Source organism: Paucidesulfovibrio gracilis DSM 16080 (genome assembly GCF_900167125.1).
GTDB classification, from domain to species: Bacteria; Desulfobacterota; Desulfovibrionia; order Desulfovibrionales; family Desulfovibrionaceae; genus Paucidesulfovibrio; species Paucidesulfovibrio gracilis.
This window is the reverse complement of the sequence record NZ_FUYC01000005.1, coordinates 56,977-113,563: the sequence shown is the minus strand read 5'-3', so window position 1 is coordinate 113,563 and position 56,587 is coordinate 56,977. Positions and strand designations below refer to the sequence as shown.

The 56,587-nt window shown below is 62.0% G+C and carries 50 protein-coding genes, 1 tRNA gene and 1 riboswitch (1 of these 52 cut by a window edge); of the genes, 20 read left to right on the top strand and 31 right to left on the bottom strand.

The window, feature by feature from the left end; genetic code table 11:
* Positions 1-75 precede the first annotated feature (75 nt).
* On the top strand, positions 76-447 hold the full coding sequence (locus B5D49_RS07715) for a DUF4189 domain-containing protein (RefSeq protein ID WP_159447166.1): 372 nt from the start codon (positions 76-78) through the stop codon (positions 445-447).
* Entirely contained in the window at positions 444-812 is a 369-nt protein-coding gene (locus B5D49_RS07710; protein ID WP_078717106.1) for a DUF4189 domain-containing protein, read from the top strand. The genes B5D49_RS07715 and B5D49_RS07710 overlap by 4 nt, the downstream gene beginning before the upstream one ends.
* 80 nt (positions 813-892) lie before the next feature.
* Here B5D49_RS07710 and B5D49_RS07705 read toward each other — a convergent pair whose 3' ends face one another.
* The gene (locus B5D49_RS07705; RefSeq protein ID WP_078717105.1) at positions 893-2,683 is read right to left on the bottom strand and encodes a long-chain-fatty-acid--CoA ligase; all 1,791 of its coding nucleotides are present in this window, start codon (positions 2,681-2,683) and stop codon (positions 893-895) included.
* A 304-nt stretch (positions 2,684-2,987) separates the two neighbouring features.
* Here B5D49_RS07705 and B5D49_RS07700 point away from each other — a divergent pair, with 304 nt between their 5' ends.
* The 3 genes from B5D49_RS07700 (at position 2,988) to B5D49_RS07690 (ending at position 5,833) form a co-directional block, all read left to right on the top strand.
* Positions 2,988-3,608, top strand: a complete 621-nt coding sequence (locus B5D49_RS07700; RefSeq protein ID WP_078717157.1) for a winged helix-turn-helix transcriptional regulator — start codon at positions 2,988-2,990, stop codon at positions 3,606-3,608.
* A 1-nt stretch (position 3,609) separates the two neighbouring features.
* A complete protein-coding gene (locus tag B5D49_RS07695) occupies positions 3,610-4,707 on the top strand; it encodes an N-acetylneuraminate synthase family protein (RefSeq protein WP_078717104.1) in 1,098 nt (365 codons plus the stop codon).
* Positions 4,708-4,879: 172 nt separating this feature from the next.
* Positions 4,880-5,833 carry a chemotaxis protein gene (locus tag B5D49_RS07690; protein ID WP_078717103.1) on the top strand — a complete coding sequence of 318 codons (954 nt, stop codon included), beginning with the start codon at positions 4,880-4,882 and terminating at the stop codon, positions 5,831-5,833.
* Between the two features lie 40 nt (positions 5,834-5,873).
* Here B5D49_RS07690 and B5D49_RS07685 read toward each other — a convergent pair whose 3' ends face one another.
* Both B5D49_RS07685 and B5D49_RS07680 read right to left on the bottom strand, forming a co-directional pair.
* Entirely contained in the window at positions 5,874-6,758 is an 885-nt protein-coding gene (locus B5D49_RS07685) for a radical SAM protein (protein WP_234990657.1), read from the bottom strand.
* Positions 6,759-7,201: 443 nt separating this feature from the next.
* A tRNA-Arg gene (locus B5D49_RS07680) sits at positions 7,202-7,277 on the bottom strand.
* 408 nt (positions 7,278-7,685) lie between these two features.
* Between B5D49_RS07680 and B5D49_RS07675 the strand changes: the two genes are divergently transcribed.
* The 4 genes from B5D49_RS07675 to B5D49_RS07660 all read left to right on the top strand — a co-directional run bounded on the left by B5D49_RS07675 (position 7,686) and on the right by B5D49_RS07660 (position 13,710).
* The gene (locus B5D49_RS07675) at positions 7,686-9,722 is read left to right on the top strand and encodes an acyl-CoA dehydrogenase family protein (protein ID WP_078717101.1); all 2,037 of its coding nucleotides are present in this window, start codon (positions 7,686-7,688) and stop codon (positions 9,720-9,722) included.
* Between the two features lie 76 nt (positions 9,723-9,798).
* A complete protein-coding gene (locus tag B5D49_RS07670; RefSeq protein ID WP_078717100.1) occupies positions 9,799-11,661 on the top strand; it encodes a 4Fe-4S ferredoxin in 1,863 nt (620 codons plus the stop codon).
* Positions 11,662-11,870: 209 nt separating this feature from the next.
* The gene (locus B5D49_RS07665; RefSeq protein ID WP_078717099.1) at positions 11,871-12,668 is read left to right on the top strand and encodes an electron transfer flavoprotein subunit beta/FixA family protein; all 798 of its coding nucleotides are present in this window, start codon (positions 11,871-11,873) and stop codon (positions 12,666-12,668) included.
* 10 nt (positions 12,669-12,678) lie between these two features.
* A complete protein-coding gene (locus B5D49_RS07660; protein ID WP_078717098.1) occupies positions 12,679-13,710 on the top strand; it encodes an electron transfer flavoprotein subunit alpha/FixB family protein in 1,032 nt (343 codons plus the stop codon).
* 354 nt (positions 13,711-14,064) lie between these two features.
* On the opposite strand, the gene B5D49_RS07655 is transcribed toward B5D49_RS07660, so the two are convergent.
* The 6 genes from B5D49_RS07655 to B5D49_RS14850 all read right to left on the bottom strand — a co-directional run bounded on the left by B5D49_RS07655 (position 14,065) and on the right by B5D49_RS14850 (position 22,596).
* Positions 14,065-17,481, bottom strand: coding sequence for an ATP-binding cassette domain-containing protein (locus B5D49_RS07655; protein WP_078717097.1), 3,417 nt, complete (start codon positions 17,479-17,481; stop codon positions 14,065-14,067).
* Between the two features lie 169 nt (positions 17,482-17,650).
* Complete coding sequence (locus B5D49_RS07650) at positions 17,651-18,076, bottom strand: hypothetical protein (protein ID WP_078717096.1); 426 nt, start codon at positions 18,074-18,076, stop codon at positions 17,651-17,653.
* Positions 18,077-18,082: 6 nt separating this feature from the next.
* Positions 18,083-18,889 carry a hypothetical protein gene (locus B5D49_RS07645; protein ID WP_078717095.1) on the bottom strand — a complete coding sequence of 269 codons (807 nt, stop codon included), beginning with the start codon at positions 18,887-18,889 and terminating at the stop codon, positions 18,083-18,085.
* A 138-nt stretch (positions 18,890-19,027) separates the two neighbouring features.
* On the bottom strand, positions 19,028-19,372 hold the full coding sequence (locus B5D49_RS07640) for an STAS domain-containing protein (RefSeq protein WP_078717094.1): 345 nt from the start codon (positions 19,370-19,372) through the stop codon (positions 19,028-19,030).
* 613 nt (positions 19,373-19,985) lie between these two features.
* On the bottom strand, positions 19,986-21,767 hold the full coding sequence (locus B5D49_RS07635; RefSeq protein WP_159447165.1) for a sensor histidine kinase: 1,782 nt from the start codon (positions 21,765-21,767) through the stop codon (positions 19,986-19,988).
* A 31-nt stretch (positions 21,768-21,798) separates the two neighbouring features.
* The gene (locus tag B5D49_RS14850; protein ID WP_159447164.1) at positions 21,799-22,596 is read right to left on the bottom strand and encodes a substrate-binding periplasmic protein; all 798 of its coding nucleotides are present in this window, start codon (positions 22,594-22,596) and stop codon (positions 21,799-21,801) included.
* 331 nt (positions 22,597-22,927) lie between these two features.
* On the opposite strand from B5D49_RS14850, the gene B5D49_RS07625 reads away from it, so the two are divergent.
* Entirely contained in the window at positions 22,928-25,054 is a 2,127-nt protein-coding gene (locus tag B5D49_RS07625; protein ID WP_159447163.1) for a SpoIIE family protein phosphatase, read from the top strand.
* Positions 25,055-25,122: 68 nt separating this feature from the next.
* Here B5D49_RS07625 and B5D49_RS07620 read toward each other — a convergent pair whose 3' ends face one another.
* Positions 25,123-25,803 carry a class I SAM-dependent methyltransferase gene (locus B5D49_RS07620; RefSeq protein WP_078717090.1) on the bottom strand — a complete coding sequence of 227 codons (681 nt, stop codon included), beginning with the start codon at positions 25,801-25,803 and terminating at the stop codon, positions 25,123-25,125.
* Positions 25,800-26,957 (bottom strand): pyridoxal phosphate-dependent aminotransferase, encoded by a 1,158-nt coding sequence (locus B5D49_RS07615; protein ID WP_078717089.1) that lies wholly within the window; start codon positions 26,955-26,957, stop codon positions 25,800-25,802. Before B5D49_RS07615 ends, B5D49_RS07620 begins: the two co-directional genes overlap by 4 nt.
* A 53-nt stretch (positions 26,958-27,010) precedes the next feature.
* Between B5D49_RS07615 and B5D49_RS07610 the strand changes: the two genes are divergently transcribed.
* The gene (locus B5D49_RS07610; protein ID WP_078717088.1) at positions 27,011-27,760 is read left to right on the top strand and encodes an SDR family NAD(P)-dependent oxidoreductase; all 750 of its coding nucleotides are present in this window, start codon (positions 27,011-27,013) and stop codon (positions 27,758-27,760) included.
* A 198-nt stretch (positions 27,761-27,958) separates the two neighbouring features.
* On the opposite strand, the gene B5D49_RS07605 is transcribed toward B5D49_RS07610, so the two are convergent.
* The 12 genes from B5D49_RS07605 to B5D49_RS07550 form a co-directional block, all read right to left on the bottom strand.
* Positions 27,959-28,633, bottom strand: a complete 675-nt coding sequence (locus B5D49_RS07605) for a hypothetical protein (protein ID WP_078717087.1) — start codon at positions 28,631-28,633, stop codon at positions 27,959-27,961.
* A 1-nt stretch (position 28,634) separates the two neighbouring features.
* Complete coding sequence (locus tag B5D49_RS07600; RefSeq protein ID WP_078717086.1) at positions 28,635-29,075, bottom strand: ExbD/TolR family protein; 441 nt, start codon at positions 29,073-29,075, stop codon at positions 28,635-28,637.
* Between the two features lies 1 nt (position 29,076).
* The gene (locus tag B5D49_RS07595; RefSeq protein ID WP_078717085.1) at positions 29,077-29,790 is read right to left on the bottom strand and encodes a MotA/TolQ/ExbB proton channel family protein; all 714 of its coding nucleotides are present in this window, start codon (positions 29,788-29,790) and stop codon (positions 29,077-29,079) included.
* Between the two features lie 142 nt (positions 29,791-29,932).
* Positions 29,933-30,481 (bottom strand): C40 family peptidase, encoded by a 549-nt coding sequence (locus B5D49_RS07590; protein WP_144019288.1) that lies wholly within the window; start codon positions 30,479-30,481, stop codon positions 29,933-29,935.
* Positions 30,482-30,502: 21 nt separating this feature from the next.
* On the bottom strand, positions 30,503-31,048 hold the full coding sequence (locus B5D49_RS07585) for a BON domain-containing protein (RefSeq protein ID WP_078717084.1): 546 nt from the start codon (positions 31,046-31,048) through the stop codon (positions 30,503-30,505).
* A gap of 156 nt (positions 31,049-31,204) precedes the next feature.
* Entirely contained in the window at positions 31,205-31,774 is a 570-nt protein-coding gene (locus B5D49_RS07580) for a BON domain-containing protein (protein ID WP_159447162.1), read from the bottom strand.
* A gap of 47 nt (positions 31,775-31,821) precedes the next feature.
* On the bottom strand, positions 31,822-32,754 hold the full coding sequence (locus B5D49_RS07575; protein WP_078717082.1) for an RluA family pseudouridine synthase: 933 nt from the start codon (positions 32,752-32,754) through the stop codon (positions 31,822-31,824).
* On the bottom strand, positions 32,742-33,233 hold the full coding sequence (locus tag B5D49_RS07570) for an SRPBCC family protein (protein ID WP_078717081.1): 492 nt from the start codon (positions 33,231-33,233) through the stop codon (positions 32,742-32,744). Before B5D49_RS07570 ends, B5D49_RS07575 begins: the two co-directional genes overlap by 13 nt.
* A gap of 143 nt (positions 33,234-33,376) precedes the next feature.
* On the bottom strand, positions 33,377-33,616 hold the full coding sequence (locus B5D49_RS07565; RefSeq protein ID WP_078717080.1) for a hypothetical protein: 240 nt from the start codon (positions 33,614-33,616) through the stop codon (positions 33,377-33,379).
* A gap of 27 nt (positions 33,617-33,643) precedes the next feature.
* Positions 33,644-35,707: a ribonucleoside triphosphate reductase gene (locus B5D49_RS07560; RefSeq protein ID WP_078717155.1), complete on the bottom strand. Its 2,064-nt coding sequence runs from the start codon at positions 35,705-35,707 to the stop codon at positions 33,644-33,646.
* Between the two features lie 184 nt (positions 35,708-35,891).
* A riboswitch (cobalamin riboswitch) is annotated at positions 35,892-36,068 on the bottom strand.
* A gap of 230 nt (positions 36,069-36,298) precedes the next feature.
* Entirely contained in the window at positions 36,299-38,344 is a 2,046-nt protein-coding gene (locus tag B5D49_RS07555) for a TonB-dependent receptor plug domain-containing protein (RefSeq protein WP_078717079.1), read from the bottom strand.
* A 27-nt stretch (positions 38,345-38,371) separates the two neighbouring features.
* Positions 38,372-38,629 carry a TM1266 family iron-only hydrogenase system putative regulator gene (locus B5D49_RS07550; RefSeq protein WP_200806776.1) on the bottom strand — a complete coding sequence of 86 codons (258 nt, stop codon included), beginning with the start codon at positions 38,627-38,629 and terminating at the stop codon, positions 38,372-38,374.
* Positions 38,630-38,851: 222 nt separating this feature from the next.
* Between B5D49_RS07550 and B5D49_RS07545 the strand changes: the two genes are divergently transcribed.
* Positions 38,852-39,454 (top strand): tetratricopeptide repeat protein, encoded by a 603-nt coding sequence (locus tag B5D49_RS07545; RefSeq protein WP_144019282.1) that lies wholly within the window; start codon positions 38,852-38,854, stop codon positions 39,452-39,454.
* A 170-nt stretch (positions 39,455-39,624) separates the two neighbouring features.
* On the opposite strand, the gene B5D49_RS07540 is transcribed toward B5D49_RS07545, so the two are convergent.
* Both B5D49_RS07540 and B5D49_RS07535 read right to left on the bottom strand, forming a co-directional pair.
* Positions 39,625-39,972, bottom strand: coding sequence for an iron hydrogenase small subunit (locus B5D49_RS07540; RefSeq protein ID WP_078717076.1), 348 nt, complete (start codon positions 39,970-39,972; stop codon positions 39,625-39,627).
* Between the two features lie 12 nt (positions 39,973-39,984).
* Positions 39,985-41,238 carry a [FeFe] hydrogenase, group A gene (locus B5D49_RS07535; protein WP_078717075.1) on the bottom strand — a complete coding sequence of 418 codons (1,254 nt, stop codon included), beginning with the start codon at positions 41,236-41,238 and terminating at the stop codon, positions 39,985-39,987.
* A gap of 223 nt (positions 41,239-41,461) precedes the next feature.
* On the opposite strand from B5D49_RS07535, the gene B5D49_RS07530 reads away from it, so the two are divergent.
* The 6 genes from B5D49_RS07530 (at position 41,462) to B5D49_RS07505 (ending at position 48,028) form a co-directional block, all read left to right on the top strand.
* Positions 41,462-42,064, top strand: coding sequence for a tRNA 5-(aminomethyl)-2-thiouridylate-methyltransferase MnmM (locus B5D49_RS07530; protein ID WP_078717154.1), 603 nt, complete (start codon positions 41,462-41,464; stop codon positions 42,062-42,064).
* Positions 42,065-42,294: 230 nt separating this feature from the next.
* The gene (locus B5D49_RS07525; RefSeq protein ID WP_144019279.1) at positions 42,295-43,803 is read left to right on the top strand and encodes a TolB family protein; all 1,509 of its coding nucleotides are present in this window, start codon (positions 42,295-42,297) and stop codon (positions 43,801-43,803) included.
* 31 nt (positions 43,804-43,834) lie between these two features.
* Positions 43,835-44,440 carry a hypothetical protein gene (locus B5D49_RS07520; protein WP_078717073.1) on the top strand — a complete coding sequence of 202 codons (606 nt, stop codon included), beginning with the start codon at positions 43,835-43,837 and terminating at the stop codon, positions 44,438-44,440.
* 11 nt (positions 44,441-44,451) lie between these two features.
* Positions 44,452-45,315: a hypothetical protein gene (locus B5D49_RS07515; RefSeq protein WP_078717072.1), complete on the top strand. Its 864-nt coding sequence runs from the start codon at positions 44,452-44,454 to the stop codon at positions 45,313-45,315.
* Between the two features lie 285 nt (positions 45,316-45,600).
* Positions 45,601-46,500: a universal stress protein gene (locus B5D49_RS07510; RefSeq protein WP_078717071.1), complete on the top strand. Its 900-nt coding sequence runs from the start codon at positions 45,601-45,603 to the stop codon at positions 46,498-46,500.
* Complete coding sequence (locus B5D49_RS07505) at positions 46,493-48,028, top strand: BCCT family transporter (protein WP_078717070.1); 1,536 nt, start codon at positions 46,493-46,495, stop codon at positions 48,026-48,028. Before B5D49_RS07510 ends, B5D49_RS07505 begins: the two co-directional genes overlap by 8 nt.
* A 68-nt stretch (positions 48,029-48,096) precedes the next feature.
* Here B5D49_RS07505 and B5D49_RS07500 read toward each other — a convergent pair whose 3' ends face one another.
* From B5D49_RS07500 to B5D49_RS07475, 6 genes are read right to left on the bottom strand one after another with little or no spacing between them, the layout of a single operon-like run.
* On the bottom strand, positions 48,097-49,482 hold the full coding sequence (locus tag B5D49_RS07500) for a tetratricopeptide repeat protein (RefSeq protein WP_078717069.1): 1,386 nt from the start codon (positions 49,480-49,482) through the stop codon (positions 48,097-48,099).
* Between the two features lie 3 nt (positions 49,483-49,485).
* Positions 49,486-50,190 carry an energy transducer TonB gene (locus tag B5D49_RS07495; RefSeq protein WP_078717068.1) on the bottom strand — a complete coding sequence of 235 codons (705 nt, stop codon included), beginning with the start codon at positions 50,188-50,190 and terminating at the stop codon, positions 49,486-49,488.
* An 11-nt stretch (positions 50,191-50,201) separates the two neighbouring features.
* Positions 50,202-50,615, bottom strand: coding sequence for an ExbD/TolR family protein (locus B5D49_RS07490; protein ID WP_078717067.1), 414 nt, complete (start codon positions 50,613-50,615; stop codon positions 50,202-50,204).
* Positions 50,612-51,292, bottom strand: coding sequence for a MotA/TolQ/ExbB proton channel family protein (locus B5D49_RS07485; protein WP_078717066.1), 681 nt, complete (start codon positions 51,290-51,292; stop codon positions 50,612-50,614). Before B5D49_RS07485 ends, B5D49_RS07490 begins: the two co-directional genes overlap by 4 nt.
* Entirely contained in the window at positions 51,289-52,752 is a 1,464-nt protein-coding gene (locus B5D49_RS07480; protein ID WP_144019274.1) for a MotA/TolQ/ExbB proton channel family protein, read from the bottom strand. Before B5D49_RS07480 ends, B5D49_RS07485 begins: the two co-directional genes overlap by 4 nt.
* The gene (locus B5D49_RS07475) at positions 52,749-53,582 is read right to left on the bottom strand and encodes a DUF3450 domain-containing protein (RefSeq protein ID WP_078717064.1); all 834 of its coding nucleotides are present in this window, start codon (positions 53,580-53,582) and stop codon (positions 52,749-52,751) included. The genes B5D49_RS07480 and B5D49_RS07475 overlap by 4 nt, the downstream gene beginning before the upstream one ends.
* Before the next feature lie 370 nt (positions 53,583-53,952).
* Between B5D49_RS07475 and B5D49_RS07470 the strand changes: the two genes are divergently transcribed.
* Positions 53,953-55,914 carry a TonB-dependent receptor gene (locus tag B5D49_RS07470; RefSeq protein WP_078717063.1) on the top strand — a complete coding sequence of 654 codons (1,962 nt, stop codon included), beginning with the start codon at positions 53,953-53,955 and terminating at the stop codon, positions 55,912-55,914.
* Positions 55,915-55,974: 60 nt separating this feature from the next.
* A protein-coding gene (locus B5D49_RS07465) for a methyltransferase (protein ID WP_078717062.1) crosses the window boundary here: on the top strand, positions 55,975-56,587 show its 5' portion. The gene runs 491 nt beyond the window's last position; 613 of the gene's 1,104 nt are visible here — the first part of the coding sequence; the start codon lies at positions 55,975-55,977; its stop codon lies off the right edge, out of view.

The following is a 56,587-nucleotide window of genomic DNA, read 5'->3' as shown; positions in this document are numbered from 1 at the left end:
GCGCTTGAGTGGACAGCAGCGCCGTCGTGTGGCAATGCTACAGCGAATATCAATTCATTTTCCGTAGGAGGGAGCATGAACTTTTGTCGTTGGATTATGGCGTCGCTGAGCGTTATGACGCTTTGCTTCGCGTTGTCCGGCACGGCTGTTGCGGGCGGATATTTCGCCTTTACGGTCTCGGACTCGGATTGGCTGCCGCGTTACGGTGAGGGGGCCACGGCTGCGCAGGCGGAACAGGCCGCTATTCAGGCTTGCGGCGGGAACCAGACCTGTGTGAACGAGGTGGAGAGCGCGGCCACGCCCACCTGCTTCGCCATTGCTGATTCCCCCGAGCGCATGGGCTGGGCCGCCCGAGTGGACTACAACGAGGCCATTGATACGGCCTTGGCTGAATGCCGTAAGAACAGCAGCAACTGCAAGATCATCAGTGTGGAGTGCCGGAAATGAAAAATGCACGAATTGTAGGAACGCTGTTGGCTATGGTCTTGGTGCTTTCTTCCGGGGCTGCCTGGGCTGGAGAATACCTTGCCGCCACCGTGTCCAATGAGGATTGGATGGCGTATTACGGCCGCAGCCAGGTCAAGAGCGAGGCCGTGGAACAGGCCGTGCGCGCTTGCGGCGGAACCCAGTTCTGCCGGGATGAGATTGAAATCATGGAGTCGGGCCAGTGCATTGCCCTGGTGGACGCCAAGGAATCGGTTTCCATTGCCTGGGCGCCCAGCCCAAAGCAGGCCATTGCCGACGCCATGCAGCGCTGCCGCGACAACAACCGGACAAATTGCCGGTTCGTGTCCATGGAATGCGCCAGGTAGAGCAATATACTGAAAGCAGAAACGCCCCGCTCTGCGTGTTGGAGCGGGGCGTTTTTTTTGATCCGGTTGGCTAGGGCGGGCTAGCCCGCGTCTGCCGGGTTGTCGGCCTCATCCGTTCCCCGGAGTTCTTCCTGGGCTTGGGCCGCTTGTTTTTTTGCCCGGCGTTCGGCTTTGCGCTCTTCGCGGGCCTTGATCTTGGCTTCCTCTTCCTCGCGCAGGGCGCGGCGAAGCACTTTGCCCACCATGGTCTTGGGCAGGTCGTCGCGGAATTCCACTTTGCGGGGAACCTTGTACCCGGCGAGCTTTTCGCGGCAATAGGCCATGATGTCCGATTTGGTCAGTTCTTCGTCATCATGCAGTACAAGGTAGACCTTGACGATTTCCCCGCGGGTTTCCGAAGGGATGCCCACGGCAACGGCTTCTTTGATTTTGGGATGCTGGTAGAGCACCTCGTCGATTTCACGCGGGTAAATGTTGTATCCGGCGGAGATGATCAGATCCTTGCGCCGGTCCACGATGCGGAAATAGCCCTGCTCGTCCATGGTGGCGATGTCGCCGGTGTAGAGCCAGCCGTTGCGCAGCACGTCCGCGGTGTCGTCGGGCCGATTGTAGTACCCCTTCATGACCTGCGGACCGCGCAGAACCAGTTCGCCCATTTTCCCCGGGGGGAGTTCTTCGCCGCCCACCACCATGTCCACGACTTTGGCCTCCGTATCCGGGAAGGGCAGACCGATGGATCCGTTCTTGCGTTCGCCAACGAACGGGTTCAGGTGCGTGATGGGCGATGCCTCGGACAGGCCGTAGCCTTCGATGATTTCCGCTCCGGTCACTTCCTTGAACTGCTCGATGTATTCCACGGGCATGGGCGCGGAGCCTGAGATGCAGTACTTGATGGAGCGCAGGTTGAACTTGGCCAGGTTCTTTTGTTGCAGCAGGGAGATGTAGACCGAGGGGGCGCCCGGAAAGATGGTGGGCTTGTGCTTGTGGATGGCCTTGAGCAGATCTTTGGGAACGTAGCGAGGGAAGATGTGGGCGGTGGACCCGAGGATGGTCGGGACGTTCAGGCAGACGGTCAGGCCATAGATATGAAAATAGGGGAGCACTGCGATAAAGCGTTCCCCTTGCTTTTGGTCCAGTTTGTGCAACTGTGCACGGCACTGCTGCATGTTGGCGGCCAGGTTGTCATGGGTGATCATGCACCCTTTGGGAACGCCTGTGGTGCCGCCGGTGTATTGCAGCAGGGCCAGGTCGTTGGCCGGGTCGATGCCGCGGCAGGTAAAGGTCTCCCGCCCTTTGAGCATCTGTTTGAAGGCAAACACGGTTTTACCGTCAAACGGCACGCGGGGCCGCTTGCCCTCGCGGCGGAGTTTAACGCGGTAGAGCCAGTTCAGCGGGAAGCGCAGACAGTCGGCAATGCTGGTCACAAGGAATTTTTCAATAGGGATTTCCTTGCGCAGTTTGTCGATCTTGGGCCAAAGCAGATCCAGCATGATCAAAAATTTGGCGCCTGAGTCATTGAACTGGTGGATGATCTCGGTTTCCATGTAGAGCGGGTTGGTCATGACAATGACCCCGCCCGCCCGCAGAATGCCCCAGTAGGCGATTACGGCCATGGGGGAGTTGGGCAGCATCACGGCCACTCTGTCGCCGGGGCGCAACCCGCGGGAGCGAAGATTCGCCGCAAAGATTTTGCTCAGTTTGTTGAGCTTGGCGTAGGTGAGCTTGAAATTTTGAAAGACGATGGCGGTCCGTTTGGGCCAGCGTCGGGCGGTCTGTTCAAGGAATTCGAACAGGGGCCGGGACTCGTAGTCGATGTGATACGGGACGTTGGGATCGTAGCTTTTGAGCCAGGGATATTCAAAATCCGCCATCAAATTGCTCCTGAAAAACAGCGTTGGAGCGCAGGAGGATATAAGACCAGACCGGCGCGGTCAATGCCGGGGTGCTCCGGCAAGGTCATGTCGGCTGGTTTGGCGTCCCCATTGCGGACGCTAAAGTTTTTGACTCCGAGCGACGATTATTCAATCAGTAAGTGAAACGTGCACAAGGCGGGTTGAGCAGAGATGGGGCGCAGGGCCACGTTGACAGCGACCGGCCGGGGAGCTAATGGGAAATATGGCGAATTCGGTTCCTGATCTTCTGCTGCGAAAAACAGAGGAAACATTCGGTTGCCAAATGGATATACTCCGGACTTACGGAAAATACCTCAAACCCAGCAAGCAGGCACGCGTGCTTGCCATCCTGGATGCGCTCAACGATGATAGCGGGCTTTCCCAGTATGAACTAGGATGCCGGCTGCACCTGAGTTCCGCCATGGTCAACCAGTATTTGCGTTCCATGCAGCAGGAAGATCTTGTCCGGTTCAAGCCGCGTGACGGCAAGAGCTATCACTATGAACTGACAGCCGAGGGCCAGGCCTGCCGGGAGAGCATGTTCGCGGAATATTCCAGTGAAACCGTGCAGCTCTATTCGCGCATCAAGCGGTACGTGAAATCCCGCGTTTTGGGGCTGGAGCGGAGCGGCCGCACCCGGGTGGTGCTTTTCGGCGCTGCGGAAACCTGCGAGGTGGTGCTTTCCGCGTTGATGGACGGCGGGTTGACCGTGTTGGCGCTTTTGGACAATGACGAGGAAAAACATGGCCGGGTGTTTCACGGTCATGTCATCGGCCATCCGGCCCTGCTGGAACAAATCGACTGCGACGCTGTGGTGATCACCTCCTTCGGAAAACAGCAGGAAATTTTTGAGCAACTTTCTTCCTTTTCTGAACGGAAAGGGATTCCAATAGTGAGGATGTGAGATGCAGCAGTGCAACAAGACCATTACTCTTCGTTCCGGAAAAACGCTCGGCGCGGGCAGTCCTTGCTTCGTGGTGGCGGAAATCGGCAACAATCACCAGGGCGATCCTGCACTGGCGGCCCAGATGGTGCACGAGGCCGCACGCGCCGGGGTGGACGCCGTGAAATTTCAAAAGCGCAATACCGAGGCGCTGTTGACCCGTGCCGGACGGGAAAAGCCCTACACCGGCTCCAACAGCTTCGGGCCGACGTATGGCGAACATCGCGACGCCCTGGAATTGTCCGTGTCCCAGCTGGCAGGGCTGAAAGAGCTTGCCGAAAGCCTGGGCCTGATCTTTTTCGCTTCGGCCTGGGATGGACCCAGCCTGGATGAAATGCTGGAACTGAAGCCGGAGCTGTTGAAAATCAGTTCCGCCGAGCTGGTCAACCTGCCCTTGGTGCGCAAAATGGCCTGTTCGGGCATTCCTCTGATCATGTCCACGGGCATGAGCAGCATGGCCGACATCGAAAGCGCCCTGGCCGAAGTTCGCCGCAAGCATGATGACGTGGTGTTGCTGCATTGCAACAGCCGCTACCCCTGCCCTGAAGAGCAGATTGGCCTGCCCGTGATGGGATCCCTGGCCCAGGCGTTCGACCTGCCGGTGGGCTACTCCGGACATGAGCGCGGCATGGGACCGAGCGTGGCGTCCGTGGCCATGGGTGCCTGCGTGGTGGAACGCCACTTCACCCTGGATAAAACCATGCGCGGTACGGACCACCAGGTTTCCCTCACGCCCGACGAACTGGCCCTGATGGTCGGCATGATCCGCGAGGTGGAAAAAGCCATGGACGTGCAGGGCAAGACCGTGTTCCCGGAAGAACTGGCCGCAGCAAAAAAATTGCGCAAGAGCATTGTGTTTTCCCGCGATTTGCCGGTGGGGCACGTTTTGGGGGAAGCGGATCTGACCACAAAATGCCCCGGGGACGGGGTTTCGCCCATGCGCTGGGATGAAGTGGTCGGGCGTACCTTGCGCACCGCGGTTCGGCATGAGCAGCAACTCCAGTGGGAGGTGCTGGAGCCTGCACATACGTCGCAGGCGCGCACCGCCTCCGGTTCCTGAGCCGTTGCCGGGTGTTGCGGAGCGTCCCGGCTCTGGGGCGTGCCGGAGGGAACAACTATCCATGTCGGTTTTCCTCGTAGGTGCTTTCCACGTGGCAGCGCGTGGAAAATACGTATCCCCCTTTTCAAGAATGCAATGGTCGTATACAAGAGGAGAAGGGAGGTAGGCGTCTATGCAGGGGAAACAGGAAATCTTGTTGGAAACCGGCACAAATGAACTTGAAGTGCTGGAATTCTATGTGGACCACAGCAGCGCCGACGGGAAAAGCACCGAGCGGAGCCGTTTCGGCGTCAACGTGGCCAAGGTCATGGAAGTTGTGGAAGTGCCCAAGGATCTGCAATCCGAAGGTACGGACCGGCATCCCGCGCTCATGGGTACCATTCCGTTGCGGGAGTTGGCTCTGCCCGTGGTGGATCTCGGAAAATGGCTCGACCTGGAACGCTCCCCCGCTCCCAATGAAAATATCATCGTGACCCGCTTCAACAACGTGGTCACCGGGTTTCTGGTCACGGGCGTGGTGCAGATCCACCGCGTGAACTGGAAGGATATCGAATCCCCGGGCAAAGTCATGTCCAGTCTGCCGGGCAACTGCATCACCGGCTCCATGCTGCTGAACGACAATTTCGTGCTGCTCATTGATCTGGAACGCGCCCTGGCGGAACTGGACGAAACCGGGGAGCTTACGGACGATTCCTCCTCAGCGGACAGCGGAGGGGAGGGAAAGCGCGTGCTCCTGGCCGACGATTCCACCTCGGTACGTGCCTTGCTCAGTCAGCGGTTCGACAAGGCCGGGTTTGAAGTCAGCGCCTACATGGATGGACAGGAAGCCTGGGATGAGCTGCAACATTTGCGGGATCAGTCCCAGGAGCAGGGCGTTCCGGTCACGGATTTGCTGGATGTGGTGGTCACGGATGTGGAAATGCCGCGCATGGACGGCTACACTCTGACCCGGCATATTAAGGACGATCCCATACTTAGTGCGTTGCCCGTGGTGCTTTTTTCCTCGCTCATCGCCGGAGATGTTGCCCACAAGGGCGACGCCGTGCGGGCGGATCTCCAGGTGACCAAACCGGATTTCAACAATCTGACCAGCAAGGTTTTGGAATTGGTGGATTCCAGGAACTGATCCTCCCGAAAGGTTCCCCTCGAAAGTGCGGGTGCCTTTTTCAAAGACGGCGCAATGCTTCGGGCTTGAGCCGTACTCCTCCTGCCAGTGCCGCATCAATGCGCGCCAAAGCCTTTTCCCGTCCCTTGGGAAGCCGTACCTGCAAAGGGAGGCGATTGGACGCGTGGTCCGATAAAAATAAGCCGCGGGTCAGGTGGGTGTGCGCCAACAACTCGCGCAGCTCCACCAGTGCCTCGTGCGCCGTAAGCTCCCGAAAATGACCGGATTGCGCTTCCGCATGGAGCGGCGTCCCCGGAATGAGCATCAGCGTGAGCGCGGCGGCCTGGTCCGGATCCATGGCCGAAAGCGCCGCACCCGTGGCCCGGGCATGCTCCAGGCTTTGATCCGGTCCGCCCAGCCCAAGCAGCACCGTGACGTTGAGCCGAAACCCCGCATCGCGCAGCCGTTGGCCCTGCTGTACAAGAAATGCGGCGTCTCCATATTTTTTGACACGCCGTAGGGTGGGATCGTGTCCCGACTCCAGCCCCATGTAAAGCATGCCCAGCCCATGGCGGCGCAATTCGCGCAGCTCCGCATCCGTCTTGCGTGCCACGGCCTTGGCATTGGCGTAACTGCCGATGCGCGTGAGCCTGGGCAGGGCCGAGCGGATTTCATCCAGCAGCCCCACAAGCCGGGCCTGCGGCATGATCAATGCGTCGCCGTCGCATAAAAATAATCGGCGCTGGTCCGGAAAATGCCGAGCCGCATAGCCGATGTCCTTGGTGACAACATCCTCAGGCTTGATGGAAAATCGTTTGCCCTGGTACGCGCCGCAAAAGGTACACTTGCCGTGGGAACAGCCCGTGGTGACCTGCAATAAAATGGATTCCGCCTCGCTGGGCGGACGTATGATCCGGCCTTGATAGTCCATCAAACTGGTCTGCACGAGTTCCGGCAAACAGGCAAGCCGTGAAGGAGTGGAATGGGTGGCCTTCGGCGACCAGGGGGCAAACCTTTCTGAAGAAAGGTTCTTCCCCCTGGACCCCCTTTCCAAAGACTTTCCCTAGCTCCAGGCCTGCGGCCTGTCGCGGTTATCGTTGTTTGTTTTGTTTGGGGGCGCACCGTTGCCGCGAGTTTCGGGAGGGCGGAGCCATCCCGGAAATCGCGGCAACATGAGATCGCGCTGCCGCGCTGCTCCGCCTTGCCATTCCCCGGACTCCATCCCACCCTACGCCCCCGGCCGCGCGAAAGCGCGAGACCGGGAAAAGGGATTCCAAAGGGTCGCGGACCCTTTGGCCGCCGGAGGCATAGTATTGGCTTGGCGGATATGCGGAGGGGATACAATAACGAAAAAGGCCGTTCCATTTGGAACGGCCTAAATTTTCGGAGTGGTGGGCTCGGCAGGATTCGAACCTGCGACCTTTCGGTTCGTAGCCGAATGCTCTATCCACTGAGCCACGAGCCCACGCGAGGAAGAGAGAACTAAAGCAATCCCCTTCGGTCGTCAAGGACTTTTTGCCGATTTTTTGAAAATTCCCCATTGCCGGGTGTGGATATTGGGATCCGACGCGATTGTGGGAGGGGGGGGTACTGGTGGGATATGTTTTTGAGCGTGGTTGTCTTGGACCTGAAACCTTGCCGGTGCGCCCAAAACACGATACCAACATTGCACGGCACAGATGATCGAGTGAGCGCCCGCACGTATGCGCCGCCGCTTCTTCGCATGCACCGGAAACCCACAGCAGACAAGGATATTCCAGGAGATCGACGGGGACATTTATTTTTGACTCGCTGTACGCTTTGACCTATCCTCCCATGTCGGTTCTATCCCTGGCAATCGTTTACCAACCTATCGAGATCAGGAACGCATCCCATGTACACGCTCAACACACTGCCCGGCGACGACGTCCGTCAAATCATGTGGCGCTTCGCCGATCGTTTCGACCTCCAGATGGTGGTCCAATCCGCCCGCCAGATTGCGCGGGGAACCGTGGCCGGTCTCGTGGCCCAGGGCGTCCGCGCCAGCCATGAGTGGAACGAACAGAAGGATCAGCTTCTGGAGGCGTTTGACCAATCCGGTTTGACATCGTTGTTCATGGATCCGCATCAGGGCGGGTTCATTGAGGGACCAAAAAATTTGGCGTTGGCTCTGGTGGCCTTTGAGTTGTCCTGGGTGGACGGCGGGTCCGCCACGTGCTCCTTGGCCAGCAACCTGGCCCTGGCCCCCATCCACGAGAAGGGCACCCCGGAGCAGCGCGACTACTACATGCACAAGGCCACGCCGCCCCAGCCGGGCGAGGACCGGGAGATCTGGCGCGGCGCGTTCGCGCTCACCGAGCCGCTGCCGTATGTGGGCGTGGACACGGGCGTTCTCGTGGGCAAGGTCCGCGTGGACGAATGGAAGGACGGCGAGGAGCCGATGCTGCATGTGGAAAAACGCGGCCGGTTCATCACCAATATGGATTTCGCCCATTTCGTGACTGCGGCCGTGGACTCCACGGACGATCGTATTCAGGGTTCCTGTATGATCACCCTGCAGGCCGACGACCCGGGTACGTTTGACCGCGGCGCGCCCACCCTGAAGATGTGTCACCAGCTTTCCTCCACACGCGATCCCATCATCTCCGTGAAGGTTCCGGCCAGCCGCATCATCGGCGGGTACGAGATCAAGGACGGAGTCATTGTCCCCAAATATTCCCACGCCGAGATTATCGGCGCGGTGTTCCACCGCACCCGTATTCCGGTGGGTCTGATGACCACGGCCAAGTTGCTTTCCGCTATTGAGCCGGTGATTCGCTATCATCGCACCCGTTTCCGGGGCGGCGATGCCTCTGGTCCCGGGAGTCCTAAGTTTGAAATGGGCCTGCAACAGAAGGAAGACACCCGCCAGCGTCTTGTGGACATCTGGGCTGCGGGCGAAGCTGGCGCTTCCCTTGGTTTTTCTGCCGCACGCATGGCCGATGATTTCGATCCCATTGAAAAGCAGAAGGAAGCGCTTTTGGCCGAGCAGGGCTGTGAAGGGCCGCGCAAGCAAATGGCCGCGTTGAAGAAAAAACAGCCCGAGACCCTGGAATATGTGGATCTGCTGTTTGCCGAGGGAGCGGACCAAGGCCGTTTGGCGGAACTGGAGTCCGATCCCCTGGTGCGTTTTTCCTATCTCGACGCCGTGCTCAACGTGACCATTCCGGCCACCAAGCTGTGGAACACGGGCGTTGGTGCCACGTTCCTGCGTGAGGCCATCAGTCTTATGGGCGGGTACGGCATCACCGAGGACTGCCCCGGCTTTTTGATGCACAAATGGGCCGACGCCCAGCTTGAAGCCACCTACGAAGGTCCGGAAGCTGTACAGCGCATGCACCTCACCGTGACCATGAGCAATCCGGTATTTTTGGCCGTGTTGAAGAACAAGGCGGATCAACTGGAAGCCTCGGGTCGTCCCGGAGCCGCTGCCCTGGCCGAGGGGCTGCGTACCTGGCTCTGGGCGCAGGACTTCCTGGCCAAGGCCAAGGACGCGGATGGCAAAAAACTGCTGCACCGCAAGCGGCAGGGGGTTTCCTTCCCACTGGCCGACGCGTTGTGCTGGCTTGTGGCCGCCGTCACCTTCATGGATGATGTGGCCGCTTTGATCGAGCAAGGCCCGATGAATCCCACCGTGGCCGAGGGACTGGAAGGCCTCTCCGGATTCTACAACGATCTTGGCTTTGTGCAGGCGGCCCGCTCCACAGGGGAAGCCGGACGCATTTTGGCCGAGCTGGTTTACGGCTTCGAGGCCCAGGGCGACACCGCCCCCTTTGCCGCCCTGCGCGCGGCCACTGACGCCAAGCTCGCGGGTTCCCGGTTGGCCAAGGACCGCGCCGCCGAAGCCCTGGCCGGCGTGATGATCCCCGAAGCCCTGGATTATCCGCTGTAAATCCGCAACAATAATAATCCCGGCTCCCGTGGCGCACCGTGCCCACGGGAGCCGATGCATACCAGACGGAGCACGCATGAGCGATCAGACGCCCCAAATCAACCCCGACGACCTGCGGCAATCCATGGAAGCGGACATCGTCTGCGTGGGCTACGGGCCAGCCACCGCCGGATTCCTGGCCACGCTGATTCCCGCCCTCATGAATGAAGACGGGACGCCCATCGCCGAATCCAAGGCCATGCCGGGCATGCCGCCGCAGGTGCTCTGCTATGAACGCGCCGACGACATCGGATTCGGTGTTTCCGGCATCGTGACCAAAGGCCGCGGCATCCGCGCTTCCTTCCCGGAGCTGGACCTTTCCCAGATCCCCATGGCTTGCGAGGTCACCGAGGAAAAGGTCGTGTATCTTTTTGATCCCGTGGGGGCCAGCCGTAAGGCCACGGGCATGAAGGCCTTTGAAAAGCTCTTGCTTCCGTTCCGACGGGATATGGCTGCCGAACTCCCCTGGATTCCTCCTTTCCTGCGTAAGGAACCGGGAATGCTGCTCTCCATGGGGCAGTTTCTTTCCTGGACCGGCGCACAGGCCATGGGATCGGGGATGGCCCAGATCTGGCCCGGCATGCCCGTGGAAAAAGCCCTTACCGAGGACGACAAGGTCACGGGCGTGCGGCTTGTTGATCAGGGCGTGGCGCGGGACGGCACCCCGGAAGGCGCGTTTATGCCCGGCATGGACGTCAAAGCGCAGCTCACCGTGGTGGGCGACGGTCCCGTGGGTGCTGTGGGACGCGGGTTGAACAACGAATTCGGCCTGCCCAAGGGCAACCATCAACGCGAATGGGCCGTGGGCATGAAGATGGTCGTGGATTTGCCCGAGCACTGCGGTCTCAAGCCCGGCACCGTGCTGCATACCCTGGGCTATCCCGAGCCGGAAATTTTTGGTTTTCTCTATGTCTACCCGGACAATGTGGCGTCCCTGGGCATTTTTGTGCCGTCCTGGTTTGACTCCCCGGTCCGCACCGCCTACCGCTACCTCCAGCATTGGATGATGCATCCCTACCTCTGGAAGCACCTTCGCGGCGGGACCATGCGTTCCTGGGGCGCCAAGTCCCTGCTGGAATCGGGACGCCGCGGCGAACCGTTCCTGACGGGCGATGGTTGGGCGCGCATCGGCGAAGGCTCCGGCACCACCAACGTGCTAACCGGCTCGGGCGTGGACGAAGCCTGGACCTCGGGTGTGCAGCTCGGCCAGGCCGTCCTTGACCTGATGCGCAAGGGACGTGATTTCACCAAGGACAATCTGGATATCGCCTACGCCGCACGGCGTCGTGCCTCCTGGCTGGAAGAGGAGTCCGTGCAGTCCGAAAAGGCTCGCGACGGCTTCCAAAAAGGCATGGTTTCCGGATTGATGGGCATGGCGTTGTCCGGCCTGACCAAAGGCGCGTTCAACCTCTCGGGTCCGCAAAAGCGCGTGTATGAGCGCATTCCCACCCTGGAGGAATATTACCGCCACATCCTGCCTGCCGGGGAAATCATGCGCATCCGCGAGGAGTGCAAGACCAATGGCCGCCCCCTGCACGATACGCTCATGGAGCGTGCGGGCTGGCCGTCCATCCCCTATGACGGCAAGCTCTTGGTTTCCCATCAGGATGCCCTGCTCATGGGTGGCAAGGTCCAGGCCAACCCGGGATTCGCGGATCATGTCCGATTCCTGGATCCGCAGGCCTGCGCCCGCTGCCGGACCAACATTTGCGTCGAAGTCTGCTCCGGCCAGGCCATCACCATGAATCCGGATGGTCCTGTGCCTCTGTTCGACCGCGAAAAATGCGTGCATTGCGGCGCGTGCCTGTGGAACTGTACCCAGGCGCATCCTGACGATCCTGAACGGACCAATGTGGATTTTTCCGCTGGATCCGGCGGATTGCATTCGGCTGAGAACTAAATTCCGCTCCCCACGGCGGGAGCCGATCTTTCCCTTCCACGCCGTTGCCGCGTGCGGCGGCCTGTTGACAACTGACGCGGGTAAGCCCTTGCTGCCGACCATGGCGCGGGCCGACCGCAACGGAGCATTTTCCCGCTCCGCACGTTTCGAGCAAAGGCGGTGGATCTCGCACCCAGGAGACCGCCCCCAAGCCGCAACAAGGAGAATCTATGAGTTACCACATCGTGGTCTGCGGCAGTATCGTTCCTGATCCGCTGCAAACCCTGAACCCCGTGGACAGTCCGCAGGGACCGGCCTTGAAAAATGAGATGATGCTTCCCGCCGTGCTCGACCCCTGGGCCGGGCATGCCCTGTACGAAGCCGCCAACCTAGCCGCCAAGCGCGGAGATTGCCGGGTCTGGCTCGTGAGCCTCGGTCCCAAGGCCAAGCTCCAGCAGGTCATGATGGCCGTGGCGCAAAAAGCCCCCTTTGAGCTGGTGGCCGTGGACGGACCTGCCTCGGGCTTCACCGACAGCTTCCAGGTGGCCGAAGCCCTGGCCCAGGCCATTGAGGGCATCGCTGATCTGGATCGTGAAAAGCTCCTGCTCTTCGGCGGCTGGCAATCCGCTTCCCGTGGCTCGGGTTCCACCATTCAGATGGTGGCCGAACGTCTCGGCATCGTGGACCAGTTCCAGGGCGTGGACCAGCTCTCCATCACCGACAACGGCCTTGAAGTGCTGGAACGCATTGAGGGCGGCAGCTGGCTGACCTCCACCGTCCAGGGCGCTCCGGCCGCGTTTGGCTGGGCCACCGGCGAATTGCCCGAACCGCCCAACAATCCCCAGGTGGGCATGATGAACATGAAGACCATTATGCCCGCGCTCCAGCAGGCCAAGCCGGCCCAGCTCGGCAACGGCTTCGGTGTGCTGGGCGTGAGCCTGCCGCAGGTGGTGCGCGAAACCCGCGTGGTCAAGGACATGCCCGTGGATGACATCGCCCGCGAACTCGTGGACTGGATTCAGGGATAAGGGGAAGAGTATGAGTATTTTGTATCTCGCACATACCGACGACAACGGCAGTCTGTCCAAGGCCGCCATGGAAACTCTCGGCACCGCAAAACAGCTTGCCGACAACCTGGGCCGACCGCTCAAGGTGGGACTCGTGGGCGCCGACGTGACCCAGGCCGCGCAAAGCATCGGCGGATGCGGAGCCGAGGCCTTTTTCAGCGTCAGCGGCGAAGCCTTCGGACAGTCCCGCTACAGCACGGATGCCGCAGCCTGTGCCGCACTTTGCACTGCGGCCGAAGCCAAAATCGTCCTCGCCCCGGCCACGGCCCGGTTTGCCCGTTGTTTGCCCGGGGCAGCCTACCGTCTGGGCGGCCGCATCGACACCAACATCACCGCACTGGATGCGGTTGACGGCAACCCGCTACCCACCCGATGGTTCTACCGGCAACGTATGTCCGGCCAGGTGCAGCGTGATATGGATTCCTTTGACGGACCCTGGGTGCTGACCCTGTCGCCCGGATGCGCCGAACCCGCCGAATTCCCCGGGGAGGCGGCGCTCCAGGCTGTGGATGTCCCGCTGGACAACCTGACCCGCACCACGGTGACGGGCGTGAAAAAGCCTGACGCTGACGCCCAGACCATCCGCCCGGATGCGAATTTGCTCATCGTGGCCGGTGCAGGCTGGACCAAAAAACAAAATGACGGACAGCCCCACGTCAAGGAAGCGGGCGAAATGTTGCTCGATTTTCTGGACAAAACGAAAAGTTCCCTTGGCAGTTCCAAGTCTCTGGTGGACCTCGGGTCCGAAGGGCAGGATGTGCTGGACTTCCTCACGCATCTGCACCAAGTGGGGCAGACCGGCTCCACACCGCGCCACCCCAAGGGGCTGGCGACCTGTTGCCACGGCGAGGAACCCCACGTGGTGGGCTGGCGGTTCATCAATGAGCGCCGCGCCATCAACCTGGATGCCGGATGCGGCTGGGCGCACGGAAAAGCCGATGTGCTCTACGTGGCCGATGCGTTCGCTGTCATGAAAAAAGTGAACGAGTTGCTCGCCAAGTAAAGAACAACAATGCCTCCGGCGGCCCTGCGGGGCTGAAAGGCATGCCTCCGGCGGCCAAAGGGTCCGCGACCCTTTGGAATCCCATTTCCCGGTCTCGCGCTGCGCGCGGCCGGGGGCGTAGGGTGGGAAGGCGTCGGGGGAGTGGCAAGGCGGAGCAGCGCGGCAACGGTGCGCCCCAAAGCAAAAGAACGGCTTCGGCCGTTCTTTTGCTTTGGGGAAGGGGGGGGAATAAGAAACTCAAAAAAACGATAACCGCGACAGGCCGCAGGCCTGGAGCTAATAAAAGTCTTTGGAAGGGGGGGCCGGGGGGAGAACCTTTCTTCAGAAAGGGTTCCCCCCGGAATCTGTATTCGCTTATAATTTAAGCTGTTGCGGTCGTACTTTTTTCGCCACGGATTTGGCTCGCCGTCCCATGCGCAGCATTTGTTCCCGCCAGTTGAGCGCGGCCAGGGTCAGCACGTTCATGATCAGTCCCATGGCCAGCAGAACCAGGGCGTTGTAGAGTGTGGTGCTTCCTTTGACGTTCACCAGGGGGAGTATTTTCCAGGGTACGAACATGGGATACGGCAGATTCCAGTCGCGCATGGCGCCTTCCACACCTGTTTCGGCCCGTTGCGGATCCATGTCCATGTGTTCGCGGACGATTTCCTCGAAGCGTTTTTCCCCCAGGGTCACGGCGTCGTGAATGTTTTTGTTCCCGTAGCGGTATTTATGGCTGGCGCGGAAGGATTCCAGAGCGTCTTCCAGCCGATCTTTCCGGGGTTCCAGAACGGCTTGCTCCGGGGTGCCTTCGGCGTTGCGCAGGTTGATTTTAAGTTCACGCAGCTGATCGGAAAGTTCTTGGTGCCGGGCATGGTAGCTGTTGTTGTTTTCCTGGAGGACCATCAATCCTTCGTAGGCCCAGCGCGAGGGCATGAGCTGGCAGATTTCCGGAATGGGGCTGTTTTCCACAATGGTCAGGCTTTTATTCATTTTTTCGTATTCGATAAGCGCCCCGCCCAGGATGATTTGAGGCACGAGCATGAGCGGCACGATGTTTTGCGCGGCCCGGGAGGAGAGCCGGGGCAGGGAGGAGATGAACAGCCCGGCCGAGAGTCCGGCATAGGAAAGCAGCGAGAGGTAGAGGATGTAGGCCAGAGTGAGTTCGTGCACTTCCAGTATGTAGAATCCGAGGGCCACGAAGAGTGCGTTTTGCACCACGGCAAAGGGCAGCAGCACGAGCAGCTTGGCACCCAGATAGGTGCGGCTGGTCATGTCCAGCATGCGTTCGCGCATGAACAGCGAGCTGTCCCCGATGATTTCGTCCACGGAGTTGGTCATGGACAGGAACAGGGTCACGATGACGGCCACGAACAGGAAGATGCCGAAAAGGTCGTTGGTATACAGGGAGTAGTCCCCGGCCGGTGTATAGCGCAGGATGAAGCCCACGCCCGCGCCCAGGAGAGGCGCCTCCAGAAAGGTAATCAAAAGGTTGGAGCGGTCGCGCACCTTGCTGCGGTAGTTTCGGGAGAGCAGGGTCTGGAATTGGACCAGCCGTTCGCGCAGGCCGATGGCGGGCTTGGGCGGCAGGATGTCGGAACTGGGCAATTGGATGCTGGAGAGCCAGGCATCAATGGCCGTGCTTTCGTATTCCTGTTTCCAGTAGTCCGGGGAGTATTTGCGTTTGCCCAGCACGGAACCGTCGATATCGCGGAGGGATTCCTCCAGACTGTCCAGCAGGATGCCGGGTTGCACGGTCTTGCAGCGCGGACATTCCACCACAATGCGCCCTTTGCGGGCGTCGCGCTCCATGTGGCGTTTGAAGTATTCGAGAGCCGCGTAGGTGGTTCCGTAGTAGGCCAGTTTTCCGCCGTGATCAAGCAGGACCACTTTGTTGAAATTTTTGTAAATTCTGGAGCTGGGTTGGTGGATGACGCAGACCACGATCTTGCCGCGCAAGGTGATGTTGGCCAGCAGCTCCACGATTTTTTCCGAGTCCTTGGAGGACAGGCCCGAGGTGGGTTCGTCGAGCATGTAGATGTCCGCGTCCGTGAGCAGTTCCAGGCCGATGTTCAAGCGCTTACGTTCACCGCCGGACAGGGTTTTGTCCGTGACATCACCCACGCGCAGGTCGCGGCGTTCCGTCAGGCTGATGTCCGTGAGCACCATTTGAATTTTGGCGTCCAGTTCTTCTTCGCTTTTGTCGGGAAAGCGCAGTTTGGCGTAGTAGTAGAGGTTTTCGTAGACCGTGAGGTTGGAGAGCAGCAAATCCTCCTGGGGCACGTAGCCCAGGTGGTGCTTGAGCATGCCGTATTCGCTGTGCAGGTCGTATTCGTCGATGCGGACCTGGCCGCTGGTGGGTGTTTCAAAGCCGCTCATGACCCGCAGCAGGGTGGACTTGCCGCTGCCGCTCGGCCCCATGATGGCCACGAGTTCTCCGTATTCGATATCCAGGGAGACTTCGTCCAGGCCCACGGTGCCGTCTTCAAATACGTGGTGGATGCGATCCGCTGAAAATTTGTTGAAACTGAACGCGGCCTTGCGAAGTTGTTCCTGCTCCGTGTCCAGTGTCAGGTAGTTGCCGTGGACAAAGAGGGTATCCCCGTGGCGCAGGTCCACTTGCCCCTGGCAGGGCCGGTTGTTGAGGTAGATTTGATAGGGGCAGTCCCGTGGGTCGAAGCGGAGCCGACGGCGGGCGCGGTCCATGCGGAAGACCGAGGTCCAGCGTTCGGAGAGGTCGTCGTGGATGAACAGGTCGCCGCGTACCGAGTTGGTCAGGCGGTATTCCTCGCGGCCGTCGTCCAGGGCCAGATCGCGCCGGGCGTTCAGGGAGTAGAACAATTCCCGCAGGTTCATGCGGAAGCCGTTCACGAAAATATCGTCATCCAGGTTGACCTGCACCGCGTCCTGCACGAGTTGGTCGTTGACGTTGACCACGGCGTAGGGGTCCATGAGTACCAGCCGGATGCGCGCCCCGCGAAATTCCAGCCGCAGGACGTCGTTCTCCCCGGGAGCGTCCGCGTAGGCTGGTTCCAGATCGTCCTGGGTGACCCAGCGGTCCACGTTCAGTGGGTTGACCTTGTTTTCGAAGTAAGCCTTCAGGTCGTGGTGCTTGAGGGAGTAATCGTCAAAGAGGATGCGGTAGTTGTGGGAGACGCGGGTGGAGATGTTTTTGTGCAGTTCGTAGTTGTCCACCACAACTTCGTGGCCATCGCATTTTTTGGTGATGCAGTAGAGATTGCGGATTTTGTAGATGAGTACGTCCAGCCCGGGAAAGGGCAGATACACGTCCGCGGTTTCCAGATCCCCCGTGACGCGCAGGGCGATGATGCCGGAGCGGTGCAGGGCTTCGGGGTCGGGTTCGGCCAGGCCGAAGTGGGATTCCACGAAGCGCACGTCCCACTCGGAAATACGCAGGAGTTTGGACATGGCCCGGGCCAGCCGCCGTTCCACGCTTTCGGCCTTGTCCGCGATGATGAATTCATAGACGATGATCAGGCAGTAGACCTTTTCCTGGTAGGAGAGGCGTTCGTCCAAGGCGCGGCAGACCGCGCCCAGGTCCAGGCTGCGGGAGAGGAAGGATTCGAACTGTTCGCGAAAATGGCGGACCACATCGGAAGGGTAGAGGTGGCCGTAAAAGCTGTCGATGAAGGACCGGCGGCGGGCTGAGACCTCCGGACCGGCCTGAGCTACGAGGGCCAGGAGTTTGAGTACCTGGGCCGCGAGGCTGTCCTCGAAGTGTTCCTGGGTGCGCTGTCGGTGGGAGCGGCGTAAGGTGACTGGCCGGAGCATGGGTCTCCAAAGCGGGCTGTGGCGGCTGACCGTCACCGCGTGTCAGTGGGGCGGTCGGGCGGAAGCGGGAAAGGGAAGGGCCGGTCCCACGCCGCCGGGGGACCGAACCCGTCCGAAATTGTTTTCTGCCGCGCGATGGGGACCATGGCGCGTATCGTCGCTCGGTGGGCTACTTGTATCCCGCGAGGATGAACCAGTAATCCATACCGCCCTGGCATTCCACCAGAGTGGCCTTGACGTGGAAGGTTCCGCTCCATTCCGGTTTGAGCGCCACGGTGGCTGGTTCGCCGGTGCCGGTGCTCTGGGCTACGAGATCCCAGTTTTCATCGTACATTTCCAGGCGCAGGGAGCGAACACCCTGGTCCCCCTGAAAGTGGAAGAAGTAGTCGATGCCCGTGGTGAGTTGTGTGTCGAAATAATAGGACTTTCCTTCGGCGAGTTCGCCGATCTGGATGTCGTCCTTAACGCTGTAGCCCTGGTTCTCATATTTGAGCACCTGGTCGTAGGCGGGCTTGCGGATGTCCATGCGCCCGGCCATGGCCAGGATCGGAATCAGCAGCATGGCTGCCAGCAAGGCGAGAGTGCGTGCCTTCATATTTCCTTACCCCCTTTCGATCAGTGCGATCAGATCCGTGGCGATCCGATTCAGGCGTTGGATGTTTTTCGTGGGCACGGGCTTTCGGTATCCCACGCGCACCAGGGATCGGATTTCAGGCAGCGCCTGGAGCACGGCCTGCACTGCCGGGGATTGCCGCGCTTCGGGTTCCATGCCCGAGAGTTCGCGTTCAAAGTAGTTTACGAGGTTCGGCTGATACAGAATGGATGAGCTGTGCTCGGGGTAGAGTCCTTCGGCCAGCAGTCCGGAAGTGACCCGCAGGCCTTCCAGCCAGCCGCCCACGCGTACCAGCGTGGCCACGTCCTGGTCGCCGAGCTGGTCCATCTCCATTTCGATGAGGTAGCGCAGCGCGTCCAGTTCGTCGCGCAGTTCGTCCCAGCGTCCCTGGTTGGCCATGTCCTCAAAGGACTTGCTCCGGTCCAGGATGGTTTCCTGCACCTGGAGTTCCTCGGCCAGGGTGATGACGATGACGATGATCTCGCCGAGTTTGGATTTGTCCTCGGCAAGAATGGCTACCAGGCCGTCAGCGGAGCGAACCCCCAGGTTCAGCGCGCGCATGTAGTTGTCCTGGTAGTCGTAGCGGGGGTTGTGTTCGGCCACGGCCTGCCAGTCGGTTTCACCCAGCCGGTCGATGGCCAGGAACATTTCCGCCGGGGAGGGCAGAGCCACGTTCATGGAAAATTCTTTTTTTTCCGCTTCGGAAAGGTTTTCGGAAAAGGCCGGAGCCGCCGTCAGCGCGATCAGGGCCGAGAGGACGACGAGAAGGACGAGGGGAGTTGTTCGCTTGATCATGCGCACACCTTTGCTGCATTTATGGTACGGGGCCATTGGCGGGAAGGGCGCATATCCCGCTATCGTGCGGAACGATAGCAGTCGCACCGCAAAAAGTAAAACCGCGCCGTCTCCGAATGTGGAGAAAAAGTATCGCGATCAGGCTTCCTTGGCGCGAGCCGCGGCTTGGTCCGGGTCGTGCTCAATGGGAATGAGCCGCTGCAATCCCGCGATCTGCATGACTTCCTCCACCAGTTCCTGGGGGCGGTACAGGACAAGACGCTTTTCCTGCGCGGCCAGTTCCCGGGCGTTGCGCAGGAGCAGGCCCATGCCCATGGAGGCCATGAACGCCACGTCGCCCATGTCCGCGACCACGGAATGGGGGGATTGCCCCACCGCCTCGTTAAAGGCGGTTTCAATTTCCTTGATGCCCGCCGCGTCCATGCGACCGGAAAGCACAACGCGGCGCAGACCGTCCGTGTCTTCCAAGACCGTGAATTCCATTCCCCCTCCTTTGGCGGTCCGCTTGGGCTACGGGTACGCCGTTGCATTATGTATCCGGCTTTTCGGGGGAAGGCAACCAAGCCGAAAACTTTTCCGGGGAAATTCGTTGCAGGGCTGTGGGGGTACCCTGGGCGTTTTGTACGCCATATTGTTCGTGGATGCGGATGCGCCAGGGGGCAACGGTCCGGGCGGGAGGGGAGAGAGCGGCGCAGAAAAAAAGAACGGCCCGACAAAAGCCGAGCCGTTCCTGAGCCTAGTCCGAGATCCCCAAGGCCTTGCGCGTTGCGCGCCGTTTTGGGTGTCCATGTTCTACCGGCCTTCTCGGGTTCGGGTTCCGCCGAGTCCGCGATTCGGGCAACGACCTTCGGTGGATGGCACGCGAAGGGCGGTCTCGCTGCGCCGAAGCGTCCGGCGGCAGGCCCTTGACGGAGAACCGGGCGACTGTCGGCAGCGCTTGATTGGGGGAAGGGAGAGATAGGTGGATCCCTTCCACGCGGCCGTGGTCGTCGGCGTCGTGTGGAAACCGAGGCAAAAGTCTACCGAATGCGTAGGAAAGTCAAGTGAAAAAAAGCACGAAAGATTTTCGTGCTGATAAACAGGCGGAACCTCCCTGTCAACCGGACATCCCCTTGATGGTGAAGAAGAACGTGGCGCCGTGGCCCAGACCTTCGGACTCCACCCAGATGCGTCCGCCGTGGGTTTCTATGACGCGTTTGACCAGGGCCAGTCCGATGCCGGTGCCGCCCTTGCCCTGGTCCAGTTGGTCGAAGAGTCCGAAGACTTTGTGGAAGTAATCCTTTTTGATGCCGATGCCGTTGTCTTTGACAAACACGACATCCTCTCCGTTTTCCTTGCGGACGCCGATTTCGATGTGGGGATCGGGCTGTTCGCCCATGAATTTAGTGGCGTTGTCCACGAGGTTTTGGAAGACCTCAAGCATCCGGGGTCGGTCCGCCCGCACTGTGGGCAGGTCCGGTTGAATGTCCACGGAAACGCCCAGCTCGTTGATTTGTCCGGCCACCAGCTCCACGGCTTCGCCCGCGAGGGTGCCGAGATTCACTTCCTCGGGCGGGTTGTTGAGCCGGCCCACGCGGGAAAGTTCAAGCAGTTCGTCGAGCAACTGCTGCATCTTGTCCGCGGCCTGGCCGATGCGGCCCATGTCTTTTTCAATGTGTTCCTTGTCGCCGCGCTCCAGATCAGTCTGCAACATGCCCAGAAAGCCTTTGATGGTGATGAGCGGGCTTTTGAGATCGTGGGATACGGTGTAGGTGAAGCGTTCCAACTCGGCGTTTTTTTCTTCCAGTTCGTTGATCAGTTCCTCGCGCATGGCTTCGGCTTCCTTGCGCTCGGTGATGTCCTGGTGCGTGCCGGTCATGCGGAGCGGCTCCCCCTGGGGACCGCGTTCCGTGACCTGCCCTCGCGTGAGCACCCAGCGGTATCCGCCGTCGCTGCTGCGCATGCGGAATTCCGAAGTGAATTCCTCGCCCCCGTCTTTGAGGTGTTGGTCCAGGGCGGCACGAACCCGGGGCTGGTCTTCGGGATGAATGAGTTTTTCCCAGGTTTCCAGAGTCGGGGGCATGGAGTCCGGTTCATAGCCGAGCATGGTGTACCAGCGCGGCGAATAGTAGGATTGATTGTGCGGCAATTCCCAGTCCCAAAGGCCGTCGTTGGCCGCTGTAATGGCCATGTTCAAGCGCTGCTCGCTTACGGAGAGGGCTTCGTTGACGCGGCGCAGGGATTCCTCGCGTGCGCGGATGGTGGCGGACATTTTTTGAAAGGAGTCCATGATGCGTTCCAGTTCGGCATAGCGCGGGCCGGAAATGGATTTGGAAAAGTCGCCCCGGGCCACATGGTCCATGGCTTGTTCCAGCTCCGTCAAGGGCCGCCGGAGAAAGACGCGCAAGAGGATGCCCGTGGCCACGAACAGGGCCAGGGCCGTGGCCGCGATGTTCATGGAGGTGGCATAGAGGAGCTGGCGCGCGGTTTTTTGGCTGCTGGCCAGGGAGAGCGCCATGTCCAGATGGCCGATGACGTGTCCTTCAAAGGTGATGCTGCGGGTGCGGTGAATTTCCTCGGCGGTCCGGTCTTCGGCTTCGTAGAGGTAGAGTGTTTCCCCGCGGGAATCCGCGATGCGCAGGCGGGAGAAGAGGTCGTTTCGTTCGTAAACCTGTCCCACGTGCCGCACGTTGGCGGTATCCAGGGTCCACATGGGGATGGCAAGAATTTCCGCAAGTTCGTCGGCGTAGTTGTCGGCCTTGATTTCCAGTTCGGCGTTGGCACGACGTGCGAGGTTCCAATGCTGGATGCCGAACAGTGCCGCCACCAGGATGACCACCGCCGCCACGAGGCTGATCGTCAAGTTTCTGGAAAGGGACCGTTTACTGCTCTGGATCATCGTCTTTCTCCTCGCTCTCGCTATAGCACGATTATGGCCCTTCAGGAAGCGCAAGCAGGCGTTGCAGCGTATTCGCGGGCATGTCCCAGCGGGCATGGATGCGCGCCAGGGTGCCGTCGCGGCGCATGGCTTCAAAGGCGCGACGCCAGCGCGCCACAATATCGGGATCGGTGGTCTTGGAAAAGGCCAGGAAGAGCTTCATGGTTTTGAAGATGAACACGCGCTCCACGCTGCTTCGGGGCTGGCCCAGGCGCTTTAGTTGATGACGAATGCCCATTTCATCGGCAATGACCGCTGGAACGCGACCGCCGAGCATCATTTGCACACTGTTGGAAAAGGCCGGGGAAACGTGCAGATTTACGAATCCCAGGTCGCGGAGATATTGTTCGCGCACGTCCGAGCGGTATACGCTGATGCCGCTGAGCATGCGGGCGTCGTCCATGTCGTGTATGTGCAGGTTGGATTCCGGCTTGGCATAGAGCGCCCAGGAAATATACATCACCGGTCCCACCCATTGGAACAGGTCGTGCCGTTCCGGAGTGTGGCTGATGGTGAACAGCAGCGTGTCGGGTTGGGTCAGGGCCGTGTTGTACGCCCTGGCCCAGGGCAGAAAATGGAACTCTCCATGCATTTCGGTGCGGCGCAGCAGTTCGCGCACGATGTCCACCGAATACCCGGCCGGTCCCTGCTGGGTCAGGAAATTAAAGGGCGGACCGCTTTCCGTGACGAGCAGCAACCTGTCTTCGCCTGATGCGGAACAGGGTGCAGGGAGCATGACCAGGGCGAGAAGCCATGCCATGAAGATAAGCCATGTCTTGTGCCGAAACATGGGCAGAAACCCCTCTCGTTTGTGGGAGTATGCCATGCTCCGAGTAAAAATGCCAGGGCATGCCATTGCCTCGCGAAACAAAGCGAGGTATTCCGGCTCTACAAGGGAGTGGATGCGCCGGGTTGCAAAGAGGTGCAACTTCCCCGGGTTTGTTGGAAACTGCGCGACTTGACCCGCGCAAAAGTCAATATCAGGATGGGTGGGAATGCTACAACGCGAAAAACGTTCACGCGGAAGTGTATTCCCCGTACGCAACAGTCTGAATGTTTCGAGTGGACGACAAGGATCGTTTCTTTCAACAGCCTGTAACGCCCCGGAGTGACGAAGCGTCGTGCCGATCCGTTGGAAGTATTTTCTCGCGTTGCTGTTTCTCAGCCTGGTTCCCTTGCTCACGGCGGGCTGGATCATGCAGCGCGGCACCCAACGCCTGGAGCGCACGGTCTCGGACGTTGCGGGCCGGGAAGTGACCCGCATGGTTACGGCCCAGTTGGAACAGGACGCGGAAAACGCCTCCAAGTCCGTACTGCGAGGCACTGCGGCGCTGACCTTTGCCTTGCGGTCCCTGGCCGTGGAAACGGAATCCCTGCTGGCCCGCCCCTTTGTGCGTGCTCCCAAGGTCTATTTCGGTCCGGACTTCGACCACCCGCCCAGCGAGCCGCCGGATCTTGTCGAGGATCGGCGCTATACCCGTCGAACCCTGGACGGCGTGGAACCCATGCGCGTGAGCTTTTCCCATCCCGTGTTTCTCAAGGCTGCAGGCCTGTCCGAACGGCGCATCGGACCTGACGTGGCCCGTCTGGCCCGGCTGACGCCCCTTTGCCGTGATGTTTTCCAGTTTTCCGGGTACGCGGCCCATCGACTCTACGTGGCTCTGGAAAGCGGGGTAAGCATGGCCTATCCCGGATTCGGCGGCTATCCCCGCGGATTGGATCTGCGGGAGTCGGCCTGGTACGCCCGGGCCAGGGAATCCGGCAAGGCGGAGTGGTCCGGCCTGCTCTACAGCCGTAATACGGGCCGGGTGCTTTTGGCCCTGAACCGTCCTTTGTATGGTCCGGAAGGTCACTTTGCCGGGGTCGCGGGCATAGAGGCGCCGGTAAGCTGGTTCCTGCAGGAGGCCCGGCTCGCCTCGCAATGGTCCGAGGAGATGCGGTCCTTTCTTGTGAGCGCGCGCATTGATCCGCGCCGCAAGACCCTGGGGCTGCAAATCATGGCGGAACGGCATATTTCCCGCGACGCGGAGTCTGCGGGGACCGCCGTGGACTATCGCTGGATGCGTCCGGTGGACGACCCGGAGTTTACGGGGCTGGTGGAGCGGATCCGCAACGGCGGTTCCGGCAGCATGGAAATGGAGTACGAGGGCCGACCTTCCATCTGGGCCTTTGCTCCGGTGGAGGGCAACACCGCCTTCCTGTTGGTGGTCCCCAAAACCGTGGCCATGAACGTCCCGGCGCGACTGCGCAAGGATGTGGCCGCCCATGCCGCGGCCCAGCGGAGCACCGCCCTGCTGGCGGCCCTGGCCGTGCTGGCGGGGGCTGCGCTGCTCGCCTATGTGGGGGCCAAGCGCGCTTCGGATATGGTCATGCTCATGGTGGGCGCGTGGCAGCGGCTGGCCGGCGGGGACTACACCGCGCGTCTGGACATGCGCACCCGGGACGAGCGGGATCTTTTGGTACAGGCGTTTAATGAGACCGTACCCAAGCTGGAGGATCATGTGCGTCTGAGCCGGTCCATGGCCCTGGCCCGGGAGGTGCAACAGAATCTGGTCCCGCGGGAGCCGCCCCGGATTCCCGGCCTGGACGTGGCCGGAACCGTGGTGTTTTGTGACGAAACCGGCGGGGATTACTATGACGCGTTCGTTCTGCCCGGTGATGACGGCAAACGCCTGACCGTGGCCGTGGGCGACGTGTCCGGACACGGAGCAGCTCCGGCCTTGCTCATGGCCACGGTGCGCGCCATGCTGCGGGCCGCTTCCGAGGCGCGGCGCGGGCTGGCCCGGCGTGTGGCCCTGGTGAACCGGCGTCTCTATGAGGATGTGGCTCCCTCCGGGCGGTTCATGACCCTGTTTTGCGCGGAATTCGACATGGCCCGGAATGTGATCCGCTGGGTGCGTGCCGGACACGAACCCGCCTGGCTCTATGATCCCTGGACCGGGGAATTCGAGGAGCTGCGCGGCGAGGGACTCAGCCTTGGATTTTTGGAGGAAACCGAGTTCGAGGAACAGGAACGGGGCTTTGACCGTCGCGGCCAGTTCGCGTTGCTGGCCACGGACGGCATTTGGGAATCCGTGAACGCCGAAGGGGAACCCTTTGGCCGCGCCCGCATGCTGGACGTGGTGCGTCGCCACGCCGACAGTGACGCCGCCGGAATCGTACAGGCCGTGCTGGATGCCCTGGATCGCTTTCGGGGGGGCAAGGCCTGCGAGGACGACGTGACCCTGGCCGTAATCAAACGCAAGTGATCCGTTGCAGCTTTGCTGTCCGGGCCGGGAAATCGTACCGAAAGGGCGCGCCCGCCGATGGTTTTGAATTATGCTTCCTCACAGCCGTGAGTGAAGACCCTGTATAATCCCATACTGCCATGAAAAAATGTCTGGACGCGTCGGAAGGGCAGGCGCGAGGCTCCCAGCAGGGCGCGAATGCCGCCTCCGGCCAGGAACTGCCGGTAGTTGGCGAAGTGTTCGGCACCGGCCAGGCGTTCCACCAGCGAAGCAAGGCGCATGGCCCCGCGTCCGGCAGCGGACTCCGGCCAGCGATAGTCCAGCAGCACCAGGGAACCGCCCGGCAGCAGCAGCCGCATGGATTCCTCCAGTATTTCTTCCCGCGTGTGCGGCGGTTTTTCATGCAGGGCCAGGGAGACGCACACGCAGCCGAAGCTCCTGTCCGCGTAGCCGGTGGCGGCGGCGTTGCCGTGCACATAGTTGATTCGCGGCGAGGTGGTGCGCTGGGCGGTGCGGAGCATGGCCGGGGAGAGATCCAGGCCGTGGACCCGCAACCCGCGCTCCAGGAGGAACACGGCCTGCCGACCCGTGCCGCAGCAGAGGTCCAGCACCGGCGGGGGCGGTCCCTCGCTTTTGGCAAAGGGGCGCAGACAGTGCTCCACCAGCGCGGCCACGTGACGGCGCGGCCGGTCCAGCAGGGGATTGAGCAGAGGGTCATATAACCGTGCGCATCCCTGGTATTCGTCGGTTCGGGGGGGATCCTCGCTCATGCGAAATGCTCCAGTCGTCGGCAGGCCTCTTCCAGTTCGGGCCAGCGTTTGGCGAAACAGAACCGGGCCAAGCCCTGGCCCAGTGGGTCGTTCCAAAAAGCGCGTCCGGGGACGCAGGCCACGCCGGTTTCCCGAAGCAGGTGCATGGCGCGTTCGTGGCTGTCGCGGCCGGGCAGATGGTCGATGCGTGCCAGGGCGTAGTACGCGCCGTCGGGAACATGGGGCTTGAGTCCGGCCCGGGTCAGAGCCAGGCAAAAGCGGTCCCGTTTGCGGCGGTGGTCCTCGGCCAGTTCTTGGTAATAGTCGTCGCCGAGCTGATCGAGTCCGTTGGCCGCGCCCATTTGCAACGGCGCGGGCGGGCAGACGTAATAAAGGTCGTTGAAGTGGCCGATGGGTTCATGCCAGCGGGAATGGCACACGGCCCAGCCCAACCGCCAGCCCGTGACCGCGAAGACTTTGGATACGCCGGAGATGGACACCACGCGTTCTTCCATGCCGGGCAGGGTCGCCGGGGAGATGTGCCTGTGCCCGTCGTAGACGAAGTGTTCATAGATTTCATCGGACAGGAGCATGAGGTCGTGTTTCCGGCAAAAGCGGGCCACGCGCTCCAGTTCCTCCTGGGTAAAGACCTTGCCGCAGGGGTTCAGCGGGGTGTTCAGCACCACGCCGCGCAGTTTGGGCGAGGCGGCCGCGTCCAGATCGTCGTCCGTGAAGCTCCAGTCCGGCTGCCGCAGGGAAACGAATGTGGGCGTGAGGTCCATGGACCGCAGGGTGTTCACATGATATCCGTAAAAGGGTTCGAAAAGCAGGATTTCGTCGCCCGGATCAAACATGGCCGCACAGGTGGCCTGGAACGCGCCGGTGGCTCCCACGCTGACCACGATGTTGGATTCCGGATCCAGGTCCAGCCCTTGGAAGCGGCGCTGGTGCCGGGCGATGGCCTGGCGGAATTCGGGCAGACCGTCAAAGCGTGTGTAGACGTTTTTGCCCTGGCGCATGGCCTGCTCGGCTCCGTGGAGCACCGGCTCCGGCACGTCCAGATCGCAGACGCCCTGGGCCAGGTTGATGCCGTCCACGGCAGCGCAGGCCAGGGTCATGCTTCGAATATCGGATTGTTTCACAAGATCGCAACGTTGGCTTTGCCTGATCGGCATGATCAAATCCTTTGACGAATTCTAGGTGAAGGGAAAACCAAAGGTGAATATATATGAGTTTGCTACGGAACAAAACCCTGATCGTTACGGGGGCATCTCGCGGAATCGGTAAGGCGCTTGCCGTGGAGCTGGCCGGGCGCGGAGTGCGGCTGTTGCTCTCGGCCCGGTCGGAAAAGCGCCTGCGGGAGGTGGTCGAGCCCTGCGCCGAACAAGGCGGTGCGGTGCAGGGCGTGGCCGGAAACGTGGCCCATGCCGAGGTGGTGGAGCGGCTGATGCTCCGGGCCGGGGATGAGGAGCAGTTTGCGGGATTCATCCATGCGGCCGGGGTGCTGGCTCCTGGCCCGTCCGCCTGGGAATTGCCGGAACCCGTTTTTTGCGAGGTTATGGATGCCAGCGTCAAGGGCGCGTACCAGTTGGCCCGGTTTTGCTATCCCCTGTTGCTGCGCAAAGGGGGCGGACTGGCCGTGTTTTTTGGATCCGGGGCCGCGGAAAAAGCCTTGCCCGGCACAGCGGCTTATTGTGCGGCCAAGGCCGCGGAAGAGCATTACATGCGGCAACTGGCCGTGGAAACCGACCAGGTGACCGCCCTGGTGTACCGGCCCGGCATCGTGGAGACCCGGATGCAGCGGCAGGCTCGGGAAGCCGAGGGAGGGCAGGCCGAGCGGGTGCGCTCCACGTTTGGTCCGTGGAAGGCCAAAGGTCTCCTGGCCACTCCCGAGGCGTCCGCATCGAAATTGGCGGACCTGCTGGAGCATCCCTGGCCGGAGTTGCACGGCCGTACGTTCGATTATCGGGAGCTGTGAGCCGAAAGCGGGGTGCGAGAACAGGCTGTTGAAAACGCACGTTTGCTGCGTTGCTTCAAAAGCAGCACATCATCGCGCGCAGGAAGTGTCCGTCGTCCCTGGTGTTTTTCGCACTTTGCGCGCACATGGTTTTGATCCGCCTATGGATGGATTGTTTACCGATCAGGCAAAGAGAACGCCCGATATCGTGCCGATGGATTATTGCGGCCGGTGGTAGACCCGTTCCGGGTAGAGCGCCTTGCCTGTTGCGGGCATCCAGAGCAGCCGGTGGATTTTGTCCCCGTCTCCCATGAACATGACCGTACCCCGCACGGGCTTGGGCGTGAGCAGGCTCGGGCCGTAGGTGTAGATGTAGCGGCTGTTGTATTCGGTGAGGGCGCGGGTGAAGCCGCGATCCGGCACATGCAGGATCAGCTTTTCCACACGGGGATCCTTGCGGCCGTCCACAATGAACACGTCCAGGCCGTCCGCCGTGCGGAAATGCCCCACCAATCCCCCCACATAGTAGGAATGATAGTTGTCGAACAGGGTGGCGCCGAAGCGCACCTTGGGTCCGTAGGATGTGGACTGGAGTGCGCCCACCATGCCCCCGGCCTCGGCAAACTCGCGGTACAGCTCCTCCTCCTCGGGCGTACGTCCGCCGTAGTCCACGAGCACCTTGTTGGGGCTGATGGGGATGGCGCCCATGTCTTCCGGGGGAGCCAGATATTCCGGCGGCATCATGGCGGCCAGTTCGTCTTCCGTGAGCTGCATGCCCGCCAGTTGCTTGAAGGCGATGGGGGACGTGAGGAACAGGGCCAGGAGCAGCGTGGCGAGATGCAGCGCCAGGGAAAGGCTCCAGGCCAGGACGCGGGCGGACGGACGGGCAGTCATCTCATTCCCCGCTTTGGGCGGCGTCTCGGGCCGTGTCCGCGCCGTCTTCCTCCTCGGCCACAATGCCGATGTGCGGCACGCCGGCCTCGCGGATTTCCGCCATGACCCGGACCACGTCGCCGTAGGGTACGCTTTGGTCGGCCCGCAGGAACAGCGCCTTGTCCTGTTTGAGCACTCGCTGAATCATGTATTCGCGCAGATGATCCCGCGGCACTTCTTCCTGGTCCAGAAAGAGCCGGGCGTCCGCGTCCATGGTCAGCACGAAGTGCCCGCTGCCTTTGGGCAGGGATTCCACGGTGCGGGTGCGGGGCAGATCCACCTGCACGCCCTCGCCTTTGACCGCGGCCCCCACCATGACGAACACCAGGAGCACGAGCATCACGTCCACAAAGGGCGTGGTGTTGATTTCCGTAAGATACCGTCGGCGGCTGCGTTGGGCCATCTTATTCCTCCGGGGCGGGAGCGCAGGTCAGATATTCGGAAAAGCGTTCCTTGACGCGGTTCATGAACGCGCCGGACAGGGCCGCTAGTTCCGCTTCGATGTTGCCGAGCTGTTTGATGTAGGCGTTGTGGGCGAGTACGGCGGGTATGGCCACGATCAACCCGAAAGCCGTGGTGGAGAGGGCTTCGGCCAGTCCCGGGGCCACGCCGCTGACCAGGTCCGCTCCGCCCGTGATGTGGCTGAAGGAGTTCATGATGCCCCATACCGTGCCGAAGAGGCCGAGCAGGGGCGCCACGTTGCCCACCGTGGCCAGCAGGGACAGGGAACCGTGCAGCCTGTCGCCCTGGGCCTGCACCTCATCCTGCAGGGCGTGGCGTACGCAGTCCAGCACCACGCGTCCTTTGAGGCCCGGGTCCAGGTCCAGTTCGGCCATGCGTTGCAATTCCTGGCCGCCCTGTTCGGCAACGCGCCGGGAAGGAGCGGCTTCGGGCCGTTGGTTGATGCCGGCCATGGCCTCACGCAGGCCGCCCGGACGGGAAAAGGCCCGGCGGTCCTCCCGCGCCTGGGCGCGGACCTTGCGCAGTTCGTACCATTTTAGAAAAATCAGGCTCCAGCTGGCCAGGGACATGGCCAGCAACACCGCGAACACGGCTTTGATCACGGGGCCGGTTTCCAACACCAGGGTCCAGAATCCGCTGTCCGACATGGGTTCCATTGTGCGCTCCTCGCTCTCGTGCGTACCTTTTCCTTTCCTAAATCCAATGCAGGCCGAGCGCAAGCAGGGATGCGCAAAAGGAGGATATCTCGGAAGAAGCGGCGCGGGAGCGCCTGGATAGCGTGTGCCGCGTTGCCGGAGGTCAGGGATGGGCGGCCGTGGCGGGCCGGGCCACCCGGCGGGCTGTGACGTAATGGCTCTGCCAATAGCTGTTGGAGAGAGAGCTTTCGCGTACGCGGGAGCCGGATTTGGGGCTGTGGATGAAGGTGCCGCGACCCGTGGAAATGCCCACATGGTAGCTCCGGCCCTGCACGATTTTAAAGAAGACCAGATCCCCGGCCATGACCTGGCTGCGGGGGACGGCGAATCCGGCCCGAATCTGCTGCCAGCTGGGACGCGGCAGGCGCACGCCGTGCCGGGCGTAGGCCCAGTGGACCAGCCCGGAGCAGTCGAAGCCCTCGCGCGGGGTGTCGCCGCCCCAGCGGTAGGGGATGCCGATGGCGGACTGCGCGGTCCGCACCACGGGGTGCGAGGACGGACCGGCATGTCCGCCGGGGAGCCGGGCCTTGCCGAAGTCCAGCACGCCGCAGGCCGTGAGGGGCAGCAGCGCCGCGCCAAGCACCGCGATCCACAGGGCGGACCGGATCCTGACCAAAAGGCCGGACGCGGTGTGTGGGAACGGGCGACGCATGCTGCCTGCCTCCGGAGCGGGTCAGCGTACCCGCAGGAAGTTTTTGACCTGGCGGACGCCGGGTACGTTGCGGGCGATGGATTCGGCCCGGGAAATTTCGGTCTGGGAGGAGACCAGTCCGAGCAGCACGGCGTTGCATTGTACAATCTTGGTATCCACGTTGGTGCCGCTTACGTCCGAATCTTCCAGCAGATTTTTGTCCAGCTCCGCGCCAATGCGCACGCTGGTAGCGGTGCCGCAGTTGGCCACGTCCTGCTTGGGCAGCAGATAGGTGGTCACGGAGCGAACGCCTTCCACTCCACGGGCCAGCCGCACAGCGCGGTCGCGCTGGTAGGTGTCCTCGTATTCGCCCACGAGGTAGACGCGGCCCAGGTAGGTGAAGGCCTTGAAGTCCAGGTAGCTCACGTCCTTGTCGTTGAGCAGTTCTTTTTCCACTTTGAAGGTGATTTCCTCATCGTCGTAAATCTGTCCGAGGCTGCGTTCGTCCATGGCCACTTTGTAGGCGGTGCAGCCCGTGGCCGAGATCAGCAGCAGGCAAAACAGGAAGAAATAGAGGGCACGTTGCATCTGAAATACTCCCCAGCAGGCTGCCCGGAAACGGCACTCTGTGCCGGTGTTGTAAAAATTTTTTCGTACAGCCAGTACGTTGTAACCTCGACCGTTTTTCGCCCAGCGTCCGACCATTTTTGAGCAGCCTGCGGGTTTGCTTTTTTCAATGGCGGGCTAGGGTTGTGGTGCAAAGACGTTGAGCAGGGAATCCACCTGTTGCACGCCGGGTACCCGCGCCGCCAGGGACGTTGCCCGGGCTATCTCCTCTTCGTCGGAAAGCAGTCCGAGCAGCACGATTTCGCGGCACTGCATGGCGCGCACCTCCACTGTATACCCATGTACCTTGGAATCGGCAATGAGCTTTGCGGTCACATCCCGGGCCAGGGCATTGTTGCGGCTGTCGCTGCATTGTCCGCCGCGCTTCAGGGGCAGGGTACGCATGGTCACCTTGCCGGATCCGGCCACGGCCGTGACGATATCCAGAGCCGCACGCCGCTGTTCCTCGGATTCATATTCCCCCACAAGGTAGACGTGTCCATTGTAGACATGGGCCTTGAGCTGGCCCAGGCCCACCAACTCCTCGTCCGCGAACCGGCCCAGTATTTCCGTGGCCAGGGCGCGATCCCGGGCCAATACGGGCTGAGGGCGCGGGTCCGCGGAATAGTGACGTTCCCCTTCGGCGGTGACGCAGCCGGAAACGAGCAGGAGCAGGAGCAGAAGGCACGGCAGGGGAAGACGGAGCATGATCGGGTTCCTCCAGAAAGAATATGACCGCAGGGTCGGACCTTGGTTTAAAGCATATGCAGGATGCGTTCCGAAATGTTCCATGGAGCGGACCAGTCCGGGGGCAGCAGCCACTGCCTGTCCTGTAGGCGCAGACGGCAGGCGTGGAGCAACAGCCCGGTGTTTCGCGGGGTTGCCGGGTGTTGCGGACCGTATTTGCGGTCCCCCACCAGCGCATGCCCCCGGCTGGCCAGCTGAACCCGGATTTGATGCGTACGGCCTGTGAGCAGGGTCACGGCCAGAAGGGTGGCGGAAATTTGACCCCGGCCCGGATCCATGCGTCGTACGGGGCGCACCCTGGCCAGCGCGGTCTTGCCCTGGCCGGTTTGCATGCGCTCCCGTCCCTGGGGACCGGCTTTTTCCATCTGATCGCGAAGCGTGGTCTCCTCTTGCATGGGCCAGTCTCCCCAGGTCCAGGCAAGGTACGTTTTTTCCAGCGCGCCGTCCTGTATGGCGGATTGAAGCTGTTGGAGCATGGCGTAGCTTTTGGCGGCCAGGAGCAGGCCCGAGGTGTCGCGGTCCAGCCGGTGGGCCAGCGTGGGCGTAAACGGGGCGTCCGCATGGCGTACGGCCAGACGTGCGGCCACGGAATCCGTGTGTCCTGTGCCGCCGTGGGCGGGCAATCCTGCGGGTTTGTGCAGGACCAGCAGGTCGCGGTCCTCATGGACGATGCTCAGTTCGGGCGCGCCCGGTACGGGCGCTGTGTCCCCCTTGGCCGGGGACGTTTGGGGCGGGTCGTGCGGCGGAATGCGCACCATCTGGTCCCGACGCAGTCGGTCAAAGGGTTTTTTCCGTCCGCCGTCCACCCGGACCTGGCCGGTGCGGATCCAGCGCAGCAATGCGGATTGGGGCAGGTCGCGCCCCACGCGGCGGCGCAAAAAAGCCACCAGCTTCTGTCCTTCCTCGGCGCGGGTCACACGCACGGTGGTTACGCCCGGCATGCGTCTTCCCCTTGTTCGGCACGGCCCAGAAGCCGTTCCAGCGCGTGTTGCCGGTAGTCGAAAATGATCCGCAACCGTCGGCGCACCAGGGCGCGGACCGGCAGGGCGTACCAGGGCAAGGCCCAGTGCACCAGGTCGGTCATGCGCACGGCGGCACCGTTTTCTACGGCTGCAAAGTGATGCTGGTGGTGCCAAAAGGCATAGGGACCGCGCCGTTGTTCGTCCACAAAGAACACCGGGGACCGGGCCTGGGTGATCTCCGTGAGCCAGCCCAGCCGTACCAGGGGGAAGGGCCGGACCCGGTATTCGATGATCTGGCCGGGATAGGTGTGGTCCGCACAGCCGGAAACAATGCGGAAATCCATCCAGGGCGGGGTGATGCGCGCCAGGTTGCACGGGTCGGAAAAAAAGTCCCAGGCCTTGTCCGGTGTCACGGGCAGGGTTTGGATGCGATGGATGCGATGGATGCGATGGACCATGGGCAATGGTTGCCGAGCACGCGCCGTTCGTCAACGGAAAAGCGCATGCCCGTGATGCTGAAGGATGGACGCGGGAAAAGAAAACTCCCGCCCTGCGTGCAGGACGGGAGTCGTATTTGAGCGAAGGGGTCGGGCTTGCGGGATCAGCCGCCGGAACCGCCGTTGCCCGTCTTGGAGGCCAGTTCCCGGATGTCCGCCAGTGCCTTGCCCCGGGCCTGGGCCAGCTTTTTCCACTTGCGCTTTTCGCGCTTCATGGCCTCCACCGTGTGCAGCAGATCCTGCACGGTACGGGCGGGGTAGCCGTGGGTTGCACGCGGGCCGAGCCGCAGTTCCTCGTCGTTGCGCTGGCGGATGGCCGCAAGCTGGTTGGCGTCCAGGATCATCGCTGTTCCCCCTTGCACGTCCCGAAATCAGCAGGTGGTGCAAAAGGAGTTCATGCCGTATTCCACGCGTTCGCGGTACTCCTCCTGCTTGCCCTTGTTCCAGCGGGAAACCGGGCGGTAGTAGCCCACCACGCGGGTATAGACCTCGGTTTCCTCCCCGCAGGTGGGGCAGGCGAAGTGCTCGCCGTAGATGTAACCGTGGTCTTTGCACACCGAGAAGGTGGGGGTCACGGACAGGTACGGGATTTTGGTCAGGCTCATGGACTTGATCAGGAAGTTTTTGACGCTCTCCTCGTCCGGGGCGGCCTCACCCAGGAAGGTGTGGAACACGGTTCCCCCATTGTAGAGGGTCTGGAGCTTGTCCTGGTGTTCCAGGGCAAAGAACACGTCCGAGGTCACGCCCACGGGCAGCAGGGTGGAGTTGGTGTAGTACGGCACTTCCTCGCCCGAGGTGTGGATATCGTTGTAGAGTTCCTTGTCGATCTTGGCCAGGCGGTAGCAGGTGCCTTCGCCGGGCGTGGCTTCCAGGTTGTAGAGGTTGCCGGTCTCCTCCTGAAAGCGCACCACCAGTTCGCGCAGATGGTTGAGCACGCGCTGCATGAGCCGGGATCCGGCCTCGGTGTCGATGCCTTTTTCCAGCAGGTTCATGCAGGCCTCGTGTCCGCCGATGAGTCCGATGGTGGAGAAGTGTCCGCTGAAGCCGTTTTTGAGGTAGCGGCGCGAGAACGGGAACATGCCCGCTTCCAGGTTTTGCTGCACGAACTTGCGCTTGTATTCCAGGGAGTCCCTGGCCAGTTCCGCGTATTCCGTGACCAGATCCAGGAAATCGTCCTCATTGTGGGCCAGGTAGGCCAGCTTGGGCAGGTTCAAAGTGACCACGCCGATGGAGCCGGTGAGGTCGCCCGCGCCGAACAGTCCGCCGGTTTTCTTGCGGATTTCCCGCAGGTCCATCTGGAGACGGCAGCACATGGAACGCACATCCTCGGGGTTCAGGTCCGAGTTGATGAAGTTCTGGAAGTAGGGCGCACCGTATTTGGCGGTCATTTGCAGCAGGAGTTTGCCTTCCTCGGAATCCCAGGGGAAGTCCTTGGTCACGTTGTACGTGGGGATGGGGAAGGAGAAGATGCGTCCGTCCGCGTCGCCCTCAAGCATGACCTCCAGGAAGGCCCGGTTGATCATGGCCATTTCCTCGGCATATTCGCCGTAGGTGGAATCCTGGTATTCCCCGCCGATGATGATGGGTTCGTTGGCGATGTGCGAAGGGGGCACAAAGTCGAAGGTAAAGTTGGTGAACGGGCTTTGTCCGCCCCAGCGGGACGTGGCGTTGAGATTGTGCAGCAGCTTTTGCACCTGCTGCTTCACGGTGGCGTAATCCAGGCCGTCGTAGCGGACAAAGGGCGCGAGATAGGTGTCCACGTTGTTGAAGGCCTGGGCGCCGGCCCATTCGTTTTGCAGCGTCCCCAGGAAATTGACCATCTGGCCGCAGGCCGCGTCAAAATGCTTGGCCGGGGTGGAGGAACAACGGTCCCGGAGGTTGAATCCTTCCAGGAGCAGGTCGCGCAGGCTCCAGCCCGAGCAGTATCCGGCCAGGCCAAAGGACAGGTCGTGAATGTGGAAGTAGCCGTGGTTGTGGGCCATGCGTACTTCCTCGGGATATTTTTCCAGCACGTAACGGGCCTGCACCGCACCGGCCATGTGCAGGATCAGCCCCTGGAACGAGTGCACCATGTTGGAGTTTTCGTTCACGCGCCAGTCCACGTTGTCGAGGTAGCCTTCGGTGACGGCGGAAATGTCCAGAAAGGCCTGGTCCTGGCTGCGCAGTTCGCGGCGTTTCTCACGGTAGATGATGTAGCGTTCCGCCACTTTGTAGAGGCGCGCCTCCATGAGCACCTGCTGGACCATGTCCTGCACCTGCTCTTGTTCGGGCACATCCACGCCGTCGAGTTTTTTTTCCACCTTGCGGGCCAGCCGGTCCGCCAGGAGCGGATCCTTGATACCGCTGTTTTTGAGCGCTTTGAAGATGGCGTCGGCAATGCGCCTGGTGGACCAGGTCTCAATGCAACCGTCACGTTTGAGAATTTGTACCGGCATGAATCTCTCTTCAGGGAACAGCGCCTCGCGGAAAGCGGAAAACGCCGGACCATTGGCAGAGGACGGCGTTTGCTGTTCGTATGTTGTTCCGGTTGATGGTCGTCGGGGCGGAACCCCGCGAACGCCGGACAACGGCTTGGTATTGGTAAAACTCTGGCGGTCCGCCATGTCCGCGCATGGCAGGCGGCCGGATAAGCCCCGGGCAGGTCTTCTGGCTTTCCCGTCCGGCCCGGCCTTCCCGCAAAGGTATTGCAGTGGCGTTTCGGGCCGTGGCGTCATGGGATTACAGCGGCGGGACCGCTCCGGATTCGCACCGGATTCACTATCAAGGCCCATGGCCACCCGGGGGGCATCGTGCGAAAAAGAGACTAGCCCAAGGGCTAATTCACGGCAAGGGAGCAGAGCGGAATTTGTTTCCTGAACAGCATTTTCACAGGTCAAAAACCCGGAAAAGCAGTGAAAAAAAATCCGTATTTCCTGTGGGGAAAACACGCGTATCCCTCTGCGGGCCGGGAACCGGGAAAAATGCGCCCCGGTCCGCCCGGGGGCGGCGAACCGAGGCGCTGCATACGGCCGGGGACCGCGTTGGGATCAGAAACGCAGCCGCCATTCGGCCTTCATGCCGATGCCGGGAGCGTGCAGTTCCACGCCCCGCGAAGTGGCCAGATGGTTGCGGTAGCGTTCGTCGAACAGGTTGGTCACGGCCAGGGTCAAATCGTTGTGCAGTCCGGCGGTCTCAAAGCCGTATCCGCAGCGGGCGTCGAAAACGGCCCAGGAGTCGGTGCGCAGGGCATCGTCCGGCACCTGGTGCTGTTCTGCGGCCCAGCGGGATTCCAAGGCCCACCAGAGTCCGTTGTCCAGATCCTGGCGCAGGCCCACCAGTCCGCTGAGCGGCGCCACGAACCGCAGCCATTCTCCGGTATCTTCGTTGCGTCCTTCGGTCCAGGCAGCGTCCGCATAGGCCTGCCAGCCCGGGGCAAAGCGCCATTGCACCGAGCCTTCCAGCCCATGGATGCGCGCCTCGGCCGCGTTGGCCATGCGGTAGACGCCGGCGGTCTCCAGTTCACTGGTGACCAGGTCGTCCACCATGTTGAGGAACGCGGCCGCGGAAGCGCTCCACCGGGAGCCGGCGTAGTGCAGCCCCAATTCCGCGTACCGGGATTTTTCCGAGCGCAGCTCCGCGTTGCCGAGTTCACGGATGCCCGGTCCGATGTTGATGTCCTTATAGAGTTCAAGGATGTTCGGCGTGCGGTAGCTGGCGGCCACCAGTCCGGTGGCGGTCCAGCCCGGGGAAAAGGCCCAGGTCAACCCGGCGTGCGCGCCCCAGTCCATGTTTCTTCTGGTGCGTGCCGCCACATTGGGCGTCTGGTCGTTTTCAATGAGGACGCCGTCCAGCCTGCCGCCCAGGTTGAGCACCCAGTCGGGATCCAGGGTCCAGTCGTCCTCCACGAAGATTCCGCCCGAGAACATGTCCGTATCCGGGGTGGGTTTGTCGCGCAGCACGGCACCGGCCACGGTGTATCTGGCCCGCTTGGAGGTCATGTACCAGTTCCAGGCGTCCACGCCCGCCGTTAGCCGATGCGCTCCGAGATCCAGCACATTGCGCCAGTTCAGGGCAATGGTTTCGTGCTCGGCGTAGGGATCAACCTTGCGCATGGGACCGCCGGTGAAGTTGTCCACGCGCGGGTCGCGGGTGAGTAGTTGGTAGGAGATCTTCAACTCGGATTCGGTCAGGGTGCCTTGGGGATTTTGGTACCTGTGCCGCAGTTGGGCAAAGGTGCGGTCATTTTGTTCCAGGGTCACGTCCGCGTTGTCGGGCAGTGCCGCCGTGCCGGTGCCGGGGATGCCCACTTCGTCCGCCTCGGTGAACTGGTATTGGACCATGGTTTCATGCCGGTCGTTCCAGGCCAGGGCCGCGGCAATTTTGCCCTGCAGATCCGTGAAGCCGCTGTTGCGGATCACGTCGCCGCCTCCGCTGTAGGAGTCGTCGTGTTCCCGCCAGCCGCCCGAGGCATAGAACCATACGTTTTCGTCACCGTAGGTCAGGTTGGCATAGGTATCCGGGCCTTGCGGATTGGACGCCCAGCCCGCAGCGACCTCGCCGCCGAGTTGCGGTGTTTCCGAGTAGTCGCCCTGACGCGTGACGATGTTGACCACGCCGCCGGTGGAGCCGGTGCCGTAGAGGGTGCTGATCGGCCCCTTGAGCACTTCCACACGCTCCACGTCGTCGGGATTGACCAAACCGAGGCGGCCGTTGATGTCCGTGGTTACGTTCAGTCGGCAACCATCGATGAGCACCACCACCGAGTCGCGGGCCAGGCCGCGGATGACCACGTCCGCTCCCCAGGGGGAGTCCGTGGAGACGCCCACTCCGGGAACGCGGTCCAGGGCGTCGCCCACTCCGGTGGGCATGGTTTCCTCCAGCTCGCGCCGATCCACGACTCCGACCCCTCCGGGGGTGGCCGATACTGCGCCCGCATAGCCGCGCGCCGTGACCACCACCGGTTCCAGCGTCTGTTCCTTCGAAACATCGTCGGCCTCTTCCTGTGCGGCGTAGGCTGCTCCCGCCCCTGTCACGGGGCAGAGCAACACGCTCAGCAAAGGAATCAGCGCGACGGCTTTTCCGAGCATTCGCATTGAACCTCCTGCGCACGAAAACGCGATCTAAAGCATCAGCGACTTGACCCGTACCTGCGGCAGCATTCCCAGCCGCCCGGTCAGGGCACCCAGCTCATTGGTGGTGGCGTCGATGATCACGGAGATGACCGCGACCTGCCGTTCCCGATGGGGAACACCGGTGCGGGCAACAATGATCGAACCGAAATCGCTGAGGATTTCGTTCACCTTGCGGGCCATGTTCTGGCGGTCCGCAACGATGATGCCCACCACACCGAGCCGTCGTACCGTGGTATCCGGTTTCACGCCTCTACTCCTGATCTTTTCGTGTCTGATTCATGTTACAAAAAGTTAAAACATAACACGCTGAATATTCGTATACGGGTTTGCCATTCGAGTCAACACACTGAAGATACGTGGCTAAAAGTTTCATTCGGCGAAATATAAACCATCGCGGCATGGTGGACTTTTTCGAGCTGAATATGTATTTACAACAGAACATTTGAAAAAAAATAGCACGGAGTGTGTATGCCCATATCCTCGCCGCGTGCGCCGCAGAAACGGAGCACGCCGTCCATGTCCCTTGTCCTGGCAACGCCCCCCCGACCGTTTACCCATCGAGCTGGTCTGCTGCTCTTGGTCTTGCTGCTGGCGGGGATGACGGGAGCCGGAGCGTCCCCGGCCCAGGAGTTGCCCGGGGTGCTCGTGCAGCAGGGGGAACGGTATCTGGCCATGGGCAAATACAAAGCCGCTCTGGCACGGTACGCAAAGGTGCTGCAGTGCTGCCCGGATACCGCGGAGGCGGCCGAGGCCCATAACGACAGCGGCGTGGCCCTGTCGCGCCTGGGACGCGAGGCCGAGGCCGAGACGCACTATCTGGCCGCGCTGGAGATCAACCGCTATCCATTGGCCCTGTATAATCTGGCGCGGTTGTACGGCCGCCGGAGCCATGACGAACAGTATTCCACTGCGCAAAGGACGGTTGCCCGCAAGCGGGCGCAGGGGTTGTATGCCGAGTTTGCCCGGTGGCTTGAATCGGACGCGCCCAAGCCGCCCAGCGTGGATTACCAGCGCGAGGCACTATTGGAGGATGTGCGCCGGGCCTTGTCCGCACCAGTGGACACGCCGTAAACATGGGCCGTGCGGCCGGATGGGCCGAAGGCAGCGTGGGACTGATCGCGCCTCTGGCAGGCAGGCCAATGGGACGGTAACGCGGTTCGCGTTGGGGAGCGGATGGAGTTGCAACCCTCAGGTCAGAAGCGTCCTCGCCTCAGGTTGCCGGAGGTGTTCTATCGACGGAATCAGACCTTGAGCTGAACGCCCTTGGCCTTCAGAGCCTTCACTCCCGCGCTGCGATCATAGTAGTATGTATGCAGCAACTGGTGCGAAGTGTGTCCCAGCGGACCTTCGGAAAGGAAGCCTTCCTTGCCGTAGATCTTTTTGATCATGGGGTTGTCCTGGGATTTGCGGATTTTGTAGACCTTGGCGTCGGCCTCGTACACCGAGGACTGGCGCTGGCCCACGAAATCCAGAGCCGCAGCCCGGGACGGAGCAGGCACGAGCATACCGCCACCGATCATGGCGGCGGCAGCGGCCATACCGGCGGTCTTCAAGAAGCCTCTTCTGCTGATTGCCAAAACGCTGTCCATGTTCCTCCTCCTTTAGGCCAAGCGGTTGCTGTTGAAGCGGCGTTTCAGTCCGGCCATGAACCGTTTGCCGTTGGCGGCCATGCGGATGTCCGGATCCAGGGGCTGCCCGCCGCCGTTCACGCAGCCGCCGGGGCAGGTCATGATTTCGATAAAGTGGTGCGGAGACTTGCCCGCCTTGACTTCGTCGCAGAGTTTGGCCGCGTTTTCCAGACCGCTGGCAATGGCAACGTTGACCTTGCCGAAGTTGGGTACTTCCACGGACGCGGTGCGGATGCCTTCCTCGGTGCGCACGGCCTTGATGTCCGGGTTTGCCAGTTTTTTGCCGGAGAGCACCTCGTAGGCCAGGCGGAGGGCCGCTTCCATCACGCCGCCGCTCGTGCCGAAGATGGTGGCCGCGCCCGTGGATTCGCCGAGCACGGGGTCCGGCTTTTCGTCGGGCAGTTTGGCGAAGTTGATGCCCGCCTTTTTGATCAGGTAGGCCAGCTCCCGGGTTGTGATGGTGGCGTCGATGTCGCGGTGTCCGCTGGCGGCCAGCTCAGGGCGCAAGCCCTCATACTTTTTCGCAATGCAGGGCATGATGGACACGGTATACATCTTGGCCGGATCCACCTTGGCCTGCTGTGCGCCGTAGGTCTTGGCCAATGGGCCGAGCATGCCGATGGGCGATTTGCAGGTGGACAGGTTGGGGATCAGTTCGGGATAATAGGACTCCACGAACTTGACCCAGCCCGGACAACAGGACGTGAACTGCGGCAGAGGATGGTGCGGATCCGGGTGGGCCACCCGTTTGATCAGCTCGCTGCCTTCCTCCATGATGGTCACGTCGGCGGTGAACTCGTTATCCCAGATGAGATCGAAGCCGAGCTTGCGCAGGGCCGCGTGCATCTTGCCGCCGACATACGTTCCCGGGGGCATGCCGAAGGGTTCCCCCAGGGCGTAGCGCACGGCCGGGGCGGGCATGGAGACCACCACGGTGTCGGGATCCTCGATGGCGGCCAGCACGTCCTTCACAAAGGACACTTCCTCATAGATGGCCCCGAACGGGCAGTTCACCAGGCATTGGCCACAGTTGATGCAGGCCACGGGGTCCACCACGCCGTGGATGCCGTCCTCATTGACGGGTTGGATGGCTCCGGTTCCGCAGACCTCGGCACAGGTGCCGCAGGCTTCGCATTTGTCGGGATCCACCTGCACGAATGAAAACGAATCCGGATCCACGTTGCGCGGGGATTTGTCGTTCATCATCACATGTTCGATTTCCAGCATGGAATTCCTCCTCTCAAGTTATAAACGACCAAGTCATCGGGAAACACCTCCGTATTACTTTTTTTCGTTTTGTATTACTTTTGAAAAATTTTTTCAACATACGTGTTATCAAAAAAGTCCATGTCCGCACAAAGGCGGTATGCCGTGTCCCCCCTTGCTTCCCGGGCCGGAAGGAGGCAGATTGACGGCGGTCGTCAAACATTTTCCGCGTTGGACAGGAGCCATGTACGTCAGTCAGACCACACGTTTTGTCCACAACGTCCTTACCCCGGTGCTCACCCCCGGCGGTGTGGCCGTGGACGCCACCATGGGCAATGGACACGATACCTTGTTCCTGGCGCGTACTTTGGGACCGCAGGGCCGGGTCCACGCTTTTGACGTTCAGGAACGCGCCCTGGAGCGGACCCGTCGCTGCCTTGCAATGCATGGGCTGGCGGATCGGGCCGCCCTTTGGCTGGCCGGACACGAAACCATGGCCGAGCGGCTTCCGGCGGACCTGCATGGCCGGATACGGGCCGTAACCTTTAATTGCGGCTACCTGCCGGGTACCGTGCGCCATGGCGGACGCGGTCAGGACACGGACCAGGCCGTGATCACCCGGCCGGAAACCACCTGCCGTGCCGTGCGTGCGGCCCTGGATTGGCTGGCTCCCGGCGGCCTGGTTTCCCTGGTGCTCTACAGCGGGCATCCCGGCGGCCAGGAAGAAACCCGCGCCGTGGAGCAACTTTGTTCTGATCTGGATCTGGCGGCGGTCCATGCCCTGGGCTGCGCGCCTCTGAACCATCCCGCCCCCAAAACCCGCGTTATCTTTCTAGAAAAAAAGTAATTCCGCGTCCCGTTGGCGCTTCCTTGCGGAGAACGCATTCGGCAAGCGGCGTGCACTGTTTTGCATCATCTCCTTGCGGGAGTGATGGGTTTGTGGCATGATCGTATTGTTGATTTATGTTCTTTTGTGAATAAAAAAGAGGCGTTGCAGTGGGTATTACAGTCTGGATACGGCGTTTCCTCCTCTCTGGTATCTGCACATTATGCATTTGTGCTGTTGTTGCGGTTTTTTTGTCCTGTTCCACCGCGTCCGCCGCTCCCTCCGCCGAGGAAATGCAGCGCGCTCTGGATACGCATACAGGGTTCATGGAATCCCTGGAGATTCTCAATCCGCTGGATCAGGCCGCGTATCCGCCGGATTTCGCCCCGCCGCTCGTGGCCTGGGAACCGAGCGGTTTTGCTCAGGAACACTGGCTGGTACGCGTGGAGCTGAAGGATCGGTCCGTGCTGGCGGCCAGCGGGCAACCGTTCTGGCGTATGGACCAGGATACCTGGGACGCGGTGCGCGCCCTGGCCGTGAAACAGCCCGTGCGCATCCATGTGACCTCCTTTGACGGTGACCGGCCCGCGGCCCTGGGCGAGACCCGGCTGAGCGTGGCCCCGGACCCCTTTGACGCCCGGGTGCTGGTGCAGCGCATTCCCGTGCCGTTTCTCCACGCCCAGGATAATCCCGGTTTATCCCGCTGGCTGCTGGATGATCCCACCACCCTGGAGCCGCCCGTAACCGTGCTCAGTGAGATGCCCCATTGCGGCAACTGTCATACGGTCTCCGGCAACGGCAAGGTCTTTGGCATGGACATCGACCTGCATGGCGACAAGGGGGGCTACGCCCTCACCGACATGGATCGGGATTTGCGGCTCGGCCCGGACCAGTTCATTTCCTGGAGCCGGTACAAGCCGGACCAGCCGCGCCGGAGCATGGGGCTGTTCACCAAGCTGTCCACGGATGGCCGCTTCGCCGTGACCACGGTGAAGGAAAAAAGTTTCTTCATTCCCATCGACCACGTGACCTATTCCCAACTGTTTTTCCCCATCCGCGGGCATCTGGCCTATTATGACCGGCAGACCGGAACCATGGCCGCGCTGCCCGGCGCGGACCGCGAAGATCGCGTCCAGACCAGTCCGGCTCTGAGTCCGGACGGAAAATGGCTCGTGTTCGCGGGGGCGCCCTTGAACCAGGAGTTGTTGGATGCCATCGGCGACCGCAAGTTCCTGCCCGCGAACGGACGCTACATTGATGAACTGAATGATCTGTATCCGTATCAGTTCGATCTCTACCGCATGCCCTTTGACCAGGGCCGGGGCGGGGAGCCGCAACCCCTGGCCGGAGCATCGGCCAATGGCATGAGCAACTATTTCCCCCGGTATTCCCCGGACGGACGCTGGGTCGTGTATTGCCGCGCCCCCACCGGCCTGGTGCAGCAGCCCGACAGTGAATTGTGGATCGTTCCCGCCCAGGGCGGGCAGGCGCGCCGACTGGCCTGCAACACCGAGCCGTTCAACTCCTGGCACAGCTTTACGCCCAACGGCCGTTGGATCGTGTTCAGCGCCAAGCAGGTTTCCGTATTTACCCAGATTTACGCCGCGCATCTGGACGAGCAGGGCCGGGCCTCGCGTCCCGTGCTTTTGGACGCCCTGGCCGAACACGGCGCCGCGTTCATCATCCCCGAAGCCGTTCCCGCGGACATCCCGTTGCGGTCCATCCGCATCGACGTGCCCGCTCCGGATACAACGTCGTAACGCGTAACAAGATATTCCGAGAGGAGGCACCATGCACGAATCATTGTTGGTCAAAAGACGTTCCCGTGCGTCCTGGCGCGCTGTTGTGGCAGGCCTGGCGCTTTTGGCGGCGCTTTTGGCGCTGCCGTCCCTTTCCCTGGGCTACGGCGGCGGGGGCGGAGGCGGCAGCGGGGGGAGTCTGTTCGGCGCCACGGGAACCGGCTCACTGACGCCGGAACCGCTCCAGGGCATCGAGGGCATGCCCGTGACCCCGCCCAATGCCTTTGGTTCCATGGGCAGCGGCGAACCCGGATCCAGCGCGGCTTCCGGCCCGAAAAGTCCCAGCAAGCTCCAGTCCGCTGTTTCCGGATTCATTTCGGGTCAGCTCAAGAACAAGGCCATTGACGCGGTCACGGCTCTGCATCCCGGGATTGGTGCGGCGTTGAACGCGGCCGACAAAATCTACAGCGCCGGCAAGTTTGCCAGCAATGTGGCGGACAAGCTCGCCAAGGAGAAAAAATCCTATCAAAAGGCGGCGCTCGGCACCCTTGGATCCGGTCTGAAGGCACCGTCCCAGAGCACCCCCACGGTCGGCCCGTCTTCTGGAATCGGCGGAGTCGGTCCCGGCCCGCTGCACGATAACAATTTCCTGTGGTAGGAGGCCAAATCATGCGAATGCTGCGAAAAACGACGGTTTCGATTCTGGCCCTTGGCACGGTTTTGTTGCTTGCGACAGTGGCCCTTGCTCAGGCCCAGGACGCCAAGAAATGGCCCCAGGACGCCATGGACGTGACCATGGCCGTGGCGGACCGGCTTACGGGCGGGGACAGCTTCACGGACATCCGCTTTGCGCCGGAAACCCTCGGCACCATGGAAGGATTGCAGGACGGGTTCTACCATCCCTTCAATGAAGGTGTGGTGGCGCCGGCATTTTATCAGAACCATGGCACCGGCACCGAGTACAACGCGGATCTTGCCGGGTATCTCAACCTCCAGGACCAGTACGGCCGGTACGCGGGATTGCAGTTTCTGGCGAAGTATCATGTGATGGGCAAGCACATCATCGTGCGCGAGTGCATCGTCACGCTGGCATCACCGCCCACCATCCCCATTGAGGTCTATCTCGTACCCGCCACCGTGTTCGAGCAACAGTGTCAGGCTTCGGGTGCGAACAAGGACTGGGCGTCCTTTTACCAGTTCGTCAAATCCAATGCGTACAAGCCTGGCGATCCCGAGGAAAAGCAGGTGTATTATGTGGTCAGCTTCGTCATGAGCCGGCTGCCCGATGACGCCGGGTTCGAGCCGATCGTCAGCCAGAAGAAGAACGACCGCTTCCCCAAGGACAACATCGTGGCCGCCAAACAGGAGATCTTCTCCTACCAGGGCTGGCGCGGACACATCTTTGCGCTGAAGTTCAAGCCCGGGAGCCTGCGTGATCGGTTCTACATCAACTACTACTACACCCCCGGAGCCGGTATCCCGGAAGGCGACCGCGACCGTATTCTGGTGGGGCGTTACGACACCAACCAATAGCTTTTGAAAACCCGTCCCGGCGTCGATGCGCCGGGCATCACCAGGGCCGTGCCATGGGTGCGGCCCTTTTGCATGCCGCCCGGGAACGCCCCGGCTGTATCGGCGTTGGGAACGCCTTTGACGGATTTTCCCCCTGCGGGTACGATGAAAAGGATGACCTGCTGTCGGCGGATTGCTGCAAACGCGGTTGGCCGAGTTGTGCTGTATGCCCGGGCAGTGTCGGGCAAGGCGGTGGTGGGGGATCGGGTCGCTGTGTTACTCGCGGAAAAGTCAAGGGAGAGCAACGTGTTGCAACGAGCCGCCGTGAAGGTGAGCCTGAACGAGCCGAAAAAGAAGCTTTTGGATATGTTTGCGTACATGCGCAACTACGGCACCAGCGAGGTGCATCTTGTGCATGTGCGGACCCGCACGAACTTTCGGGAGCGGGAAAAGGCCGAACATGCCCTGGAAGAGCTGGGTACCGAGGTGAACGAACTGGGCATGGCCTCGGCGTTCAGCATCCGCAATGGCTATGCCCCCCGGGTCATGACCGAGGTGGCCGCCAAGGTGCGGGCCGATTACCTGGCCCTGTACTGGAAGCCCAAGGCGTTGTTGCGCCACGCCCTGCTGGGCAGCATTGACTCCGACATCCTGCGCATGAGCAACATGCCCGTGTTCATCTACAATCCCAAGCTGTTTCGTCCCGTGGTGGAACTGGAAAGCGTGCTCTATGCCACGGATTTTCGGTTCACGGACGCCGTGGCCATGCCCTATCTCAAGAGCAGCCGGTTCAAGGCGCGGATTCTCTATCTGCTGCATGTGGGCGAGCGCGCCCCGGATCCGGACACCGAGGCGGCCCGGCGGGAAAGCGCCCTGGAAAACCTGCGGCGATTGGCCGGGGAGTGCGCCCATGCCTATGACCATGTGGAGGTGATTGAAACGTTGGGATCCGTGCGCAGCCAGATCGTGCGGCAGGCCAAGGCCAAGAAGGTGGATCTGATCGTGGCGGGCAAATCCGACAAGCCCGGAACCATGAGCCGTCTGGTGGGTTCCACGGCCGAGGTGCTGCCCCACCGCGCTCATTGCAGCGTGTTCATCATTCCCAGTGTGTGCGGACTGCCCCGGGCCGACGAGGTCGAGGCGTCCGAGGTTCCGGCTCCCGGCCCGGAGAACGGCTCCGCGCCAACGGAGGCCGACCATGCCTAAGCTCAAGAACAACATTGTCTTTGCGGCCTCTCTGTGCATTGTGTTGCTGCTCATCGTGGTGGGCGCGATTTGGCCCGAGCAGCTGGATGCCTGGTCGTCCCGTCTGCATGCCGCCATTATCCGTGATTTCGGGTGGACCTACCTGCTGTTCGCGTTTTTATTCCTGGTGTTCAGCCTGTTCATGGCTTTCAGCCGGTTCGGCAACATCAAGTTGGGCCATGACCATGAAAAGCCCCGTTTTTCCTATTTTGCGTGGTTCAGCATGCTTTTTGCCGCGGGTATGGGCATTGGTCTGATTTTTTGGGGCGTGGCCGAACCCATGAGCCATTATCTCAATCCGCCGGGGTATGTGGCCAAGGCCTCGCCCGAGGCGGCCCGGTTTGCCATGCGCTACAGTTTTTTCCATTGGGGCGTGCATCCCTGGGCCATCTACATCGTCATGAGTCTTTCCATCGCCTATTTTTCGTTTCGCCGGGGCATGCCGCCGCTGATTTCCAGCTGCTTTTTCCCCATCCTGGGAGAGCGCATCCACGGACCCATCGGGTACGCCATCGACATCCTGGCCGTGTTCGCCACGGTATTCGGTATCGTCACCTCGCTGGGGCTTGGCGCCATGCAGATCAACAGCGGCCTGGCCTCGGTGCTGCCGTTTGAGGCCAGTTTCACCAGCACGCTGGTGATTATCGGCGTGGTCACGGTGTTGTTCATGATCTCCAGCATGACCGGGCTGGACCGGGGCATCAAGCTACTGAGCACGGCCAACGTGATGCTGGCCATCACCATTCTTTGCTTCATGCTCCTGGTGGGACCGACCACCACGATCATGAACGTGCTCTTGAGCACCTTTGCGGACTATGCCACCTCCCTCTTTTCCATGAGTCTTTCCACCAACCCGTTCCGGGGGCTGGAGTGGACCCAGAACTGGACCTTGTTTTATTGGGCCTGGTGGATTTCCTGGTCCCCGTTCGTGGGGCTGTTCGTGGCCAGTATTTCCCGCGGGCGCACCATACGCGAGTTCGTCACCGGCTGCCTGCTGGTACCCACGCTGCTGACCTTTGTCTGGTTCAGCGTGTTCGGTGGATCCGCGTTCCATCTGGAGTTGCAGGAGGGAGCGAACATCGCGGCAACTGTGGCGCAGGACGTGTCCACAGGGCTTTTTAAGCTCTATTCCTTTTATCCGCTGAGTTCGGTGCTGACCCTGCTCACCGTGCTGTTGCTGGTGGTCTTCTTTGTCACGTCGGCGGATTCGGCCACCTTTGTGCTCGGCATGATGACCTCGGGCGGACAACAGGATCCCCCGGCCGGGAAAAAGATCGTCTGGGGGCTGACGGTTTCGGTCACCGCCGCGATTTTGCTCTTTACGGGCGGGCTGGAGGGATTGCAGCGCATGGCCATTGCCGCGGCCCTGCCGTTCACCGGAATTATGCTTCTGCTGTGCTTCTGCCTCTTGCGCGGGGTGCGGTACGAATTGCGTCACGAGCGAAGCGGTCAGGATCAACCCGAAGACGGCGTTGATACCGACGAATAAAAGGTGTTGGTCCAGGGGCGGCGGGTACGCGGCAGGCGGGCGGGTGTGTCACGCAGTCCGTGCGCCCGTCAGGGAGTTTCGGCGGGCGGAGCGAGCAGCTCCAGCATTTTGGCGGCGTAGGCGTGATTGGCGCTGGTGCGCGGAATGTCCTTCAGGGCGGTGCGGGCCAGGTCGTGGTTCCCGATGCCCAGGGCGCAGATTGCGAGCTGGATTCGGACCTGATCAATATCGTCACGCCCGTTTGCCGAGGGTTGACCCGGTTGCCCCGTACATTCCAGATAGCGAAGGAACAGGTCGCAGGCACGCCTGTCCATGCCGTAGCGCATGCACAGTCGCGCCATGCGCAGGAGTCTTGCCCGCGAAAATTGTTGTTGCTGGGCCTGTTGCAATGCGTTGAGCGCCTTTTCCGGTCGCTGGGCTTCGTCGAAAAGGGCTGCCGCCCGATCCAGCCATTGCGTTTTTTGTTCCCCGGGGCGGTGCAGCAGCCGCATGGCGGCCTGGGCCGGAAGGCCGCCGTTGGCATACAGGCTATCCAGCTGGCGGCGCAGGGTCGCGGCCGAGACGGTATCTTCTGTTTCAGTGGAGGTTGTGGAGCGTTGCCGGAGCCGCAGGGCGGTTTCCAGGGCGGCCACCGCACGGGGCAGGCGTTGCCCGCGCCATTCTGCGTTGCCCAGGGCCAGCCAGAGGGAAAGGCGCTGGGGGGCGCGACGCAGGGCCGTCAACAGGGGGTGCAGCCCCTGAAGATGTTTGCCCGCTTTGGTGTGCAGATGGGCGTATAGTTCCAGCCACTCGGCATCCGGCTTGCCCACCAGATCCAGGGCGCGGGCAATGGTTCCAGCGGCTTTTTGGTCTCGTCCTCCAAGGCTCCAGGCCGTGGCCGCCTGTCGCAGCAGCTTGGGATCCGGGCTGGGCAGCAGGTCGCTGGCTGTTTCGAACAGGGCCGCGCTCTCGGTCCAGCGTTCCAGACCGTAGGCGGCCAGGGCCAGATTGCGGCAGGCTGCCGGGTCTTCGGGCAGACCGGTGCGGGCCGAGCGGAACGCGGCGTAGGCATCGGCCATTTCCCCTTCCATATACAGGGCATTGCCCAGCGCCAAGCAGAGTGTGGCGGTCAGGGCGCGGGATTCCTCGTGACGCGGGTCCGCTGTGGTCTCGTTTTCGGCGGCATCCCGAGCACATGGATCATATCCGTGGGCGGGCAGTCGCCCGGTGGTTTGCAGATGGGTCCGCAGCAGGGTCCGGGCCTTGTGGAATTCTCCGGCATCCAGCAACGCGCCTGCCTCTTGAAGACAGGCTCTGTCCTCCTTCGGGTCCGGCAGGGACCGTGTCGTGGGGGCGTGCGTATCAGCCCGGACGTTGGAAGCCCGGACAAACGGTCCGCAGAGTACGGCAAGGCTCAGAAGCAAAACCAGCCCCGCGGCCCCGCGTATGAAAGATGTTCGGGAAAACAGCGGCATGGGTCACTCCAGGCGAAAGTGGACAGGCAGGCGTACGCGGGTGGCCACGGCCGATCCTCCACGTTCCCCGGGGCGGAAGGTCCATTGCCGCACGGCGCGTATGGCGTGTTGGTCGAATACGCCCGGGGGGTTCGCCTCCAGCACGCGCACCCGGCTCACGCTACCATCGGCTTCCACCACGAATCCCAACAGCACGGTTCCGGTGCGTCCCTTGCGACGCGCCTCCGCAGGGTATTCCGGTTTGGTGCGGTGCAGGACGCGGGGGGCCGTGTCCACCTGACCAAGGGCAAAAGCCGGGCTTCCCGTGGGCGGGGCCGCTGGTCCGGGAGCGGCGGGAACGCTCAGGGAGGTGTCCAGGCGAGGGCCGGGCAGGGCTTGGGCAAAGGTTGGTACGTTCGGCATGGCCGCGGCGGACGTGGTGTCCGTGCTTTGTGGCGACGGAGGTTGCAGGCTGGGCAGATCGTAGGTTTCGGCTTCCGCGTGGATGGATTCCGGGGTGCGGTTCCACGGGGTTTGCTGGTCAAAGGTCAGGGGGGCGGCGCGCAGGGGTTCGGCTGTGGGGCGCGGCGTCTGCATGGCGGGCAGGGGCAGGGCCAGAAGCAGGGCAAAGGTGATGGCGGCGCCGCCAATCCAGGCCGGGGCGCGGCCGAGGGTTGTACGGGCCAGGGTGCGGGTAGCAGCGGTAAAAGCGTGGAGTGCGGCGGCCATGGCAAGCCTCGTCAGTACGGATTGCGGGCCGCGATGCCCACGTTTTCCGCACCGGCCAGACGGCATTGGTCGATGACGCGGATCACGGCATCAGTCCGGCTGCTGCGGTCCGCCACCACGAGTACGCCTCCCTCGGGCGAGCCGGCCAGAAATGCGGCCACGCGGGGCCGCACCGAGCGGATGTCCACGGGTTCGCCGTCCATGTGGATGGAGCCGTTTTCCGTGATGCCCACCTGGATGGTGGGCCGGTCCGCGGTCTGGGCGGTGTCGGCGCCGGGCCGTTCCACTTCCACGCCCGCGTCCCGCACAAAGGAGGATGTGACGATGAAAAAGATCAGGAGAATGAAGATCATGTCAATGAGCGGGGCCATATTGATATCCACGCCCCGGCCGCGTGACGAACGGACGTATCGGTAACAGCTCATGGCAGGTTCTCCGTTGATGTCGTTGGCCGGGCCATGGCACCGGCCAGGGCCGCGCAAAAGCGGTCCACCCTGTTGGCAAAGGTTTGGGCGCGGCGTCGCAGAAATTGTCCGGCAAAGAGCACGGGGATGGCCACCAATAGTCCGGTCTGGGTGCTGATCAGGGCTTCGGAAATGCCGCCGGACAGAGCGCGTGGATTGGCCGAACCCCAGGCGGCCAGGGCGTCGAAGGCCTCGATCATGCCCGTGACCGTACCGAGCAGGCCCAGGAGCGGGGCCACGGCCGCAAAGGTCAGGATCGTTCCGGTGCCGCGTCGCGCCTCGTCCTGAAATCCGTGGGCCAACCTGTGCAGCAGACGTTCATCCAGTCCGGTGTCGCCGGTGCGTCGTGCCAGGTATTGCCGGGTCAACGTCTCCTGCCAGCGTTCTTCCGGGGAGGCGGTCCGGGAGTCCGAAGTGGGGCAGTCGGATTTGGAGTGCTGGCGCAGCAGTGCGGCGATGACGTCCTCGCCGGGCCGTTCGCTCCGCCGCCAGCGGGCCAGTTGGCGCGCCTTGCACAGGACCAGGGTCCAGGCCCAGACCGAAAGGGCCAGCAAGGGCCAGATCATGGCTCCGCCGGATTCCACGTAGGCGGCCAGGCGCATGGCCTGTTCCATGGCGTGCTCGGCAAGGCCGTTCACGGTCGAGGCTCCCGGTGCAGGAGCGTGACGCTGAAGGCCACGCTCTTTTCCTCCATGTCTCCCACGATGCGGTCCACCCGGCGTTCCAGAAAATGATGCAGCAGCAGAATGGGAATGGCCACGCCAAGGCCGAGCTGCGTGGTGATCAGCGCTTCGGAAATGCCGCCGGACATGAGTTTGGGATCGCTGTTGCCGAACAGGGTCATCATGCCGAAGGTGTTGATCATGCCCGTGACCGTGCCGAGCAGCCCCAGAAGCGGCGCCACGGCGCCGAGCACGGACAGGGTGGGCAGAAAGCGCTCCAACCGGGGAACTTCCTTGAGTATGGCGTCATGAAAGACGTTTTCCAGCACGTCCTTGGGCGCACCGGCATGGTCCAGCCCCGCTTCCATGACGCGACAGGCGGGAGAGTCCCGCGATTCACGGCACAGGGCGCGGCACTCCTCGGCCTTGCCCGAAAGCAGCAGTTCCTCAAGCCGGGCAAGCGTCTGGGAGGAGGTCCGCCGCACCCGAAGCAGCAACCAGAGGCGTTCCAGCCCGATAAGCAGTCCGGCGGCGCCGGCGAACAAAATGGGCCAGACCAGGAAACCGCCCGATGTCAGCCGGGCGCTGAAGCCTTGATCGTCGGATTCGGCGGCGAACCAGACTCCCTCGGAAAGGTCAGGCACCACCGTGTCGACCAACAGGGCGGTATGGTCCGCGGAAGGCTGCTCTGCAAGATCCAGAGCCTGGGCAGCCGCCTGTTGTGCATCGCCGGGAAGCGCGGCTCGTGAGACAGACAATTCCCCGCCCGGGAGCAGCGATATTCCCCGAAGCTCGCCCTGGTCGCGGCAAAAGGCCGAGGTCTCGCCCATGCGTACCACCAGGGTCGATCGACGCGTTCCGTCCGAGGTCAGTACGGGAACCGTCTCAGCCTGCACAGCGCCTGTGTCCCGGATTTGGTCGAACAATGATTCACAAAGGCGGCGGATGTCGGTGAACGGGGGAAACCCTTCGCCGTCCAGCAGACTGCGACAGGTGCCGAGCCGCTCCGGGACAAGGGCCGCGGTCAGAGAGGTGAGAAACAGCGCTTCCGCATCACGGGCCGCGTTCAGAACCGAGGTCTCAATCTGCGCGAGATCCCGCTCTTGTTCGGCCAGCGCCTGCCGCGCCGTCCGCTCCTGTTCCCCCAGGGCCGCAAAGCGTTCCCGACGTTCCTGCAGTTGCTGTTCCTGACGGCGCACCTTTTGCCGCAACGCCTCCAGTTCGCCCCGCAGAGCGGTCCGCCGGGCCGCAAGCTGTTGTTCGGCCGAGTCCGTGTCGTTGCGGATTTCCCGGGCCAGGGCATCGAGTTCCCGGGCTTCGGAGGAAAGATCGGGTTGGGCGGCGGCCCGTGCTACCGGTTGCAGGCAGAGCAGACCCAGGCAAAAGAGGATTGCCGCGGTGCGAAAGGGGAGGGGGAAAATCGTGTGGCGGCTCATGAGGCGCCTCCGTTTTCCCGGACAGGTTCCACGCCCGCTTCTGCGGCGGGAGAAGCGGGAAGGGCCAGGGGCGAGGAAACCGTGGACCGTTCGGCCATGTCCAGGGCGCGGGTCAGTGCGGGGATGGTTTCCTCGGGCAGGGCATGCCAGCCGTCCGGGCCAAGGGCCAGCGCGGCTTGTCCGTCCCGGCGCAGAAAGTATTGGGCGAGTCGGCCCACGCGCAGAAAACGGCCCTGCAATTCGCCTTGTTCCGTGGAGACCACGGCGGACCCGGACGCGACGTCCTTGCCGTACCGTGCCTCCACGAGCAACGCTTCCAGCGTGCGGCGCAATTTTTCTCCCAGGCCGGTTTCGGGGGTGTCCAGGGTGGCGCGCAGTGTTTCAAGGCGTTGTTTCCGCTCCACGGGCAGAAAGGGCAGGTCCGATTGAACGGCCCGGGTCAGCCGCTGGACCAGTTCTTCGAGGTAGGGTTCCAGGTACAGCCGGATGGTTTCCGCTTCCTTTTGCCGCTCTTCCAGCAGGCGAAGGGAGCGCTCCCGCTCACGGATGTACGTCTCGAACTTGCGGTTTCGGTGCTCCAGCCAGAGCAGATATTGGGTCTTTTCCCGTCGTTCTTCCAGGAGCGCCCGTTGCTCTTCGGTCCAGGAGCGGGCCTGTTGTTGATCCAGGCTGGCCTGTTCCAGGGCGGCTGCGAGGTTTTCTGCGGCCTCGGGCAGGGTCGCGTCGTGAGCCGGGCTGGTGCTTGGAAAAACGGCAAGGAGCAAAAGGGGCGGCAGGACAAGGAGCAGACGCCTGAGCCGTGGGAAGGGCAAAGAGCTTCGACGTGGCATGTTCGGTTCCTGGTTGTTGGTCGTAACGTCGAGCCGGAGGGTTCCACAGCTTGCCGGGAAATACAAGCACTATTCCGTATTCCGTAACACACCGTGCGATTTTTGCTGCTGCTAGGATATCTCAAACTCGTTGGAATTTTTGAACCTGAACTTGCGAACGGGTTCTCTGGGCAGTAGAGGTGTCATGTGCGCACCTCTTTTTCTACTTTATCACGGGGATTTATGAAAAAATGGTGCAGCGTCCACGCATGGAATGCTGTTGCAACTATAAAAAAGTCGTGCTACTTGCTGCATCAATCACGCTGAACAATGACATCCCTTGCACCTTAAAGAAAAGCCCGCGTCGGGAATTGCGGCAGAAGTGGTTGCGATGAAAAAGAGGAAGTACTGGACGGGAGAGGGAGCGCCCCGCCGATGGAAAGGGCGCTGCGGAAGAAACGGGCTGGCGGCGCTCTGCTGCCTGATGCTGCTGCTGATCGCGGCTCCTGCGGCTCTGGCCGAGGAGGAGGGCGACGAGCTGCAACTGCCCGCAGTGGACGTTGTAGCCAAGTCCGTCATTGAAGGCAACGTGGTGGACGGTTTCGGCTCCACCACCACCGTGGTCAGCCGGGAACAGATCGAGGCGCTGAACGCCGTGGATCTGCCCGAGGCGCTGCGCCGTGTGCCGGGCGTGACCATTAGCCGCCACAACCATGTCGGCTCCTGGGGCGGCGGTGAAGGCGGGGCCGTGTTCATCCGGGGCATGGGTTCCAGCCGTCCCGGTTCGGAGATCAAAACCTACATCGACGGCGTACCCATGTACATGGGACCGTGGAACCATCCGCTCATGGATTTGTTGCCCGTGGACGCGGCCGAGTCCCTGGAAGTGGCCAAGGGACCGCAACCCCAGAAGTACGGCAACTCCCTTTCCGCAGTGAACATGCGGGTCAAACGGCATCGCGGCGACGGTTCCGCCACTTCCCTGCGCATGTATGCGGGCAGCTACGGCACCATGGGTGAATCCATCGAGCACGAGGGCGGCGACGAAGATTTCAACTACTACCTGGGGCAGGGCTATGTCCGGTCCGACGGGCATCGTAAGGACTCCTGGGGCAACAAGCTCGGATACTACGCCAACCTGGGGTTCGGCCTTTCCGACAATTGGGATCTGAGCGTGCTGGCGCTGGGAACCACCAACCGCAGTTCCGACCCCGGGCCGGACACTGCCGGCGGCGTGTCCGACGGCACCTACGGCACCAACGCCCAGTTGCTTTCGGCCACGCTTTCCCATGACCACGGCCTGTTTGACGGGGAATTCAAGTTCTTCGTGAACACGGGCGAGGGCAACTGGAAGGACCAGGCCGGTACGGATGACGATTGCCTGAACGACTTTACCTTTTACGGGGTTCGTTTGAAGGAGACCGCCCACCCCTGGCAGGGCGCGGACCTTACCGTGGGACTGGACGTGGACGCGTGGCAGAGCACGATCCACTTCACCTACGACAACAGAGCGGACCGCTACGTGAACCCTGACGATTATTACCTGACCATGCCGTATGTTTCGGCAAGCCAGCTCATTGGCGACCGTGAAGGCTGGTTCGCCCAGCCCTCCCTGGGCATGCGCTATTATGAGCACAACGAATACGACAGCGAAACCGCCCCGTTTGCCGGATTGGTGTTCGGCTACGCCGACACCGAGGCGCATGTGTCTGTTTCTCGCGGCGTGGTCTACCCCGGCCACGACGTGATCGCGGCCATCTGGGTGCCCTTCGGCGGCGCGGAAACGCTTGAAGCCGAAACCACGGACCACTTTGAAGCGGGCGTTTCCCAGCGCTTCGGGGATATGGCCACGGCCGACGTGACCTACTTCCATGACGACGGTCGCAACCGGTACGTCGTGAACGCCGGTGCCTGGTCCAACGTGGAAAAATACGACATCCACGGCTGGGAATTCACGCTGACGCTCACGCCCACGGACAACTTCTCCGTGTTCGCGGGGCTGACCACGCAGGAAACCACGCCCGACGACCTGCCCTACGCTCCGGCAACCACGCTGAGCGGCGGATTCACCTGGCGTTTCCTGGAAGACTTCACCCTGAACATGGACTGCGAGTACGTGGACGAAATGTACGCCATGAGCCAGGCCCGGGTGAACAATGCGGCCAACCTGCAGGAAGTGGACTCCCACTTCGTGACCAACGCCCGCGTGGGCTGGGACTTCGAGTCCGAGATCCTGGGCGGCGGCGAATTGTATCTGGCCGTGGAAAACCTGCTGGACGAAGAATATGCCTACAAGCCCAACTATCCCATGCCGGGCATCAACGGCACCATTGGTCTGAAGCTGAACTTCTGATCGTCCTGAACCGAATCGAAACAGAGGCGGCGCAATGCGCCGCCTCCATTGGAACACACCATGCCGGATCGCGAACTGTTGCTCACACCGCCCGAACCCGGGGCGCACCGACTGTATGAATTGCTGCACGGCGCTGCCCGAGGATACAAAGTCTTTATGGCGCTGCTTGCCGTGGCCGAAGCCGGACTTTTCGATCAGTCCCGGGAACCTCGCACCGTGGGGCAGTGGGCCGAGCTTCTTGGAAGCCGAACGGAACTGCTCGCTCCGGTGTGCGAACTGTTGGCGGAAAACGGCATTTTGGACCGGGACGGCGACAAGTATGCGCCCGCGCCATGGACCGCGTCCCTGCTGCACGGCGAGGATCCCCTGTGCCAGCGGCCCGTGCTGGAAAACGTGGCCGAAACTTGCGCCCTGTGGAGCCGGTTGCCCAAAGCGTTGGGTCAGGAACCGCTCGATCCCTGGCGGGAAGGGTTGTTCGGGGGGTGGTTCCTCCCGGCCCTGGCCGCGGAATCCCTGGTGGGCGAGGCCCAGCGCAGCGCAAAGCTGGTGGCCGCAATTCCCGGGTTCGACCAGGTTCGCAATATGGTGGACCTTGGCGGGGGCCATGCCCTGTACTCCCTGGCCCTGTGCGCCCGTTGTCCGGGGCTGCACGCCGAGGTCATGGACCTGGAGA

What these genes read in the sequence shown, in the direction of transcription:
- B5D49_RS07480 (WP_144019274.1), bottom strand. Translation starts at nt 52,752, where the DNA reads ATGAGCCGCCACACGATTTTCCCCCTCCCCTTTCGCACCGCGGCAATC.
- B5D49_RS07570 (WP_078717081.1), bottom strand. Translation starts at nt 33,233, where the DNA reads ATGGTCCATCGCATCCATCGCATCCATCGCATCCAAACCCTGCCCGTG.
- B5D49_RS07665 (WP_078717099.1), top strand. Translation starts at nt 11,871, where the DNA reads ATGAGTTACCACATCGTGGTCTGCGGCAGTATCGTTCCTGATCCGCTG.
- B5D49_RS07505 (WP_078717070.1), top strand. Translation starts at nt 46,493, where the DNA reads ATGCCTAAGCTCAAGAACAACATTGTCTTTGCGGCCTCTCTGTGCATT.
- B5D49_RS07670 (WP_078717100.1), top strand. Translation starts at nt 9,799, where the DNA reads ATGAGCGATCAGACGCCCCAAATCAACCCCGACGACCTGCGGCAATCC.
- B5D49_RS07535 (WP_078717075.1), bottom strand. Translation starts at nt 41,238, where the DNA reads ATGCTGGAAATCGAACATGTGATGATGAACGACAAATCCCCGCGCAAC.
- B5D49_RS07565 (WP_078717080.1), bottom strand. Translation starts at nt 33,616, where the DNA reads ATGATCCTGGACGCCAACCAGCTTGCGGCCATCCGCCAGCGCAACGAC.
- B5D49_RS14850 (WP_159447164.1), bottom strand. Translation starts at nt 22,596, where the DNA reads ATGTTTCGGCACAAGACATGGCTTATCTTCATGGCATGGCTTCTCGCC.
- B5D49_RS07500 (WP_078717069.1), bottom strand. Translation starts at nt 49,482, where the DNA reads ATGCCGCTGTTTTCCCGAACATCTTTCATACGCGGGGCCGCGGGGCTG.
- B5D49_RS07515 (WP_078717072.1), top strand. Translation starts at nt 44,452, where the DNA reads ATGCGAATGCTGCGAAAAACGACGGTTTCGATTCTGGCCCTTGGCACG.
- B5D49_RS07575 (WP_078717082.1), bottom strand. Translation starts at nt 32,754, where the DNA reads ATGCCGGGCGTAACCACCGTGCGTGTGACCCGCGCCGAGGAAGGACAG.
- B5D49_RS07555 (WP_078717079.1), bottom strand. Translation starts at nt 38,344, where the DNA reads ATGCGAATGCTCGGAAAAGCCGTCGCGCTGATTCCTTTGCTGAGCGTG.
- B5D49_RS07605 (WP_078717087.1), bottom strand. Translation starts at nt 28,633, where the DNA reads ATGACTGCCCGTCCGTCCGCCCGCGTCCTGGCCTGGAGCCTTTCCCTG.
- B5D49_RS07675 (WP_078717101.1), top strand. Translation starts at nt 7,686, where the DNA reads ATGTACACGCTCAACACACTGCCCGGCGACGACGTCCGTCAAATCATG.
- B5D49_RS07690 (WP_078717103.1), top strand. Translation starts at nt 4,880, where the DNA reads ATGCAGGGGAAACAGGAAATCTTGTTGGAAACCGGCACAAATGAACTT.
- B5D49_RS07495 (WP_078717068.1), bottom strand. Translation starts at nt 50,190, where the DNA reads ATGGCCGCCGCACTCCACGCTTTTACCGCTGCTACCCGCACCCTGGCC.
- B5D49_RS07655 (WP_078717097.1), bottom strand. Translation starts at nt 17,481, where the DNA reads ATGCTCCGGCCAGTCACCTTACGCCGCTCCCACCGACAGCGCACCCAG.
- B5D49_RS07650 (WP_078717096.1), bottom strand. Translation starts at nt 18,076, where the DNA reads ATGAAGGCACGCACTCTCGCCTTGCTGGCAGCCATGCTGCTGATTCCG.
- B5D49_RS07560 (WP_078717155.1), bottom strand. Translation starts at nt 35,707, where the DNA reads ATGCCGGTACAAATTCTCAAACGTGACGGTTGCATTGAGACCTGGTCC.
- B5D49_RS07545 (WP_144019282.1), top strand. Translation starts at nt 38,852, where the DNA reads ATGCCCATATCCTCGCCGCGTGCGCCGCAGAAACGGAGCACGCCGTCC.
- B5D49_RS07490 (WP_078717067.1), bottom strand. Translation starts at nt 50,615, where the DNA reads ATGAGCTGTTACCGATACGTCCGTTCGTCACGCGGCCGGGGCGTGGAT.
- B5D49_RS07705 (WP_078717105.1), bottom strand. Translation starts at nt 2,683, where the DNA reads ATGGCGGATTTTGAATATCCCTGGCTCAAAAGCTACGATCCCAACGTC.
- B5D49_RS07615 (WP_078717089.1), bottom strand. Translation starts at nt 26,957, where the DNA reads ATGCCGATCAGGCAAAGCCAACGTTGCGATCTTGTGAAACAATCCGAT.
- B5D49_RS07600 (WP_078717086.1), bottom strand. Translation starts at nt 29,075, where the DNA reads ATGGCCCAACGCAGCCGCCGACGGTATCTTACGGAAATCAACACCACG.
- B5D49_RS07700 (WP_078717157.1), top strand. Translation starts at nt 2,988, where the DNA reads ATGGATATACTCCGGACTTACGGAAAATACCTCAAACCCAGCAAGCAG.
- B5D49_RS07540 (WP_078717076.1), bottom strand. Translation starts at nt 39,972, where the DNA reads ATGGACAGCGTTTTGGCAATCAGCAGAAGAGGCTTCTTGAAGACCGCC.
- B5D49_RS07715 (WP_159447166.1), top strand. Translation starts at nt 76, where the DNA reads ATGAACTTTTGTCGTTGGATTATGGCGTCGCTGAGCGTTATGACGCTT.
- B5D49_RS07580 (WP_159447162.1), bottom strand. Translation starts at nt 31,774, where the DNA reads ATGCTCCGTCTTCCCCTGCCGTGCCTTCTGCTCCTGCTCCTGCTCGTT.
- B5D49_RS07660 (WP_078717098.1), top strand. Translation starts at nt 12,679, where the DNA reads ATGAGTATTTTGTATCTCGCACATACCGACGACAACGGCAGTCTGTCC.
- B5D49_RS07610 (WP_078717088.1), top strand. Translation starts at nt 27,011, where the DNA reads ATGAGTTTGCTACGGAACAAAACCCTGATCGTTACGGGGGCATCTCGC.
- B5D49_RS07695 (WP_078717104.1), top strand. Translation starts at nt 3,610, where the DNA reads ATGCAGCAGTGCAACAAGACCATTACTCTTCGTTCCGGAAAAACGCTC.
- B5D49_RS07595 (WP_078717085.1), bottom strand. Translation starts at nt 29,790, where the DNA reads ATGGAACCCATGTCGGACAGCGGATTCTGGACCCTGGTGTTGGAAACC.
- B5D49_RS07585 (WP_078717084.1), bottom strand. Translation starts at nt 31,048, where the DNA reads ATGCAACGTGCCCTCTATTTCTTCCTGTTTTGCCTGCTGCTGATCTCG.
- B5D49_RS07620 (WP_078717090.1), bottom strand. Translation starts at nt 25,803, where the DNA reads ATGAGCGAGGATCCCCCCCGAACCGACGAATACCAGGGATGCGCACGG.
- B5D49_RS07590 (WP_144019288.1), bottom strand. Translation starts at nt 30,481, where the DNA reads ATGCGTCGCCCGTTCCCACACACCGCGTCCGGCCTTTTGGTCAGGATC.
- B5D49_RS07475 (WP_078717064.1), bottom strand. Translation starts at nt 53,582, where the DNA reads ATGCCACGTCGAAGCTCTTTGCCCTTCCCACGGCTCAGGCGTCTGCTC.
- B5D49_RS07710 (WP_078717106.1), top strand. Translation starts at nt 444, where the DNA reads ATGAAAAATGCACGAATTGTAGGAACGCTGTTGGCTATGGTCTTGGTG.
- B5D49_RS07530 (WP_078717154.1), top strand. Translation starts at nt 41,462, where the DNA reads ATGTACGTCAGTCAGACCACACGTTTTGTCCACAACGTCCTTACCCCG.
- B5D49_RS07640 (WP_078717094.1), bottom strand. Translation starts at nt 19,372, where the DNA reads ATGGAATTCACGGTCTTGGAAGACACGGACGGTCTGCGCCGCGTTGTG.
- B5D49_RS07520 (WP_078717073.1), top strand. Translation starts at nt 43,835, where the DNA reads ATGCACGAATCATTGTTGGTCAAAAGACGTTCCCGTGCGTCCTGGCGC.
- B5D49_RS07645 (WP_078717095.1), bottom strand. Translation starts at nt 18,889, where the DNA reads ATGATCAAGCGAACAACTCCCCTCGTCCTTCTCGTCGTCCTCTCGGCC.
- B5D49_RS07635 (WP_159447165.1), bottom strand. Translation starts at nt 21,767, where the DNA reads ATGATCCAGAGCAGTAAACGGTCCCTTTCCAGAAACTTGACGATCAGC.
- B5D49_RS07470 (WP_078717063.1), top strand. Translation starts at nt 53,953, where the DNA reads ATGAAAAAGAGGAAGTACTGGACGGGAGAGGGAGCGCCCCGCCGATGG.